The organism is Bacillus sp. ISL-46, from assembly GCF_018613205.1.
Genome location: NZ_JAGGQR010000097.1, coordinates 1 through 57,079, shown reverse-complemented (window position 1 = coordinate 57,079; position 57,079 = coordinate 1). Strand labels below are relative to the sequence as shown.

The following is a 57,079-nucleotide window of genomic DNA, read 5'->3' as shown; positions in this document are numbered from 1 at the left end:
GATTTGTCGACAGTCTGAAAGAGTGTCTAGAGACACTCTTTTTATTAAACTATTTTTCTTTAACATAAGCAGTTTCCGTTTTTCGAGTAAATGACAATAATTCAAACGCAATTCCGTATAGGAAAGTAACAAGGAACATCGAACCAATCATATCAAATATGACATGCTGTTTAACAAATAGGGTTGAAATGATAATCAAAGTCCCGACAACATGGATACAAACATTGTTAATTAGATGTTTGTTTTTAATATGAAGTGAAGCAAGCATTATAACAAATGTGGTAAGTACATGGATACTCGGAAAACAATTAAACGGACGATCATTTGCATAAATCCACAAAACAAGATGATTAAAGATATTATTACCTTCAATAGTTGGTCTTGGGACTGTGGTTTGAAAAAAGAAATAAATAACAAAACAAATTAGTTCTGCTACAACAATTAAAATTAACGTTTTAAGGTATACTTTTGTGTCCTTAAAACAAAAGTAGATTAAATAACAAAAAATATAAGCATACCAAAGGATATATGGAATGATAAAGACCGACAAAAACGGGATCGCTTGGTCAATTGACGTACTAATATCGACAGCTCTATGTGAACGGGAATTTAATAATTCATAAATTTTGGCTAGAAGAGGAATCACAAGCAAAAATAGTAAATTGGGAGCTTTTTTTATTAAATTTTTCAATCTTATTCCTCCCTTAATATATAAAAACATAATTTTCTAGTTTACTATACAGAAATAGTCGAACACACTCCATGGTACCACAAATACAGTAAAAATAAATGAAATTTCCATACTTCTCTCAAATTTTTTTGGAGTCCTTTTTTAGTGTCACTACTTTGGTGTCATTTTTGGTGTCAGGCACCATTCGTGGACACTTCTAATAGTCTGTCCGTCTCCAATGGACGCTTTCCGAATTCCTAAGTACTTACAAAACTGTATCAGGATGAAATTATGCTAAACTAAATTACAACACAAACTTAGTTGTGAAGGTGGTGGAATGGTGGATCGGATTATCTTGTTTGATGGGGTTTGCAATCTGTGTAACAACAGTGTGAAATTTATAATAAAAAGAGACACCTCGGGCTATTTTAAATTTGCCTCACTCCAAGGTGAGACTGGCCAAAGATTATTAAAAAAGCATAGCTTAAACTATGACCTAAATAGTTTCGTCCTAATTGAAATGGAAAAGGTCTATATAAAATCAAGTGCTGCTCTTCGTGTTTGCAGTAAATTAGGCGGGGCTTGGCGCATATTATCGATCTTCCGCTTCCTCCCTCCACTTTTCAGGGATTTCCTTTACGACATAGTTGCAAAGAATCGTTATAAATGGTTTGGAAAAAGAGAAAGTTGTATCCTCCCTTTGCCAAAATGGAAGCAGAGATTTTTGGACTAAGGATGAATTGTTTAATACATCAGTAACTGGTAAATGGTGGCAGAAACTCTAATTCTAACTAATATTTTATTCCCTATAGCATAGATATTATTAATACTATTTTTTACTGCAGGAGGGTATTTATGGAGGTTGTCGTTAGAAAAGGAGATTCATTATGGCATTACAGCCAGATGTTTCATATAAATTTGCAGCTAATAATTGATTCGAACAGAAATGTCGATCATAATAATCTTTCTGAAGGCCAACGTGTACGATTACCAGGCTTTGCTGCCCAGGATTATCAGATTCGCCCTGGCGATACCTTATGGAGTATTGGTCAACGCAGATCTCTTCCCCTAGAGGCTATTACTTTGGTTAATCCTAACCTAGATGAAAAAAATCTAAATGTAGGTCAAACCATTAAGGTTCCAACTAGGATCACTTGGAGATTAGTGGATAGTGGCCAAAGTTATGATTACATCAAATTGATGAATGATATCAAGAGATTATTAGAGGTTTATCCGTTTATGCAGATACCTGTGATTGGTAAGACAGTTCTTGGGAAAAAAATTCCAGAGATCGTCATCGGAACGGGTGAAAAAAGAGTTCATTATAATGGATCATTTCATGCCAATGAATGGATAACCACATCAATCATCATGACCTTTTTAAATGATTATTTATTAGCTCTGACAAATCATAATCTGATCCGTGGGCTACCCATGTTTCCACTTTACCAACAAAGCATTTTATCTATTGTCCCAATGGTAAATCCAGATGGAGTAGACCTCGTTCTACATGGCCCCCCAGAAATCGAAAATTGGAATAAAAGAGTGGTTGATTTCAATAAGGGCAGTACAGATTTTACGGACTGGAAAGCTAATATTCGAGGGGTTGACCTAAATGACCAATTCCCGGCTAGATGGGAATTAGAAAAGGCAAGGAATCAGACTGAGCCTGGACCAAGAGATTTTGTAGGAGAAAAACCTTTATCAGAGCCTGAAGCAATGGCAATGGCGAAACTAATAAAAAAACGAGATTTTGTAAGAGTTCTAGCCTTTCATACACAAGGTGAGGTCATCTACTGGGGGTTTGAAAATCTTGAACCTCCTGAATCAGAGGACATTGTGAAAGAATTTAGCCGAGTAAGTGGTTACGAGCCTATCAAAACGATTGAGAGCTATGCCGGTTGCAAGGATTGGTTTATTCAAGATTGGAAGCGACCAGGATTTACGATTGAACTCGGCCGAGGAATAAATCCACTTCCATTGTCACAATTTGATGAGATCTATCAAAAATCACTGGGAATTTTCTTGGCGGGACTTTATATGTAAAAAAGGAGGCCGAAAAACTCCTGCCTCCTTTCCCTCTAGATAAAATTAGGCTTTTGTATAATTAAGATCCCAAATCACACCAAAGGCATCTTTTACCTTCGCATATTTTGCTCCCCAAAAAGTATCTTGCAGCTCCATATAAACCGTTCCTTTTTGACTAAGAGTATCATATATCCCACGGATTTCATCTTCGCTTTCGAATTCCAATGTTAATGAAATATTACTCCCTACCACGACTGAATTCCCCGGAAACGCGTCTGAGGCCATTAGGAAAAGATCGTCCTTTTTAAATTGAGCATGGATTACACGATCATGCGCCTCTGGCGGTGTCGGATAGTCTGCCTCACCATAGGTTTGAAGATTTGATATTTCACCGCCGAATACTTCACGGTAGTACTCTAATGCCTCTTTTGCATTTCCATCGAACATTAAGTATGGTGTCGCTTGACCCTTCATTTATAACACTCCCTTTTGATTAACATCGATATTATTTAGTACACTTACCTCATCAAGACCTGCTTTTCCTAAAAATTAATTTTTATTTCCCCCGACTTCTGATCCCTGATAAGATGCCTTATGAAACTTTTCAATTAACTTAAACAGTTCCTCACCCTTTTCAGGCAAGTTGGTGTCAGGCACCATATTCAAAAACATAGCTCGGTAAGATTCGGGCACCCATTTGTAATCATGTATGTAATCAGTTAAGGTAAAACCGCACTTTTTCCAAAAACGATTCCTTGAAAGTGTCTCAGGCGTTTCTTCGGATTCAACTTCAATCAACAGACTTTTCATATTTCCTTTGGTCATTGACCATTCTTGAATATACTTCATCATTTTCATGCCTATCCCACGATGCTGCCATTTGTGGTGGACAGCCAAATAATCAATTAGCAGGGCCTGCGTTCCTTCCAACTTCCCGGTCATTGCCATCGCCACTATTTGAACTTCTTCAACCCCTATATGTAGGAAACAAAGCTGTTTCTGAAACATATTCCGAATGATCTTCTCCGGCTTCGCTCCTTTCCCATCGAAAGCTTGATGGTAAATAGGACTCACCTGTTTCCAAAGTTTTTCATCCCATTGATTTATTGTTTGAAATTCCAAGGCAGTTTGCCTCCTACATTTTTCTTTTATTACCAAAATACCCAGTAAGGAAGATTTTTATAAAAAAAAGGACCTTTGAAATAAAATCAAAGGTCCAAATGAGAACTTGGTGGTCTAGGCCAAGTCCTTAATTAGGAGGTCTAAACTCAGAAGAATTTAAACATCTTTATATTACCATTTTCAAAATTTTCTTTCAATCATTATTACTTTAAAGTGTAAAAGTTTCTGCAATTTTAAAAAACAAAAATTTTCCTAGTTGACATACATGTATATACAAGCTAGAATGAAATCGTAATCATAACTTGTATATACAAGCAACAATCGTTTATGAAAACGTACACATTGACTGTATATAGAGTGATAAAAAAATAGAGGATATAAAATGGGGACATGCCCATTCAAACAGGGGGAAAGACAAATGACGAAGTACACAGATCCTTCAAATGATCTATTAAAACACATTGGCGGTAAAGAAAACATTGCAGCCGTTACCCATTGTGTTACAAGAATGCGGTTCGTTTTAAACGATCCAAGCAAAGCGGATATTAAAGAAATCGAGTCCATTAAGCTTGTAAAAGGTACATTTACCCAAGCCGGACAATTCCAAGTCATCATTGGGAATGAAGTATCTAGCTTTTATAATGAATTTGTAAAAATTGCTGATGTGGATGGAACTTCTAAAGAAGAAGCAAAAGAAGCAGCCAAACAGAATATGAACTGGTTGCAACGAATGATGGCCCACCTAGCCGAAATCTTTACCCCATTAATTCCTGCTCTAGTTGTCGGAGGTTTAATCCTCGGCTTTAGAAACATCATCGGTGATATCAAATTACTTGAGAATGGAACAAAGTCCATCATCGAGGTTTCACAGTTCTGGGCAGGTGTTCACTCCTTCCTATGGTTGATTGGTGAAGCAGTATTCCACTTCCTTCCAGTCGGAATTACCTGGTCGGTTACGAAAAAAATGGGTGGTTCACAAATCCTAGGTATCGTCCTTGGTATTACACTAGTATCTCCGCAATTGCTTAATGCCTATGCTGTAGCAGGTGCAAAGGATATTCCTGTCTGGGATTTCGGTTTTGCAAAAATTGAAATGATTGGTTACCAAGCACAAGTAATTCCTGCAATTTTAGCTGGATTAGTGCTTGCTTTCTTAGAAACTAGATTACGTAAAATTGTTCCAAATTCCATTTCCATGATTGTCGTTCCATTCTTAGCGTTAATTCCTACTGTTTTAATCGCTCATACTGTTTTAGGCCCTATCGGCTGGAGCATCGGTTCTGGAATTTCTCATGTAGTGTATTCAAGCTTAACCTCTGCATTTGGCTGGGTATTTGCGGCAATCTTCGGGTTCGCATATGCACCACTTGTTATTACAGGGTTGCACCACATGACGAATGCGATTGACTTACAATTAATGAGTGAACTTGGCGGAACAAACCTATGGCCAATGATTGCACTATCTAATATTGCCCAAGGTTCAGCTGTACTTGCGATGATTTTTATCAATCGTAAAAATGAAGAAGAAAAACAAGTATCGATTCCAGCAGCCATCTCTTGTTACCTTGGAGTAACAGAGCCAGCAATGTTCGGGATTAACTTAAAGTATGGCTTCCCATTCCTTGCTGCGATGATTGGTTCCATGATTGCAGGCGTTGTCTCCGTTGGTAGCCACGTAATGGCTAACTCAATCGGTGTCGGTGGTTTACCAGGCTTCCTTTCCATCCAAGGTCAGCACATGACGATGTTTGCCATTTCAATGGTTGTAGCCATTGTCGTTCCATTCCTACTAACAATTATTTTTGCTAAAACACGCATGAATAAATTTTCTTTTAAAAAATAAAAGCTAAATCACATATTTAGGAGGGAGACATGCTCCCTCCTTTTCTCCATTAAATTACTTAATCTAAAATAGGCAGGTGTTTGAAATGTCAAATGAATGGTGGAAAAAAGCAGTCGTCTATCAAATCTATCCAAAAAGCTTTCATGATACGACTGGAAATGGAACTGGAGATATTCAAGGCATTATTGAAAAATTAGACTATCTAAAAGAACTCGGTGTAGAAGTCCTTTGGCTTACTCCCATCTATAAATCTCCTCAAAGAGATAATGGTTATGATATCAGCGATTACTACGCAATTCATGAAGATTATGGAACGATGGATGACTTTGACAGGTTACTAGCAGAAGCACACAAACGCGGCTTAAAAATCATCATGGATATTGTCATTAATCACACATCAACAGAACATGAATGGTTTAAACAAGCACGGTCCACTAGAGACAATCCATATCGTGACTTCTATATCTGGAAAGATGGCAAGAACGGCAAGGCTCCTACGAACTGGGAATCAAAATTTGGTGGTTCAGCATGGGAATATGATGAGACCACCGAACAGTATTACTTACATTTATTCGATGTGACCCAAGCAGATTTAAACTGGGAAAATGAAAAGCTGCGTGCAGCCCTATACGAAATGATGCACTTTTGGTTAAAAAAAGGTGTCGATGGCTTCCGTCTCGATGTTATCAATTTAATTTCCAAAGACCAGAATTTCCCACAGGATGACAGCGACGGCCGGAAATTTTATACCGATGGACCAAGAATCCATGAATTTTTACATGAAATGAACGAACAAGTTTTTTCAAAATATGATATTATGACGGTCGGTGAAATGTCATCTACATCAATTGATAACTGCATTAAATACACGAACCCAACCCAAGAAGAATTAAACATGACATTTAGCTTCCATCATTTAAAAGTCGACTATCCCCATGGTGATAAATGGACGAAAGCGGACTTTGATTTTCATACTTTAAAACAGATTTTATCTAATTGGCAGGTTGGAATGAATCAAGGCGGCGGCTGGAATGCCCTCTTCTGGTGTAATCATGACCAGCCACGAGTCGTGTCCCGTTTCGGCGATGATCAAAAATATCATAAAGAATCGGCTAAAATGCTGGCCACCACCCTTCATATGATGCAGGGAACCCCTTATATTTATCAGGGCGAAGAATTTGGGATGACCAATCCTAACTTCAACTCCATCGATGAATATCGAGATGTAGAGTCCTTAAATATTTTTAACATCAAGAAAAATGAGGGTATGGACCAACATGAGATTATTGATATCCTAAAACAAAAATCCCGTGACAATTCAAGAACGCCAGTCCAATGGAATGCAAATGAAAATGCAGGCTTCACAAGCGGGACTCCTTGGATTCAAACGGCAAGTAATTTCCAGGAAATCAATGCGGAGCAGGCACTAAAAGATTCAGACTCTATCTTTTTCCACTATCAAAAACTTATACAATTACGAAAAAAGTATGATGTGATTACAGATGGAAAATATCTCCCTATTTCTAATGAAGATGATGCTATATTTGCATATGTAAGGACAATTGGCTCTGAAAAATTACTAGTGATCAACAATTTTTACGATAAAGAGAAAGCATTCGTTCTCCCTACTGATTTACATCTTGATGAGTATGATAGTGAGATGTTACTCTCTAATTATGAGGATTCGACACCAATTGGCCCGGAAATCTCCTTGCGGCCATATGAGTCGGTTGTGTATTACCTGAAAAGATGAACGGAGATGTCCTAATGACGAACAAGTACCTAACGATCTACAACATTATTGTCGAGCAAATAAAAAGTGGAGAAATTCCTCCACAAACGCTTCTTCCCTCTGAGAACGAATTAAAAGATCAATTCGATACATCGAGAGAAACGATTAGAAAGGCGTTAAATTTGCTTTCGCAAAATGGCTATATCCAAAAAGTTAGAGGAAAAGGTTCGATCGTGATCGACATCAGCAAATTTGATTTTCCTGTTTCGGGGCTGGTTAGTTTTAAAGAACTGGCAAATAAAATGGGCAGTAAACCAAAAACGATTGTGAACGAGCTCTCGTTAATCAAGCCCGATGGTTTTGTCAGGCAGCAGCTACAGCTGGGAAGTAAGGACCTGGTATGGAAGGTAGTTCGTACAAGGGAAATGGGCGGAGAGAAAATCATTTTAGATAAAGATTTTTTATCTAAAATGCATGTTCCTTCCCTAACAGAAGAAATTTGTGCGGATTCCATTTACCAATATATTGAAAATCAATTAAACCTGACCATTAGCTTTGCCAAAAAAGAAATTGTCGTAGAAGAACCTTCACTCGAGGATCGCTCCTTATTAGACCTTGAAGGCTTTCACAATGTAGTCGTCATAAAAAACTATGTTTATTTAGATGATGCCACCCTCTTTCAATTTACGGAATCAAGGCATCGGCCTGATAAATTTCGGTTTGTAGATTTTGCTCGCAGATCCCATTGATTCCAGCAAGGAGACCTCCAATCATTTTCAGGGGTCTCCTTTTTTTTTACTTCACGTCATATTTAGAGTTTCGTATAAAAAGGATTTTGTCCATGATCTTTGTTACAATAGACGTAACAAATTCGTGAGGTGAAAATAGTATGTGCGGCCGATTCACGTTAACAGCTACGTTCGAGGAAATCATTGATCGTTTCGATATTATATCTTTTCTTGAAGAAGAAAATTATGCTCCGAGTTATAATATTGCTCCATCTCAAGCCGTACTTGCCGTGATTAACGACGGCAAGTCAAATCGGATGGGATTTTTAAAATGGGGCTTAGTTCCGCCATGGGCAAAGGATGCATCCATTGGCCATAAGATGATTAATGCCCGAGCCGAAACATTATCGGAAAAGCCAAGCTTCCGAGCAGCCTTCAAAAAGAAGCGTTGCCTAGTTATCGCCGATAGTTTTTATGAATGGAAACGACATGAGGATAAAAGCAAAACCCCGATGCGAATTAAACTAAAATCCGATGATCTGTTTGCCATGGCAGGCATTTGGGAGTCTTGGAAATCACCTGAAGGAAAAACGCTCTATACTTGTTCCGTGATAACAACCGAACCCAATGAACTAATGAAAGATATTCATGATCGGATGCCCGTTATTTTGAAGCCAGACGATGAAAAAACATGGCTGGATCCATCCATCTCCAATACTAATGATTTAAGTAAACTACTTATCCCCTTTGATGAAAACTTAATGGAGACTTACGAAGTATCCTCCTTAGTAAACTCACCGAGAAATAACAACGTTGAGCTTATTCAAAAAATTTGTTAGTCCTTTTTAAAAAAATAGGCTTAAATTATTAAAAATATTTTTTCCATATGGACATGTTTACTACATGCACGTCCAAGGTTCTACATATCATGTATTAACCCATAAAAGTTTTCCTTCTTTAGAAAGTGGTAATCGGCCACTTTCTTTTTTTTGTGGAAAAAAATGGGCAAAGTGTAGCTACCCGAGCTATAATGACGGTAAGAAGATTAAAAAATGAGAGGAGTTTTCCTATGGACCAACTGGTAAAAAAATTCTATGACCTTCCTACAACCTGTATATCCGATGCGATGGATGGCTTAAATAACCTCCACCCTTCGATTAAACCTCTAAAAGAAGAATATAAGCTTGCTGGAAGAGCATTAACAGTGAAGATTCCTGTCGGTGATAATCTTGCCGTCCTAAAGGCAATCCGAGCGTCAAAACCAGGGGATATTTTAGTTATTGATGCTAAAGGAGATCCATATCGTGCCATTGCTGGTGATTTTGTTGTTGGCATGGCTCAAACACTTGGAGTCGGTGGAATCGTAGTTGATGGTGTCATTCGTGATATTGTTGGAATCAAGGGCTTGAAATTCCCCGTCTTCTCGAGGGGCACTACCGTTGCAGCAAGTGGTAAAGCAGGAGTTGGAGAGATTAATATCCCGATTTCATGCGGCGGAATGACAGTACATCCAGGCGATATCATTGTTGGGGACGCGGACGGCGTCGTGGTCATTCCACAAATGGTCGAACAAGCTGTATTGGAAAAGTCCCTCAAAAAATTAAAAAACGATCAGATTAGAGAAGAACGTATAGCTGGTAATCGTGAGGTTATTATGAAACATTTAGATGAACTCATTAATCGGTAAAAAAATAGCTAACCCCTTTTCCATGCGGAATTGGGGTTAGCTATTATCTTATTCGCTCCCTTTCGTGTCCCACCATTCCCGAACCTCAAAAATGCCGATGACTTCACTTTTTGCTTTTTCAAAAACCTCTACCGTTTCGTTAGTGGAATAAGAGAAAATATAGTGGGTGGATGTTTCGCCCATTATTCGAAAGGAACTGATTTCCCCATCTTTCATTTCGACCATATACACTTTTCCGCTCAAAACATCATTTGCATCGGCTAAATTTTTCATGAATGATCATCTCCTTACATTACTTTACTCTCAGATTAGCAGATTACATGCTTCATAAAATGAACGAAATTCGAAAAAATAACGAATATTAGTAACACTTGGAGATAACAAACACCTACCTTATTTTTCATATAGAGAAATAATAAAAATAATTCGATTCCCTTTCAAAACCAATTTTTTCATAAAGTCTTTGGGCAGTAATGTTTTCCTTGCCTGTCTCTAGCATAACTCCTTTTGCTCCTGTTTCCTTTACAAACTGAATCGCGATATGTATTAATTTCTCCCCTGCACCTCTGCCACGGAATTGTTCCTTCACATACAAATCATTTAATACCCATGATCGCCCCATGCTAACAGAAGAAAAGGATGGATATAACTGAACAAAACCAACGGGAATTTCCCCATCAACAGCCATAAACACAACGGATTCGTCGTTCATTATTCTTGCTTTTAAAAACTCTCGTGCCCCCTCCAAGTCGGACGTTTGCTCATAAAATACCCGATATAAATCAAACAATACCGTCAATGATTCGAGATCATTAATAGTTGCTTTTTGGATAATCATTTTTTAATTCCTCCTAGTTAAGAACAATTTACTAATCTACGAGATTGAGTGAAATTCACAATATTACAGAAGGATTATCTTAAGTAAATGCAGAATATTAAAACATTATTATTGAACACGATATTTGGTCGTTTGTTCAACTCTGTAGAATAATTTTGCTTGGGGGTAAATAGACATGAACACTTCTTTAGACGTAAGGCACGCTTTGTCTGAAAGAATTATTACTTTCAATGATAGGCTAGCACCACTATTCATTCGAGACAGCTTACATTCTCTCATTCCGGAAGGCACAGAACATATTTACGTAATAGGGATTGGTTCAAATGTCATAAGTGGTGACAGTCTAGGTCCATTTGTTGGTACCTTACTACATAATCTATACCCCAAACACTTAACAGTATTCGGAAACCTTGAATCTCCTTTAGATGCAAAAACACTTATCCCACAGGTTTCTCGGCTAACCCTGCCCCAAAATAGTTTTGTCATTGCCATTGATAGTGTTCTAGGGTCTGAAAGAATCGTTAACACTATTGTTGTTCGTGACGGTTCATTGTTGCCTGGGGCGGGGTTAGGAAAAAAACTTCCTCCGATGGGAGATTGCAGCATTATGGGGGTTGTCCTGGAAAATGATCCGCGATTGGAATGCTCACTCCTTTCCACGAATCTGCATCTTATTTACACTATGGCAACAAATATTGCCAAAGGGATATCACTAGCTGTGAGGCAATATTATAAATATCCTTCGCTCCATCCAGTTTTGCATAATTGCTGGTAATGGATATGGTCGATTTATATACTGATACTTATAGTATCAGATATTTCAATTAATTGAAACAAACCACTTCAAGAGGGAATGAAAAAAAGGCCCGGAGATTCCTCCGGACTATTATCTTCCTTCATTTACTATTCCTTTTGATCCCATAAATAATTGACAACGGCATCATATTGTTCTTTTGATAATGAACCTGGAGCGGACTTAGGCATCTTCTTTTCTACAAAACTATAAAGATCCTCTTTCTTTTGAAAATCGGCATGAATTTTCGTTGAATCCAGTTTTACTTGACCACCAGTAATGTCACCTGAACTATGGCAGGTAATACAGCTTTTTTGAAAGATGTCATCCCCTGCAACCGTGCTAGCAGTTTCACTTGCTGGTTTACTAGACGGTTCTTTTGATGTGTCATCATCATTACAGGCGCTCAATAAACCAATCATTATAAATAATCCCAAACCAAAAATCGTTTTCAAGCTTCCACCCCTTTTTTGGTTTCCTCGGAATGCCTTCATATTGGAAATAGATGCCTACTGGCAATCTCATAGGTAAAAATAAACATGCCCTATGACATCTTATTTCTAAAGTCCTATGATTATTCCTTCATAAATACTATGGTTAAGTTAACACTTGTTCAAACATTAAGACCTTTTAACTGAATGATTTTTTTTGCAAAGAAAAAAGGACAGATAAAGCAGATAACCTGCCTTTATCTATCCTTTTTTCATTTATTCACTTTCGGATTCATCTTTATTAAACCAAAGTGGATCATTATTATCCTCTTCACCATTATAGTTAATAAGGATTTCTTCCCCTGCTTTGATATCCTTGTACGCGTAAAAATCAAACGTGTGATTCGGGAAGTTAATTTCATATGTAGCATTGGGCTCATATGAATGGTTAAACAACATCCCGTATCCTAAAAGAAGTGCGGTGTGGTTAATCCCATATTCAAATGCATAATCAGCAAGCAGTGTTTTCTCTATATGAACATGCTCCTCATTAGGATAAGGAATAACGGGTGCTTCATGGATCAGCTCACCTTTTGCAATATCACGAGTCGCAAATACCCCTCTATTTAATTCCCCATCACTAAGCTTCGAAGTCTTAATCTCAATCATCTTAATCACCTATTTGTACTTTCCATTAAAGTTTTTAATCATAATATAGCTTGCCATTATCTACAGAAGAAAGCAAATGTTTTTTCTTTCCACACATTTTTCGCTGGTGCCTGACACCAAGACAGATAAAACTACAATCATCAAAAAACTGTCAAAAGATATTCTTCACAGCTTTAGGTGAATAGGTCATTTTTTTGAAGAGGAAAACATAAAATAGGAATATACGTTCGCAACAGGAGGCGGGGACATGGGGAACTTGATTACAGGAGAAATGTTGGTAAAGTATTACGAGCTGAATAAACAGAAAAAAGAAATAGAAATGGAAATGAATGAATTAAAGGATGCCTTTCAAAATTACTTTAATAATCTAGTAGGATCTAATCATAAAGGCGAAATTACCATAAGCGGCTATAAGCTTCAACGGCAAATACGAAAAACAGAAAAATATGACGAGGTTGAAACCATTAAAAGATTAGAAGAATTACAGATGAATGAGCTCATCCAAGTGGTGAAAAAACCAGATGATGTAAAAATCAAAGCCGCTCTTAACCTAGGCTTATTAAATCCCGATCATTTAGAGGGCTGCATAATTTCGACTAGCTCCCCTGCTATTTCAGTGAAACCAATCACACCAAGATAAGATATGATTAAGGCCCCCGCATCTACCCTTTTGATGCAGGGGTCTTTGTTCATAAAATCGTTGTGAAATTATGGAGGAATTATAGAATCTATAGAGAAATACATATATGTACACGCTTCCATTTTATTTTGAAAGGGGTATAACGTCATAACAAGTCAAGAAAGTTTACTAGTAAGACAATATTTAATGACTGCAAAAGCAAGCCAAACAGCAGGAACTGATATTGAAACAGCTAGACTCGGATTAGAAGCATTATCCGCCTTAACCCCTCTTGCACCAGATATCAACGTCGAAAAAAAATCATTGAGGAAATTCCTGCTGAATGGGTAACCGCACCTAATGCTGTGGAAGACCGAGTTTCCTTTATCTTCATGGTGGCGCATACATAATGGGAAGCTGCAACACCCATCGTTATCTAGCATCGAAGTTATCGAGAGCAACTGCTGCCCGAGTAAAAGATGAGGATGAAGCCTTGCCTGCCTTAGCGGTGCTCCTGTCTCCATGGACAGATATGGAAGGCACAATTAATGGAAACAAGGGCGGATGCTGATCCTTGGCTATCACCTGATGCCTCCCGTGCTATACCAGCCTTATTTATTCGGGATATGGATCCTCGACATCCACTTGTTTCACCAATTTATGCTGATTTGTCGGGCCTCCCTTCCATGTTAGTTCACGTTGGAAATGATGAAATCCTCTTAAGTGATTCGGCCCGACTTTTAGATCGTGCCCGGGCAGCGGGTGTCGAAGTTACTTTTAAAGTATGGGATGAAATGTGGCATGTTTTTCAAACGTTTGATATTCCAGAAGGTCAACAGGCGATTGACGAAATTGGGGATTTTGTTCAAAAGCATTTGGAGTATTAATTTTCCTTCAATTCATTAACTTTTTAAGAATATAACAAGTTCCATCTTCGGCAAAAAATAAAGATTCCCCTTCGTTGACGTTGAAATTAACATTTTTTTTGTCATAAATCAGTTTTGCTATTTTTTCAAATTTCTCAACGACTTCTGTTGATGGGTTTACTATGATATCTTGTTTTCCATGTGTCGTAACAAATCCCTTGGGGTTATATTTCCTTTCGGGCTTTAATTCTGTACTCCAACTTCCATCTAAAAGAACGGAGCATGCGGTAAACTTTGTTTTTCTGGTTTGAACAGACCAAAGTTTTCGACAATTACATCGATGTATTTTGAATTTCATCACCCAATACCTTCTTTCAACTGAAAAATTCAAAATATGATTTTTGTAAATTGTATTCCCGCGGTTTAAAAATTATTTATAGTAGTCTGATTGAAGATAGGTCCTCCAAAGAATTTGATATTGTTCCAGTTAATGGTACAATTACCATTGAAATTTATTACAAAGGGGTTATCGCAAATGTCTGTTGATGTTTATCTTAATTTTAATGGAAACTGTCGTGAGGCAGCAGAGTTTTACGCGGAGGTTTTTGGTACAGAAAAACCTCAAATTATGACTTTCGGGGAAGCCCCTCCGAACCCAGAATATCAACTTCCAGAAGAAGGAAAAAACTTGGTTATGCACACACGACTGTACATTGATGGAAGCAACGTCATGTTCTCTGATGTTTTTCCTGGAATGCCTTTTGAAGCAGGTAACAACATAAGTCTTGCTATTGTAAATAAGGACTTGGATAAAATTAAATCTTATTTTAACAAACTTCAAGAAGGCGGCACGGTAGTCATGGAGCTTCAAGAGACATTCTGGAGCAAATGCTACGGCTCCCTAAAAGATAAGTTTGGAATTGAATGGCAATTTAATTACGATAATGGCGAAAGCGTAATGTAATTGGGTTTAATTAGGAAGACCGGGCAAATTTGCCCGGTCCACTTTTGTTTATTTTGAATTTTTTATGAGGGCATCATACGCCCCCTAAGGTTACCGTTAAGCCTCGATTTGCTGACTTACTTTTGCTTGCTCTTCGTCTTGTCCCCACCCTTTACAAACATCAATCCATTCTTTAGCAAATGAATACTGATATAATTCATCTTTCGTTAATTCGATTGCAGAGTTCGTGCTGCCACAAGCGGGGAAAACTGTCTCGAAGCGCTGCATTGATACATCCAAATAGACTTCAAGCTCATTATTCAGCCCAAACGGACAAACACCGCCAATGGCATGACCAGTTTGTTCGAGAACTTCATCTGGTGAGAGCATCCTTGCTTTGAATCCGAATTGATGACGAAACTTCTTATTATCAATTTTTGCATCACCTGCAGCAACAATTAAAATAGCTTTTTCCTCGCTCCCCCTAAAGGATAAGGTTTTCGCAATGCGAGCGGGAGCGACTCCTATTGTCTCGGCAGCCTGTTCCACTGTGGCACTCGAGGTATCAAATTCCATTACATCTCCATCTCGCTCCCATTGTTTAAAATGGGCCTTCACACTTTCCAATGACATCTTATACATCCTTTCCCTAACGTATTATTAGAATAATATCATACTTTAAAGGGATAAAGCGAAAAGACGTCTTGTACCAGTAAGTTTGGTAATGTTTATATTTTTATTCCCAAATTTTATATTGATTTTCAATATTGTCAAAATCAATTTTTCCTTTTTTCATCTTTGAAGGACAAATCGAGTTATATTTCAGGATTCTTTCATTAATGGCATCTATCAAGCTCATTATTTCAAATTCAGCGGATTCTAGTTCTTTTAATGTTATGGCTTTAGAAATCTCATGTCTGATTTCCTTTTGTAAAATTACAAATGGTGGGAGATAACCAGCATCGCTAGCTGTGTTGAAGAAATTGGAATAGACATCCCCAGAAAATAGAAGGGATGGAATGGGTTTGCCGAATCGTGGGTGCTTTTTGATTTCCTTATCTAATTGGGAATCACTTACTATTTGATCCATCAAATCTGCATGACCAGCTTTCTTATAGACCATAAATTCTCTTCTCCTCTCAACTTCTTACATATATTTTCTTTATTCGCTACTTCCCTCCCATAATCCTTCGATTAAAATTGATTTTTCCATAAGTTTTTTAAACTAGTTTCCTAAGAAGTGTTATAATCATTGTTATATTTAAAAAATTAAGATATTAGTATTGTTTCATAATGGAGGGATCAAATGAATTCGCAAGTAGCAGTAATGTCCTCCCCAAGGATAAAAGGCATTTTTTTAGTGCTGATTGCGGCGACATTTTGGGGTGTTTCAGGAACTGTCGCTCAATACTTATTTCATCAACAAGGATTTAGTACCAACTGGCTAGTTGTTAACAGGCTGATTTTTTCAGGTTTTGGTTTGTTATTTTTTTCTCATACGGTGGGGAAACAGAATATCTGGACCATTTGGAAAGATAGACAGGATATCTTCCGCCTAGTAATCTTTGGTGTTATTGGCATGTTTGGCGTTCAATATACATATTTCGCTGCCATCGAACAAGGAAATGCAGCAACGGCAACCGTTTTGCAGTACCTGGCACCAGTGATCATTGTCTGTTATTTAAGTTTTCGTGCAAAGGAATTACCCAAAATACATGAAGTAATTGCGATTGGATTAGCCATCTTCGGAACCTTTCTACTTGTGACGAAGGGTAATATCCATTCACTCTCTATTTCATCCTCTGCCTTTACATGGGGAATTCTATCTGCTTTTGCACTCGCTTTTTATACACTCTATCCTGGAAGTTTGTTGAATAAATGGGGGTCGCTTCTTACTGTTGGCTGGGGAATGATGATCGGTGGGATTGGCTTTAGCTTGATTCATCCTCCATGGAAGTTTCAAGGCCATTGGAGTTTAACGTCCTTTCTAGCTGTAGTTTTTGTGATTATTTTCGGAACATTAATCGCCTTTTTTTGTTTTATGGAAAGTCTGAAATACATTCGTGCTTCTGAAGCAAGTCTTCTTGCTTGTGTCGAGCCATTGTCAGCGGCCTTTTTAGCCGTAGCCTGGCTCCAAGTATCTTTCGGGCCCGCCGAATGGATTGGGTCAATTTCAATTATTTCAACTATATTTATTTTATCTGCTGTTAAACGGTAATCATAGCTATAAAAATGGTGCCTGACACCACTAAATAAATAAAAGAAGCAGACCTACAAAGGCCTGCTTTCATATTTACTCACCTAAATCAACGTTATGGTACACTTGTTGAACGTCTTCTAGGTCTTCTAATACATCAATCATTTTCTCGAATTTAGCTTGTGCGTCTTCAGGAAGGGCAATCTCATTTTGCGCAAGCATCGTTATTTCAGCCACAGTAAAATCAGTAATCCCCGCATTTTTGAATGCTTCCTGTACGGCATGGAATTGTTCTGGCTCAGCATAAACAATCACCGACTCATCTTCTTCAATGATGTCTCGTACATCAACATCTGCTTCCATCAACAATTCAAGTACATCGTCCGCCGATTTTCCTTCGACGCCGATAACAGCGGTCGCATCAAACATATATGCAACTGATCCACTTACTCCCATGTTTCCGCCGTTTTTACCAAATGCAGCACGTACATCGGAAGCCGTGCGGTTCACGTTGTTTGTCAGTGCATCAACAATAACCATCGACCCGTTTGGACCGAAGCCTTCATATCGAAGTTCAGAATAGCTTTCCTCAGAACCGCCTTTAGCTTTTTCAATTGCTCGGTCAATAATGTGTTTGGGTACATTGTATGTTTTTGCACGCTCTAAAACAAATTTTAAAGCTTGATTCGATTCAGGATTTGGTTCACCCTGTCTAGCAGCTACATAGATTTCAACCCCAAATTTCGCATAAATACGACTTGTATTTGCATCCTTTGAAGCTTTCTTTTCTTTAATATTGTTCCACTTACGTCCCATTATGAACACTCTCTTTCCGCTTTTGAATCTACACAAAATTATTAATATGAAACTAGATCTACTTCAAGACATGTTCCATATAATAATTAAGTGTTCATTACTTATTTGATTGATTCTATCATTGACAAATAATATTATACATTAATTGCATCATTTGTTAAGAGTCTATTACTTAAATTCAGTTAAGAAATTGCGTTTAGTATAGATTAAATGAAAAAAAGAGGTCGAAACCAATGAGTTTCGACCTCTTATTAGCATTAGATGATTAAACCAGCATTTGAAACAGAGTACTATCTTTATTGACCTCGCGATATAAAAATCCCTTCGCTTTGATTCGTTCAATCAACGGGGAGTAATCTTCTTTATCCTTGAGTTCAATTCCAACCAAGGCTGGACCTGTTTCTCGATTATTCTTTTTCGTATATTCAAAATGGCTAATATCATCGTTTGGTCCAAGGACATCATCCAAAAACTCACGTAACGCACCAGGGCGTTGCGGGAATTGGACAATAAAATAATGTTGCAGTCCTTCATAAATTTTTGAGCGCTCTTTGATTTCCTGCATCCGACCAATATCATTGTTACCGCCACTTACGATACAGACCACCGTTTTGCCCTTAATTTCATCTGCATACATATCCAAGGCTGCTACAGAAAGGGCTCCAGTCGGCTCCACAACGATGGCATTTTCATTGTATAACGATAATAATGTCGTGCAAACCTTTCCTTCCGGAACAACAAGAATATCATCAACGATTTCTTTGCAGATGCTAAAGGTCATTGATCCCACCGTCTTCACAGCTGCACCATCCACAAACGGGTCAATTTCTTTTAAGGTTGTCACTTCCCCTTTTAAAAATGATTCCTTCATGCCTGGTGCACCTTGTGGCTCCACACCAATTAATTGCGTTTCTGGAGAATAGTGCCTTAAATACGTGCCAACCCCAGACAAAAGCCCTCCTCCGCCAATTGCGGCAAACAGATAGTCAATTTTTTCAGGGCAATCATTAAGCAGTTCAACGGCAACCGTCCCTTGTCCAGCAATCACATCGGGATCATCAAAGGGATGAATAAATGTCCGATTTTCCTCTTGACTGCATTCCCTTGCTTTTTCATAAGCATCGTCAAAGGTATCCCCAACCAAAACAATCTCAACATCATCTTTACCCCAAAATTTAACTTGTTTTACCTTTTGCTTTGGTGTTGTACTTGGCATAAAGATTTTCCCATGAATATTTAAGAGATGACAAGAATAAGCAACCCCCTGCGCATGGTTTCCTGCACTTGCACAGATAATTCCATTCTTTAACTCATCTTCATTAAGTTTCTTAATACGATTATATGCCCCGCGGATTTTAAAGGAACGAACGCTTTGTAAATCCTCTCGTTTTAAGTAGACATGGCAGCCGTATCGTTCTGACAACAAGTGATTGTATTGCAGGGGAGTTGGCGAAATAACATCCTTAATGGTATGGCTGGCAATAATAATATCCTCCACATTAAACACTTTCTTATCAACTTGTTGATTCATCTTCCTTTTCCCTCCTAATTTTTTGCATCCATAAAGAAATTTTAATAAGAATAAATACATTTTTTAAACACAAAAAACTCGCCCCCATAGTATAGGGACGAGTTAACTCGCGATACCACCCTACTTCCGCAACAAACAAACACTGCGGCTCTCGATCAACGTACCATTCTAAGTACGTGTTCCATTGTAACGGCGGAATTTCCGGTCTAGCTTACTTAACAGTTTCAGCTACACATCTCCGAGATGATCTTCGAATACGTCCTGACATCGACTTTCAGCAACTGTCGACTCTCTGTAGAACAAGGGCTTAATCTACTCTTCTCATCATTGATTCATCTTCAATTTTTATAAGGGTACCACTGAAAAAATAACCTGTCAATATTTTTTGACTATTTTAATTATTTTGTCAATTATAAAGCGCTTACATTGCTTTTAGCTGCTTTTTACCTATTTCATTACCTTAATTTTCAAATTTTATTTCGCCGGCGATTATTGTCATATCAATCTCAGTTTGGAATAGTTCGTCAGGATTCTCCATTGTAAATAAATTATTAGAATAAACCGTTAGATCCGCTAGCTTACCTTTTGAAATCGTCCCTTTAAGATTTTCTTCATTGGTAGCGAATGCACCCCCAATTGTAAAAAGCTTAACGGCTTCAAGCATTGAGAGTTTCTCTTTGGCATTCCAGCCTTTATGAAGATCGCCAGGAGTTCTACGGGTAACCGCAGCATGAATACCAAGCAGAGGGTCTATAGGTTCCACGGGTGCATCGGAACCGCCGGCACACAAAACGCCCGATTCAAGTAACGTTTTCCATGCATATAAATATGGCTCCCTCTTTTCGCCTACTCTTTCTTTCACCCATGGATAATCACCTACCACGAACCTTGGTTGAATATCAGCAATCCGGCTCATATCTACTAAACGCCGAATTAGATCATTCCGAACCAGGGATGTGTGAATAATCCGATCACGGTAGTCCACTTTTGGAAATTGATCCAGTATATCTAGAACATTTTCTAACGCCTTGTCGCCAATCGTATGGACAGCTAGTGGCATGGCCTGTTCTCGTACCTCTTTAACCACTTGATAAAGGGTTTCTTGGTCATACATGGCATCTCCAAACTGACTCGGGTTATCGTGATAGGGCTCTGATAGGAGCGCCGTTCTTCTCCCAAATGCTCCATCAGCAAAAATTTTTATCGCTCCTATTTGTAGTTTGTCATTTCCATAGCCTGCATACATTCCTCTTTCTTTCAATTGATTAAGATAGGGGTAATCAATGAGCAGATTACAGCGTAAACCTTGGCCTTCCTGGTTAATTAATTCATCATACATTTTATACGTGGAATCCAAACCGCCTAAATAAGCAGGATCATTGGTATGTACACTTGTTAGCCCCTTCTTCACCGCAAATTGCATCGCTTGCTGTAAGCCATTCTTTAACTCTTGATAGGTTCGTTCCGGTATGTATTTTGTTATCAGCTGGGAAGCCGATTCGAGCAGCATCCCTGTCGGCTTTTTGGTAATCGGATCAAGTACAACTGTTCCGCCAGTTGGAATATGAATCTCCGGATAATACTGACTCATTTCAAGTGCCTTGCTATTCACTAAAAATGCATGGTGACAAATCCGTTTTAGATAAACAGGACAGTGCGGTGCAACAACGTCTAACTCATCTATGGTAGGAATAGTTCCTTCTGTAAAGAGATTTTCATCCCAGCCCATTCCGACAAGCCACTTTCCAGGCGCAACGGTATTTGCCTTTTCCCTAATTTTATCAAGCATTTCGCTTTTTGATTTTACACCGGTTAAATCAAGGTCTAAAAAGTTGAACGCCACACCAGAAAGATGCAGGTGGCTATCAGTCAATCCGGGCGTAACCATTTTCCCCTGTAAATCAATAATGTTTGACCCATTTCTTCCCCATTGTAGGATCATTTCGTGGTGAGACCCTATATCTATGATTCTACCATTCTCAACGACAACAGATTCCACTACTGGTTGATTCGCGTCCAAAGTATAGATTGTCCCATTTGTAAAAATTGACTTTGTCATAATATTCTCCCTTTCCTTCATTATATTTCAGTTTTACCATATTGAAAAAAATGTGTAAAACTAATATGTTATGGAATTAAAAAAGGAGGTAAGCCAGATTCAATCTTCTTTAGAGATAGAATCTGGAAATTACGACCAAATCGAACCCTATTAATATAAAGATGCTGCCCCTTTTTGATAAACGGATTTTCCGCCCATAAATGTCTCCACTACCTGTATTTCATCAATCTTCTCAGGGCTCATTTCAAAGATATCTTGGTCAAGTATAATAAAATCGGCATGATATCCTAGTGCCAGCTGTCCAACCTTCGGAATGCGGGTAATTTCTTGAGCGGCCCTAGTATAAAGAATGATAGCTGTCTCTAAATCTACTTTTTGTTCTTGCCCCGTGTCCGTCCCATCATACGCCAGGCGTGTAACAGCAGCTTTAATTCCTACAAACGGACTAACCGGATCGGCCCATGCGGTCGCAGGTGCATCAGATGAAAAGGCAACCTTGATTCCTGCTTCTAGCATTGACTTTACAGGATAGGTCTTCTTTGTTCGATCGGCACCAAGGTTATTATGGTAGCTTTCAATTTCTGCAAACAAGAAGATTGGCTGGGTAACAAACGCAATTCCTGTTTCGGCTGCACGCTTTAAGGCTTGCGGACTGGGCATCGCCGCGTGTTCAATCCTGATCGAAGGGGCATCTTTTAGCCAGCCTTGTTTACCATAAAATGTGTCAACAATTAAATCAATTGCCTGCTCACCCATGGCATGGACAACCAGCTGAACATTATTTTGTTCTGCTGCCTCTGCTGCCGCCAATAATTCTTCAGCGGTGGTCATTTGAATCCCATAATTCTTTCCCTCACCTAAGAAAGGTGGATTCACCCATGCGGTTTGGCCGGATACACTGCCATCTGAGAATAACTTAACCCCGCCAATATGGATTTGGTTTTCATTGCAAGTTTTATAGGTTTCAAAAATTGGTTGTTTCTTTAAATCTTCCCAAATATAGTAGAGTACTGTCCGTTGCTTTAGTCCTTTTTTGACTGCATCATTATACATTTCCAAATAATCAGTTGGTTCCGTTCTGCCCATTGCATCGGTGATCGCTGTAATTCCATGGGAGAGCAGCACATTACTTAACTCGGCAAGTATTTCAGCGTTCTCTTCGAGTGTTTTCACAGGCATAATCCGAGTGACAAGGTCCTTGGCATTTTCGCGTAAAATGCCAGTTGGTTCACCGTCTTCATCTCGGTCAATCTGACCACCTGGCACTTCAGGTGTATCCCTTGTAATTCCTGCTAATTCCAAAGCCTTGCTGTTTACTACGACAATATGTGCACACGTGCGTGTAATAATAATAGGAACGTCTGCTGCAGCTTGATCTAAATCCCAGCGTGTGGGTGAACGTCTTTCCAGCAACTTTCCTTCATCATATCCCCAGCCTTCAACCCATTTATCCTTCCCTTGAGCACCTCGCAAACTTCTAACCTCTTTAATTAAATCTTCAATGGAATGAATAAGCGGAGGCGTACAAGCTATATGCTTGGATGCATTAGCAAGGTACAATGGGTGTAGATGAGCATCGATTAAGCCTGGCAGCACTCTTCGGCCCTGGAGATCGACACATTCACCTTCAATTTTTTCTAAATCAGTTTGGCTGCCCATCCATGCTACCTTACCATCACGAACGATCATCGCGGTTGCATGCGGTTTATCAGGATTAGCTGTAAAAATCTTTCCATTAATATAGGTACACTCAGTCTTTTTATTGATAGTCATCGATTTCTCTTACTCCCTTTCTGAAAATCTAGCAAGTTACATTGATTGTATAATTTATCAGTTACGCACTTAAATCCATTCCTATGTCATTTTTTCGAGCAGCTGCCCTATGAAGCAGTGCTCCTCCAATAAATCCGATGATTGCTGGTAGAAGCCATGCGAACCCCTTGCTGCTTAACGGGATCATTGATATCAAATCATTAGCAAGCTTTATATTTAATCCATAGGCTCCTAACATTTCAAATAAGCTAACTAAAACTGTTAACAAGACCGCCCCCTTGTATGCCCCTGCATTTGGGATATATTTACGGAAGACGCCAAGGAATACTATTACAATCGATACTGGATAGAGTCCCAAGAAAAGTGGAAGCGCGAAGTTAATAATTTTTTCGACCCCAAGCAGGCCTACTGAAACTCCACAAATACAAATGACTAGCACCCAAATACGATAGCTTACTTTATTTTTGGTCAATTGACTGAGGAAATCGGCAATCGACGCCGTAATCCCAATCGCCGTTGTAAGGCAGGCTAAGGCAACAGCAACAGCCAAGAAAATCGTTCCATAATCTCCTAGTAAACGATGAACAAGTCCCGTTAAAAGAGCAGTACTCTCAATATCTTTCGGGAATAGACCTGCACCTGTAGCACCAATATAAAGTAAGCCACCGTAAACAATTATTAGACCCACACCTGCGATGATCGTACCATTAATCGCAACTTTCCTAACGTTGGCAGAGTCCTTATACCCTCTGTTAACAACAGCTCCGATAAATACTGAGGCACAAAGTAGACCAGTAAAAAGGTCACCCGTCTGATAGGCACCAGTAAAAGCATTAGAAAATGAGTTTGGAAGTTTTGTATCAATCGGTGCTGCAACTGGATCGAATGTACCTTTAAAGATGATGAATAATAAAATAACTAATAAGCCAGGTGTCAGCACTTTTCCAACTTTATCGATAAGATTTGATCGGTCATTGGCAAAATAATAATTAAGGGCAAAGAAGATAATCATTGTTCCAACCGCAGGAAAATGCGGAAATAGTGTATGAACGCCTATTTCATGAGTGGTAGCAGCCGTTCGAGGGACGGAAACGACCATGGCAACACCTAACATACACAGAATATTGTAAACTTTATAAAACCATGGACTAATTGGGTTGGTTAAGACTTCAAATTTCCCTTCAGCATTTAAAACAGCAATAAGTCCAAGTAAGGGCAGGATAATTCCAGTAAGAACAAAACCTGCTAGAGCAGTTGGCCAATCTGTCCCGGAAACAAACCCGATCGATGGCGGGAAAATTAAATTCCCAGCCCCGAAAAATACGGCGAAAAAGGCAAAACCAAAAATGAGACTGTCACGGTAAATCTTGTTTGTTTTCATACGATGCACTCCTTTAATTACTGAAATCCTTTACAATGGTTAGAATTTAACCAATCGTGCAATCCCTTGTGAATATTTAGAATTTATAAAAAAATGCACGTTATTTAATATAATGCAATTATTGTGCCAATTTTTTAAAAACCAATCGACAATTTTGTGAAGCTTTCGAATAAACCTTATAAATCCTCTATTAACGACAATAAATTTTTAAAGAAATATTAATAATTATTACACTTTTCTTGAAAGTTTTTCGGTATAAATCAAACTGAGAAACGATAATTGTAAAAATTTTTTTATTTCGTAAAAATATTTTTACCATAAATAAAAGATCAAGGATCTTTCTTTTTAGTGTAAAAATTTTTACTTATTCGTAAAGTATTTTTAGCGACAAGTAACTAGTTTTTCATTTGAATCAAAAAAACAGCCACAGATTTTATACAATCCGTGGCCGTCCCATTTTGTTTTTCATTGATATCACATGACCGTTTATCCTAGTTGGTACTTTTCGATTTTATATTTTAATAGTTGTTTCGATAGACCCAATTGTTTGGCCGTTTCTGTTAATTTTCCATTCTTGCTGCTTAGTTCTTTCATTATTAGCTCCTTTTCAAATTTTTCTACCGCTTCTTTTAAGGATTCGATCTTATTATCCATTTGATCACTTGGAGGAGATTGGTTATATTCCCTCATTCTTTTTGGAATATCTTCTAACGTGATATGATTGGTAGAAACATTATTATATGCCGTTTCAACCGCATTTTTTAATTCTCTTATATTCCCCGGCCAAGGATACCGATTAAAACATTCAATAACCTCAGGCTGACACCCTTCAATATAAATATTCATATTATTGTTATAAAAATCGATATAATATTCGAGCAGCTTTTCTATATCTTCTTTTCGCTCCGCTAAGGTGGGTAAATCAATCTGGACAACTCCCAATCGATAAAAAAGATCCTCTCTTAACCGTTTTTCTGCAACTAAAACATCTGGGTCCTCATTCGTTGCTGAAATCACTCGAATATCGACACTAATATTTTTATCTCCACCTATTCTTCTAATAACCTTTTCTTCAATAGCTTTAAGAAGTTTTACTTGAAGATAAAAATCTAAGGAATTAATCTCATCTAAAAACAATGTGCCGCCTTCAGCTTGTTCGAATAATCCTGGCATAGCGATAGCACCAGTAAAACTCCCTTTTACCGTGCCAAACAAAGTACTTTCGAATAGGTTCGGCGGAACCGCACCACAGTTTAGTGAAATAAATGGTCCTCCATAACGATCGCTCAAATTATGGATCGACTGTGCAATCATTTCTTTTCCTGTGCCTGTTTTACCGTTGATCAATACAGTTGAGTTTGTCATAGCAATTTTTTTAATTTTATTTTTAATTGCTTCCATCTTTGGATTTACACTAATGATATTATCAATGGTGTAGATGGTATTGTTTCTTCGATAAACCTTATGACTTGCAAATTTGTCCAAGGATTGGATGTTTTCTTTTGTATAAAAGTGTTTTGAGAATTCAATTGCCCCGATTATTTTTTCATTATCTTTGATTGGATAGGTAGAATTTATCGTAACAAAAAGATTTCCATTTTTCATGATTAGTTCTTGTTTTACATTGCATACCGCTTTTCCATTTTTTAAAACGTTCATAATGGTACTATTTTCATGCGAAAGGTTCATATAAGAGGAGGTTATATGCTTTCCCATAAATTCTTCAGGTCTAAGGCCGATTTCTTTTAGTACATTTAAATCCGCTAAATCATTAAAGATAATAATCCCATTTTCATCTACAACTAAAACATTGTCATAATCTGTTAATTGCTGAAAATCCTTCAAATTAATATTCAAAATTCAACCTCCTATCCCAAGGCTTAATCATTATATATACAATATTTTACCATTAGGCGGCACTCATGCAAAAACTCTTTCCAAATGAACGGAAAGAGTTTTTTAAAAGTATATCGATTTTCTTAATCAGATCCTGTAATTAACAAATCATCTTGGATGGTTGCTAGGACTGTTTGAGTATTAACTTCTTGGCCCTTCTTAATAGGTAAAGATGTGATATACCCGCTGATCCCGATCGAAATCTCTTCAATTCTACCGTTCTGGGATTTAATTAATAACAGTTTTTCCCACTCATATACATGGTCGTTTTCCTCTGTTAAAACAGTTTCCACGATCCCAGAACACGGACTGAAAATAACTTCTTCCACCACTACTGACAATTTTTGTCACTCCTTTTTTAATTTCGTACAGTCATAGAACAGATAGAGATTTTTCCGTCCATCCTTGTAGGGAGATTTCAATCATTTAAAGATTACTCTACTCCTTTTATACCCATCCTCTGAAACGAGAGGCCTCAGCAACTTTCTTTATTCCAACCATATAAGCTGCTAAACGCATGTCTACTTGATGTGTTTTAGAAGTTTGATAGATATTATCAAACGAGCTAACCATTACCTTCTTAAGCTTTTCTTCTACTTCTTCCTCGGTCCAATAATAACCTTGATTATTTTGCACCCATTCAAAATAAGAAACAGTTACCCCGCCTGCGCTTGCAAGGATGTCAGGAACAAGGATAATACCACGCTCTGTAAGAATCTTTGTTGCCTCAAGTGTTGTTGGCCCATTCGCTGCTTCCACAACAATCGCTGCTTTAATGTTGGCAGCATTTTTGGCTGTGATTTGGTTCGAGATAGCTGCCGGCACAAGAATATCACACTCTAATTCAAGTAGCTCTTGGTTTGTGATCGTATTTTTAAATAGTTGCGAGAATGTGCCGAAGCTATCCCTTCGATCAAGCAAGTAATTAATATCAAGTCCGTTTGGATCGTATATAGCGCCATACACATCGGATACAGCCACAACTTTAGCCCCTGCATCATGCATAAATTTGGCCAAATAACTTCCGGCATTCCCAAAGCCTTGAATGACTACACGGGCTCCTTGCAACTGTTTCCCTATTTTCTTGACTGCTTCTTCAATACAGATTGTTACACCACGGGCAGTCGCTGTTTCACGACCTTGAGAACCTCCAAGGACGATTGGTTTCCCGGTAATAAATCCTGGTGAATCAAATTCACGTAAACGGCTGTACTCATCCATCATCCATGCCATAATTTGTGAATTCGTATAAACATCTGGTGCTGGAATGTCTTTTGAAGGTCCCACGATTTGGCTGACCGCACGAACATAGCCGCGGCTTAAACCTTCAAGCTCTCTAAAGGACATATTTCGCGGATCACAAATGATTCCGCCTTTACCGCCGCCATATGGAAGATTCGTGATTCCACACTTTAAGCTCATCCAAATGGACAACGCTTTTACTTCTTCTTCATCCACTTCAGGATGGAAACGGACGCCGCCTTTAGTTGGGCCGACCGCATCATTATGCTGGGAGCGATAGCCCGTAAAAATTTTGACAGAACCATCATCCATTTTTACAGGAATGCGGACTGTTAACAATCTAATCGGTTCTTTTAATAATTCATACATTTCGCTATTATAGCCCAATTTTGATAATGCTTGTTGAATAATCGTTTGGGTTGAATTGAATAAATTTAATGATTCTTGTTCTTTTTGTTGTTCCTTTTCCATTTCAGTTACTATCGCTTTAACAGACATGACTGACACCCCGTCGTATAATAGATTATTAGCTTGTTAATTTAAAAATTAACTTAAAACTGTTTTGATTTTTTCAAAAGCCCAATCGATTTCTTCTTTAGTAATAGTAAGCGGTGGTGCAAAACGAATAACAGTGTCATGTGTTTCTTTACATAATAAGCCTGTTTCTTTTAACTGCTCACAATAAGGTCTTGCCGCTTCAGTAAGTTCAACTCCGATAAATAATCCTCGGCCTCTTATTGTTTTAATTTTTGGATTATCGATAGATTGTAATTGTTCAAAGAAGTATTTACCTAATTCAAGCGAACGTTCGGCTAGTTTTTCTTCTTCAATTACATCCAAGGCTGCAAGCGATACTGCGCAAGCAAGTGGATTTCCACCAAACGTTGAACCGTGGGAACCTGGATTGAATACGCCTAATACATCAGAATTAGCAACAACACAAGATATTGGGAACACACCGCCGCCTAGTGCTTTACCTAGGATCAACATGTCAGGGTTCACATCTTCCCAATCACATGCAAACATTTTTCCAGTACGTGCCAAGCCTACTTGAATCTCATCAGCAATGAATAATACTTTGTTTTCTTTACATAAATCAAATGCCGCTTTCAAAAATCCTTCTGGTGGTAAAATAATTCCTGCTTCACCTTGAATTGGCTCGATTAAAAATGCTGCTGTGTTTGGTGTGATCGCTGCTTTCAATGCTTCGAGGTCACCGTAAGGAATTAAATTGATTCCAGGCAGCATCGGACCAAAACCACGCTTATATTCCGGATCAGATGATAAGGAAACGGCACCCATTGTACGGCCGTGGAAATTCCCTACGCAGGCAATAATTTCTGCTTGATTTTCAGCAATCCCTTTTACATCATAACCCCAGCGACGTGCTGCTTTTAGTGCCGTTTCAACAGCTTCTGCTCCAGTATTCATTGGGAGTGCCATATTTTTATTGGTTAACTGACAAATTTTCTCGTACCATGGACCAAGTTGATCATTATGAAAAGCACGGGATGTAAGCGTTACTTTATCGGCTTGGTCTTTCAATGCTTGAATAATTTTTGGATGACGATGTCCTTGGTTAACAGCAGAATAAGCGCTTAGCATATCCATGTAACGATTACCTTCTGGACTTTCCACCCAAACTCCTTCTGCCTTTGCAATAACGATTGGCAGTGGATGATAGTTATTTGCACCAAATTTATCTGTTTGTTCAATGATTTGATTTGTTTTAGTTGTCTCAGTTACTGTCATTATAGTTCCTCCTTCAAATTTCCTCGACAGGTTGAATAAAATCCACCTATCGAGGCATCTAAGCTGTAGTTTTTATAGCGTTTCAGATGTTGTTTTAGCCTGCATGTGAAGCAATAAATATTCAGGACCGCCTGCTTTGGAATCTGTACCCGACATATTAAATCCGCCAAACGGTTGATAACCAACAATCGCACCCGTACAAGTTCTGTTAAAATAAAGATTCCCCACGTGGAATTCTTCACGTGCCCGTTCAATATGCTCACGATTATTCGAAATTAGTGCCCCTGTTAAACCATAGTCCGTGTTATTAGCAATGGTCATCAAATGATCAAAATCACGGGCTTTACTAATACCTAAAACTGGACCAAAGATTTCTTCCTGCATGATGCGTGCATTTTCATCTAAATCAGCGAAAATTGTAGGCTGAATGAAATAACCCTTAGAATCATCGCCTTCTCCGCCAGTCATAAGCTTGCCTTCTTGCTTGCCAACTTCAATATAATTCATGATTTTTTTGAAGGATCTGTCATCAATAACAGGTCCCATATAAGAATTTGCATCTTCAGGGTTGCCAAGAGTTAGTGTTTTTGTTAAAGCAACCACCTTCTCAAGTACGACATCATAGACATCCTGATGAATAACTGCACGAGATCCTGCCGAACATTTTTGACCTGAAAATCCGAAAGCAGAATAGACAATACTTGCTGCTGCTAAATCTAAATCCGAATCATTATCTACTACCACGGTATCCTTACCACCCATTTCAGCAATAACACGTTTGATCCATTTTTGTCCTGGATGAACCTTGGCAGCACGTTCATTAATGCGGCAGCCAACTTCGCGAGAACCGGTAAAGGATACGAAGCGAGTTTTTGGATGATCAACAAGGTAATCACCAATTTGAGCGCCACTTCCTGGCACAAAGTTTAAAACGCCTTTTGGAAGTCCAGCTTCCTCCATTAACTCAACGAATTTTGCAGCAACCACTGGTGTAGAGTTAGCTGGCTTTAGAAGAACTGTATTCCCAGATACGATGGCTGCGATTGTTGTTCCTGCCATAATCGCTAATGGGAAGTTAAAAGGTGAAATGATAATCCCCACACCTAGTGGAATATAATTATATTGATTGTATTCTCCGTCACGGCTTTGTACTGGTGAGCCCTCTTTCAATCTCAGCATTTGACGGCCATAATATTCGATGAAGTCAATTGCTTCTGCTGTATCGGCATCTGCTTCTTTCCATGGCTTTCCGGCTTCCTTGACAAGATAAGCAGAAAACTCATGTTTCCGGCGGCGCATAATTGCAGCTGCCTTGAATAAAATATTGGCACGATGTTCAGGCTTCCATGTTTTCCATGTTTCAAATGTGGTTAATGCAGCATGCATAGCTCTTTCTGCTAACTCTTGATCAGCCATGGAAACTCTACCAATGATTTCTTCTGTATTTGCTGGATTAATAGAGATAATTTTTTCTTCTGTTGTAATTGATTCCCCTCCAATTACAACTGGATAATCCTTTCCTAACTGCGATTGAACGTAGGCAAGAGCATCTTGAAAAGCTAGTTTATTTTTTTCATCTTCAAAGTTTGTAAATGGTTCATGTTTATACGGTTTCAATTGTTTGTTCCCCCTTGTTTGTTTGTTACAGTTAATTACTATGCAAGTTCCGTGCCAACATTAATTTTGCATAAATAAAGGATTTTCGGTTCAATTAGTGCAAAAATATTTTGCGCAAAATATATAATTAATTGAAAATAGCAAAAAAAATTTGCGTTTTAAAAAATCAATACTTAAATAGGTGCATACAAATTGTTTTAATCGAATGAGCAAAAAGAGTTCAATTGGAAATGAATAAATACATATTAGACATCTTGTCTTTGATTTCATGATATATTTAGATTAATAGAAAGATAATTCAGTTTTTTATAAGGAGAGATTATTATGTTTATTCCTTACAAAGGTATTTCCCCAGATGTTCATGAATCAGTATTTGTTGCACCTGGCGCTTATTTAATCGGTGATGTAAGAATTGGTAAGGATTCATCTGTCTGGTTTAATGCGGTATTACGTGGAGATGACGGGCCAATTATCATCGGTGAACGCTGCAGTATTCAAGACAATTCAACGATTCATTTATTCGAAGGATTTCCTGTCGAAATTGCTGATGATGTGACAATTGGCCATAATGTTATTTTGCATGGCTGTAAGGTTGGTAAGCGATGTATTATTGGAATGGGTTCAACGCTTTTAGACAATGTAGAAGTTGGCGAGGATTGTATTATAGGAGCCAATACGCTGCTATCTGGAGGTATTAAAATTCCCCCTCGCTCACTCGTGTTGGGTTCTCCAGGAAGGGTGGTCCGCGAAATTACTCAGAAGGACCTGGACTTGTTACAAATGTCCAGCGAGCACTATGTTCAAAGGGGAAAAGAGTTTAGGGAAATACTTAAATAAACCTAAGAATAAAAAAGAGGTGCCTGACACCAAAAATTGCTGGGTGTCAGGCACCATGAAGTGTAAAACTATTTACTCTCACTTAAAGCAGTTGTTTTAGCAGGAATGACAAAGCTGAGTACAATCGTAATTAAGCTCAAACAAAGGGCATAAAGAAATACGTTTTTCATTCCAATAACGATGCTTGCAGCCTGATTGATTATGAGTCCCATGATGGTGACTCCGATTGATGTCCCAATGTTTTTTAGAAACATTTGCAGCGAAGTGGACATGCCTTTGATATGGGATTCAGCAAATTCTTGGGAAGCGATCGTTCCAACCGCAAATAATAAGCCAAATGAAACGCCCTGGATAGTTAAGATTAGAAACAGACCAATATAAGATAAATCAGTGATGAATAGGTATAATGCTAAGCCTGAAGCAGTTGTGATGAAGCTTCCGATGATAAATAAGCTTTTATATCCATAGCGTATAATCCACTTCCCTGCCGGGGTACTGCCAAACATCCAGCCCACCGCAATACTGAGAAGAATTAGTCCACTTTTATAAATACTCATATCATTTCCTTCTTGAAGATACAATGGAATAAAGTTGGATGTTCCAAAAAAGGACAGACAGTAAAATAACATGAAAAGGTTAGTCATTAGGATTCCTTTGTTTTTAAACAATGATACTGGCAAGAACGGATGTGCTTCTTTCCTCTCCACCAATATGAAGACAATCAAACCGATAATTCCAAGGATAATGTACCAAATAGAATTTTTTACATTCGTAGATAACAATAATAGCGTAATCGAAATCCCAAATAAGAAGAAACCTTTGTAGTCGATATGGGTCTTTTTAAATTCGATTTTTTCCTTATAAGGAATCATACAAAGAACCGTTGCAATTCCAATGGGAATATTGATAAAGAAGATCCATCTCCACGTTAGTGCTTCGACAAAGAAGGAACCCAATACAGGTCCAACGATGGATGAAATTGCCCATATGCTGCTAAAGACCGCTTGAATTTTCCCGCGGTTTTCTATCGTAAACAAATCACCTACGATGATCATGGAGAGTGGGATCATCCCGCCTGCCCCTATTCCTTGGACACCTCTAAAAATAATCAGGATACTAATGGAATTGGCCATTCCACAGAGAATCGAACCTAGGGTAAATATTGAAACAGCGATAATTAACAGCTTTTTCCGACCATACATATCAGATAATTTCCCGTAAAGCGGGACCGTAACCGTACTTGCTAACATATAGACAACAAATATCCAAGCAAACAGCTCCATCCCTCCAAGCTGTTTCACTATGGTGGGACTTGCCGTTTGCATAATATTTGCATCAAGTGCTGATATTAGGGTAGATATTACAAGACCCCAAAACACATACCTATTCTTTTTCATACATTCCTCCGACACAGTTAAATTAAAATTCCTTATACTTTTGATGAACATAACAAAATAGTTAAAAAAAGAACTTCTCTAAGCATTTGTTTAGATTGTAACGAACCCACAATTCCTCTCCTAATCTCTTTCATCTAACTCTATTATGATATTTTATCATTTTTTCAAGTAAATAGAATAAGCCATTCGTTATGAATGGCTCACTTCCATCTTCAATAATGGCTGAGTAATTGTTGGTAAAATTATTTCAATGGTGGTTCCTTCGTTAATTTTACTGTAAATGTTTAGTTCCCCATTATGGCCTTCGATAATTTTGTAGCAAGTCATTAGGCCAAGACCTGTTCCCTTTTCCTTCGTGGTATAAAATGGTTCCCCTAGAGTAGAGATCCGTTCCTCCGGAATCCCAACCCCCTGATCAATGATTTGTACCGAAATTTTCCCATCTTCTTTTTTCATAACGTATACATTAATATTTCCGCCTTTAGGCATTGCTTCAATCGCATTCTTAAGTAGGTTTAGAAAAACTTGTTTTAGTTGATTTTCTTCGCAGCTAATCAACGGCAAATCATTGTCAAAATCCACAAAGATTTGAACATTATTTAAAAGAGACTGGTTGTTAATTAAGGTGACAACATCCTTTAATAACATCTTTATATCCCGTGTCATATAAACGGCAGCTGTCGGTTTGGCAAGCACGAGGAACTCCCCGACGATATCATTAATCCGGTCAAGCTCTGTTAACAGAATATCAAAGTATTCCTCTTTCCTAGTGCTGGTCCTTAAGAGTTGGATAAAACCTTTTATAGATGTGAGTGGATTTCGTATTTCATGGGCTATACCTGCGGCCATTTGGCCTAATAATGCCAATTTTTCAGACTTTTGAAGTAGACGTTCTGTTTCTTCCATTTTTTCAGTAATATCCTTGCCAATGGACAACACTGCATCTTTTCCCCCAAAAACGATAAACAAGGAAGATACTTCAAAGAAAAAGGATGTCCCATCCAAACGCTTTGCTTTGTATTCGATGGTGTTTACGGGCTGCTTTTCTTTCTTTATTTGTTTAAAACGTTCAAGCAAACGACTTTTATAGTCTGGAATAATAAATTCAAAAATGGATTTCCCCATTACATCTTCTAGTTTGGTAGCACCAATCATTTTCATGGCAGACTTATTTACATATAAAAACCTATGATTACTCGTAATATAGACGGGTGCAGGCAATGAATCTATTAACTTCTTATAGCTCTCCTCACTAGCACGTGCTTTTTTTTCATAATAGCGTGCTTTATCATATTGCCAACCCACTCCCCATGCAATAAGGGTAAAAAGAAAAAAGTCTATCGAAAAAAAAGGATGATGATCGTAAATCTTTTGGTAACTGCTATATAAAACCGAAATCAGCACCAGGATAATTTGACCCGATTTATTCATTATTCCGCCCTCTTAATTAGGTATATTTAGTTATGCAATTCTACATAATTATATTTAATCCTTCATAAAAATCAATTAATTATTATTATGGAGAGAAAAAGAAAAAAAAGCCATCAAATTTCAATGGCAAATTTGTTAAGTTCCACGGATATTGAATTTTTATTAATTGTAAAATTAAAAATAATGACAAAAAAAAGAGTCTATACTATTCATATAAACTCTTAAAACACAATTATTGTTTTATATTAGCATCTCTTCTTTGACCCTTTCCGGTAACCAGGATAGTTTCTCCGATAGTTTGACAACTTCTCCGATGACAATCATGGCTGGATTCGTAATTCCATTTTCATTTACAACTTCAACAATCGTCTCAAGTGTACCGACAACTGTCCGTTGATTTCCTGTTGTCCCTTGTTCAATTACAGCTATAGGTGTTTGAGAATCCTTTCCACAGGATATAAGTTGGCTGCATATAAAAGGAAGATGTTTGACACCCATATAAATGGCAAGAGTATCGACACCATGGGCTAGATGGTCCCAACGAATGTTTTTAGGTTTGCCACTCAAACAGTGACCTGTAATCATAGCAAACGATTGACTCCATTCACGGTGAGTGACAGGAATTCCCGCATAAGCCGGGGCAGCAATACCAGAAGTAATCCCAGGTACAATTTCAAATTCGAGCCCATTTTGAACAAGCACTTCTGCTTCTTCACCGCCTCGGCCAAAAATAAATGGGTCTCCTCCCTTTAATCGAACAACCGTTTTACCAGCCAAGGCCTTATCTACTAATATTTGATGGATGGAATCTTGGGAAACACAATGGTTTCCCGGCTCTTTTCCGCAATAGATGAACTCAGCGTCGGTCTTACCGTATTTCAGCAACACCGGATTGACTAACCGATCATAAAGAATAACGTCTGCCTGCTCAAGACATTTCGCTGCTTTAACCGTAATTAAATCAGGATCACCAGGACCTGCTCCAACAATATAGACTTTCCCCTTTGTTTGAATCATAAAGACCTCCATTTTACTGAACTAATCGATTAAGAGAAATACTTCTTCCCCTTCTATTCTGGTTTTATAGGTTTTCACACAGCCTGTATCCGGCTCTTGCACCTTCCCATTATCCAAACATATTTTCCAATCATGCATGGGACAGAAAACAAATTCACCGCTTACCATACCTTCGCTCAAAACCCCGCCTTTATGTGGACAGCGATTTTCAACGGCACGCACGCTACCATTTAATAATTTAAATACAGCCACTTCTTTATCCCCGACACAAACAGTCTTTCCTAATCGTTCTGGAAGATCCCGTACAGAACCGATTGATACCATTTCTACGCTTTTCTTTGTCATTGGACGATGTCCTCCTTTAAATGTAAGTTCTTACGACATAACAACATTTTCAAACAATTCTTTTCTTACTTTTTCATCCTCTGTTATCGTCTTCCATGGATCCTTAATAACAGATAATGCATCATCCATCCGTTTATTTAATTCTTGACGTTTTGCCTTATCATCGAGAACCGTACGAACATGGGTCAAACCAACACGTTCAATCCAAGCAGAAGTACGTTCTAAATAGTTGGCTGTTTCACGGTAATATTGAAGGTACGCACCGGTAATTTCCATCGCCTCTTCTGATGTTTTCACTGTGTATAGTAAATCTCCACCGCGTACATGGGTTCCGCCGTTCCCACCGACATAAAGTTCCCAACCGCCGTCAATCCCAATAAACCCAATATCTTTAAACCCTGACTCCGCACAGCTTCTCGGGCAAGCAGAAACGGCCATTTTCACTTTATGAGGTGTTTGTAGTCCTTCAAATTTCTTCTCGAGGTCGATTCCCAGACCCATGGAATCTTGGGTTCCAAAACGGCAGAACTGTTCACCGACACATGTTTTCACTGTACGTAGTGATTTTCCGTAGGCAAATCCTGAAGGCATATCCAAATCAGTCCATACTTTAGGCAAGTCTTCCTTTTTTACCCCGAGTAAGTCAATCCGTTGTCCTCCTGTTAGTTTTACTAATGGTATTTCATATTTATCTACCACGTCAGCAATCCGTCGTAAGTCTTGTGAATTCGTTACTCCACCGTACATTCGCGGAACAACAGAATATGTTCCATCCTTTTGAATATTTGCATGCATCCGCTCATTGACAAACCGGGACTCTCTTTCGTCCGTATATTCAATCGGATTGACCATCCCTAAATAATAATTCAAAGCAGGGCGGCATTTTGAACAACCTTCCTCAGTACTCCACCCAAGAACATTCATCACTTCTTTGATATGGGTCAAACCTTTGGTTTTAATCTCTTCCACTATTTCATCTCTCGAAAAATGAGTGCAGCTGCAAATCGCTTCTTTCTGCAAAGTACCGTCATACTCTGACCCAAGTGTATGTTGTAACACTTCAGCAACAAGCGGCTTACATCCCCCGCAAGACCGAGAAGCACTTGTACAAGCTTTGATTTCATCAACGGATGAACAACCCTGATTCTGTATCGCCTGGATAATCGTTCCTTTGGTTACACCATTACATCCGCAAATAATGTCCTCCTCACTCATGGAAGCTACTAAACTGCTCCCGAAATCATCATTAAGTGGCTGTAAAAGTGATACCTTCGTGGTAAAGGAGACATCTGCTTGCTTTTGAATCATCGAAAAAAGGCGATTTCCATCACTGCTATCACCAAACAGCACGGCGCCAACAATTTTATTGTCTTGTAACACGATCTTTTTATAAATGCTGTCATTTCCATCAAAGACTTTAATTGCTTCCTTTCCTTCACCTTCCATAAAATCTCCGGCAGAGAACACCTCGACCCCAGAAACCTTCAGTTGAGTGGACAAAACGGAACCATGATAGCCATTGGTCTTTACACCGCAGAGGTGATGAGCTAATACTTTTCCTTGTTCAAACAATGGTGCTACAAGACCGTATACCGATCCGTTGTGCTCGGCACATTCCCCTACAGAGTAAATATTAGGAACGTTTGTTTGCAGGTAATCATTCACGACAATTCCCCGATTAACAGCAATACCACTTACTTTGGCTAATTCGATATTTGGCTTAATACCAACTGCCATCACGACTAAGTCTGCATCAAGGACCGTTCCATCGCCAAACCTTAAACCTTCTACGCGGTCATCTCCAACAATTTCTTGCGTTTGTTTTTCTAATAAAAACTTCATACCTTGTTTTTCTAATTCCGACTGTAATAGTTTCCCTGCCTGTGGATCTAATTGTCTTTCCATCAAATAAGGGGCGAGATGTATAACAGAAACATCCATTCCTAGGTTTAAAAGTCCTCTGGCTGCTTCGAGCCCGAGTAATCCGCCGCCAATTACGGCCGCTTTTTTATACTTCCTCGAGGCTTCAAGCATCACTTCAGTATCCCTTATATCCCGAAAAGCAGTCACACCGATCTTTTCAGCTCCGGGAATCGGAAGGATAAATGGGAGTGACCCTGACGCTAAAATCAATTCATCATACGGTTCGATTCTTCCTAAGTCGGTTACAACAACTTTCTTCCTAGCATCTACTTTGATCACTGTTTCACTTGTATACAACTGAATGTTGTTTTCTGTGTACCAATCCCAGTCATTAAGCGTAATGTCTTTAACCTTTGTATCACCTTGTAAAACCTTTGAAAGCAGTATTCTATTATAATTCGGATGTGGTTCGCTTCCGAAAATGGTAATCTCAAATAATTCCTTGGTTAGTTTTAAAATCTCTTCAATCGCTTTAACTCCAGCCATTCCATTCCCTACAAGAACCAACTTTTTCTTATTCACGTTATGTTTCCTCCCCTTAGAATGTTTCTTAAACTATAGCACAGCCATCTCGATAACTAACTTAACGTGTAAGGTCTTCTAACATAGAAATTTTTAATTTAGGAAATCCTTAACTGGACTCACCTTTACAACACTCACTTTGAATCCAGGCATTTTACAGGTAGGATCCAATTCTTTTGAAACGAGGAAATTAATATTTTGTGAGTCGGCCCAGTGGAAGGGAACAAAAATAGTATCATGACGAATCGTTTCCGACCATTTGCTTCTAACCACAACACTTCCTCTTCTCGATTCGATTTTCACTAATGTTTGGTCTTGGATCTGAAATTTTAATGCGGTTGCAGGGTGAATTTCCATAAATGGTTCTACATTCCTTGCCGCTAAGGCTGGACTTTTTCTTGTTTGCACTCCTGTTAAGTAATGTGACATGACTCTTCCTGTTGTTAAATAGAGTGGAAACTCTTCAGATAATTGTTCTTTTGGAACCTCAGGGATGTTCGGAACAACCACCATCGCTGCCTTTCCATCTGAATGGGCAAAGGATGTCTCAAACACTCTTTTCGTCCCACCATGGTCAGTAGCTGCGCAGGGCCATAATATTCCGCCTTCCTTCCTAAGACGTTCATATGTCATTCCAAAATAATCCGCATTACCCCCACGGCTTGCCATTCTTAATTCGGAAAAAATTTCCTCTGCAGATGAAAAGGAAAAATACTTTTCTTTTCCAAGCACACGGGCAATTTCACAAATGATTTGCCAATCATGCTTCACTTCTCCCGGACAAGGATAGCTTGCTTCCCGTAATGTTACCCGTCCTTCTATATTCGTCATCGTTCCTTCATCTTCTAGATAAGAAGAAGCTGGCAATATTAAATCTGCTAATCTCGCTGTTTCTGAAACAAACAGATCCACCGCGACAAAGAATTTTAATTTTTTAATTGCCTCTTTGACGAAGTGGGCATTTGGATTGGAGACAATCGGATTGGAACACATCAGAAACAACCCTTGAATTTCCCCTTCGTGGATTTTCTCGATCATTTCATAGGCCGAAACACCTTTACGTGGTAAATCATCCTTGTCAACACCCCAAACACTGGCCACATATTCTCGATGTTCTTCGTTCTCAATCGAACGATATCCAGGAAGCTGGTCAGCTTTTTGGCCATGCTCTCTCGCTCCTTGGCCATTTCCCTGTCCTGTAATCGCACCATAACCGCAGCCCGGTTTGCCAATTTTCCCAGTTGATACCAGAATATTTAGGAAATTACGGACAGTCATCGAGCCATTTGTGTGCTGTTCTACCCCTCTCGCTGTAAATATCATTCCTGTTTCTTCTTTACCAAACCTTACGGCCGCTTTGCGAATGAGTTCAATCGGAACGCCGGTTATCTCTTCAATTTCTTCTAAATTAAGGGATAATACATACTCTCTAACTTCTTCAAATCCGTTCACACGTTCTTGAATAAAGTCCTTATCAACATAATTTTCTTCAATGATAACTTTCAATAACCCATTAGCTAACACAGCATCTGTTCCCGGTTTAGGTTTTAAATGCAAGTCTGCTATTTTCGTTGTTGCTGTTTCACGAGGGTCGATTGCGATAATATACGCACCATTTTCTTTCGCTCTTTCAAAATAGGGCATAATCGTTGGCTGACATTCAGCAATATTCGTCCCTGCTAATATAATGCAACGAGTCGATGGAATTTCTGCCAAGCTGTTCGTGAATCCTCGGTCCAACCCAAAGGTTTGACTCGCCGCTGAAGCAGCTGCAGACATACAAAGACGTCCATTATAATCAATGTATTTTGTTTTTAATGCAACTCGGGCAAATTTACCCAATAAGTAAGCTTCTTCATTTGTGATCGACGCGCTCCCATAAACTGCTAAGGCATTCAGTCCAGATTCTGCCTGGATTTTAGTAAAGTTTTCTTTAATTTTATTCATGGCCGTCTCCCAGGAAACACGAACAAATTCTCCATTTACTTTTAATAACGGATATTTCAAACGGTCCTTATGAAAAGCATGTTGATGTGCGTTCATGCCTTTAATACATAAACGCCCCTCCGAGGTTGGATTCTCTTTACCAATGGTTATATATTTTTTTCTCGTAACAATCGATTGTTCAATCAATTGCATTTTACATTGCATACTGCAGTATGGACATTGAGACTCGTATTTTTTTTCTGATTTTACTTCGTGTTCCTTTGTACGAAAATACTTTAAAAATGCTTCCGTCAAAATAGCTCACCCTTTACTCACTTTTTTTCGTAATAGTTAACTTTAACGAACGTTCCTTACAGGACTGTTGATGATCTGGAACTTTTTACTAAAAGTTTTTTGCGTAAGAAACGATCTTTCTCTAACCGCAGCAATAATTGCTGGCGATGTTCTAAGTCAAACAGAATTTCGCGCACATGCACTAAACCAACTCTTTCGATCCATTGCCATGTACGTTCAAGGAAATTGGCCGTTTCACGGTAATATTGAATAAAGGCACAAATAATTTCAATCACATCATGATTCAATGATTCAAGGCATAATAACTCTCCTGCTCGTACATTACGTCCACTGCTGCCACCGACATAAATTTCCCAGCCAAGACCTGTTCCAATCACTCCGATATCTTTCGTAGTCGAACCTGCACCATTATGCATACAAGCTGATATGCCCATTTTCACACGGTAGGGTGTGGTGAGAAATTCCAATTTTTTTTCGAGGCTGACAGCCAGTTGAATCGATGATTGCTTGTCACAACGGCAAATATGTTCGCCGATACTTGTTTTAATATTTTGAACCATATTTCCATACGTTGAACTAACTGCCATGTTTAAATCAGCCCACACACTAGCTAGGTCCTCTTTCTTCACCCCCATCAAATGAATTCTTTGTTCACTAGTTACAGCTACATTTGAGATGCTATATTTCTCCGCAACATCGGCAATCGTTCGCAGTTGTTCTGCTGTCGTTTTTCCGCCATACATCTGTGGGACAACGGTGTAAGTACCATCCTGTTGAACAATTGCATTCATTTGTTCGGATACAAAAAGTGATTCTTGTCGGCTCTCATACTCCGGATAGATCATTCCTAAATAATAGGCTAAGGCAGGACGACAGGTAGTGCATCCTTCCTTACTTTCCCAATCAAGCACCTCCATTACTTCTTGTACCGTAGTGCAGCTTTGCAATTGCATCTCATAAACCACTTCATCCTCTGTTAATGATGTACAGGGGCACATCGATTTTTGTTCAATGACCTCATCAAATTCATCGCTTTGAATATAGGTGAGAAGATCAGTTACCAATGGTTTACAGCCCCCGCAAGAGCCCGAAGCTTTAGTACACTTTTTTATTTCGTCCACGGTTGTTAATCCATTTTTTAGAACCGCTTCAATAATCGCCCCTTTTGGCACTCCGTTACAATTGCAGATTATTTCACTATGTGCCATAGAGGCGACAGTATCTCCCCCTCCACTTGACGCTTGAAACAGGGTAACTTTCTCCACGTCCGACACATCTTGTTTTTTCAAGATCATATCTAGCAATCTTGTACGATCACTTGTATCACCAAATAAAACGGCGCCAACCATTTTAGAATCTTCAAAAACAAGCTTCTTATAAACACCATCTAACTCATCATAAATTTCAATCGATTTAAGACTTTCATCATTCATAAACTGACCGACCGAAAACACATCCACACCCGATATTTTTAATTGGGTCGAAAGAACAGTTCCTTCGTACCCTTTACATTCCAAACCGCAGATACGCTGGGCTAAGACTTTCCCTTGGTCATAAAGAGGTTTAACCAACCCATATACGATTCCTCGATGTTCCACACATTCACCGACAGCATAAATGTTCGGTATATTCGTTTCCATGTAATCATTAACGAGGATTGCTCGGTTTGTTTCTATGCCGCTTTCCTTTGCTAACTGTATATTGGGTCGTACCCCTACTGCCATTACAACCAAATCAGCTTCTGCTTCGGTACCGTCCTTAAATGACACTCCTTCCACGCGCTTGCTTCCCAAAATCTCCTTTGTTTCTTTTTCAAAAAGAAAATGAAATCCTTGCTTTTCTAACTCTGTTTCCAACAGTTTCGCTGCGGTTTCATCCAGTTGTCTTTCCATTAAATTTAGGCAATTATGCACCACGGTTACTTCCATATCAAGATTGAGCAGACCTTTGGCAGCTTCTAAACCTAAGACTCCACCGCCAATCACTACCGCTTTTTTATAATGCTTCGCTGTTTCAATCATTTTCTGACAATCTTCCATGGTTCGAAATGTGATGACTCCTTCTTTATCAACACCTGGCAGCGGCAGCTGAAATGGAACAGAACCTGTTGCGATTATTAGTCGGTCATAAGGAACCTCCTGATTTTTATCCGTCTTAACAAGTTGTTTTTCCGTATCAATTTTTATCACCGTTTCTCCAGTAAACAGTTTGATGTTCTGTTGGTTATACCAATCACGATCATTGATTGTAATATCTTTAAACGATGTACCACCCTGCAAGACGGCCGATAATTGGATCCGATTATAGTTAGGGTGTGGTTCGCTTCCGAAAATAGTAATCTCAAAGGAATAAGGTGAATGCTTTAAAATCTCCTCAATGCACCGCACCCCCGCCATTCCATTTCCTATCAGTACGAGTTTTTGCTTATCCATTCTAAAAGCCTCCGTAAGTTCGATATTTGGGTAACTGCAACCATAAATATCCCCTATTATTCCATAAAACTCATCAAAAGAAATTCAGTGTGTAACATTTTCTAACACAATAAGTTTTATGTTAGAGTTCCTTACACGCTATGAGACATCTCCTGTTTGAATACGTTATTGTTTAACAAAGCAAGGGAAACACAAATACCAACAATGTTAAGGAGGGAAAGTGATGAAAAACAATATCGGTTTATTTTCATTCTTGGTTTTACTAGTAAGGGTCATGTTTTCAAAAGATAGCTGTTTTGAATGGTAATAAAAGTAAAAATGTATTTTGGTAGTTAACTATGATACAAATAGAAGGGAGAACAACATTATGAGGTTATCAGATCTAAAAAAAAGCGGGCATACGCCATCATTAGCAGCGTCATTTTTATATTTTGATGTTAGTTTCATGATTTGGGTGATTTTGGGGGCACTAGGGGTTTATATAACAAAGGATTTTGGACTATCTCCCGCTCAAAAGGGTTTCATCGTTGCTGTTCCAATCCTAAGCGGATCGTTTTTCCGGCTCATCCTTGGAGTTATGACGGATCGTATTGGTCCGCGAAAAACAGCAATAAGCGGGATGCTCGTCACCATCATCCCACTAGCATGGGGTTGGTTATTCGGACAGACGCTAACCGAACTTTACTTGATAGGGATTCTTCTTGGTGTTGCAGGTGCAAGTTTTGCGGCAGCCATACCAATGGCAAGCCGGTGGTACCCGCCGCATTTACAAGGACTAGCAATGGGGATTGCAGGTGCTGGGAATAGCGGAACACTTTTTGCTACATTATTCGGCCCGCGTCTTGCAGAAAATATTGGCTGGCATAATGTAATGGGATTAGCTATTATTCCTCTTTTGATTGTTTTTATCTTGTATATTCTTCTTGCGAAAGATGCACCTTCACAACCAGCAGCAAAACCGGTGGTTGAATATTTGAAAGTATTTAAACAAAAAGACACATGGTTTTTTTGTTTGCTTTATAGTGTCACCTTCGGAGGATTTGTCGGTTTGTCCAGTTTCTTAAGCATCTTTTTTGTGGATCAATACGATTTATCCAAAGTACGAGCAGGAGATTTTGTCACACTTTGTGTGGCAGCAGGAAGCTTTTTCCGGCCAGTTGGGGGTTTCATAGCAGATAAAGTCGGCGGCGTACGTCTTCTGACCTTTTTATTTATCGGGGTAGCTCTCAGTATGTTCGGCGTGAGTCAGCTTCCATCTTTGGCTATTGTGACAACCTTATTGTTTTTCGGAATGCTCTGCCTTGGAATGGGAAATGGTGCAGTCTTTCAATTGGTTCCACAGCGCTTCCAAGAAGAAATTGGGATGATTACCGGGATTGTCGGAGCAGCTGGCGGGGTTGGCGGATTTTTTGTACCCAATATACTTGGATCACTTAAGGAAATTACCGGAACGTACGGAACAGGATTTATGGTTTATACAGGAGTTGGAATCGCTGCATTAATTGTGCTGCTTATTGCACAAATGTCATGGCGAAAAACCTGGTCGCCAAAGGAAGCCTCAATTAAAAATTAGAGATAATTTTTTATGGACAGCTACTAAATAGTAAGAAAAAGAAGCAGAACCTGAAGAAGGCTATTCTTGAACCTAACTTGGTCCTAGAATAGCCTTCTTCAATTTAACTGCTTCTTTGTGTATGCATTCTCCAATCTTCTAAACTCTAGGTTGTGGGTTACCGCTTGTAAGATGCGCATCAAACATATCTATTATTTCAAGAAATCTATCAGCCTCACGAAAAACATGGTCTGCTAATAGTGGATGGATGATACTCTTTATTTTACATTGCTCAATTAAATCACGTGCCGTTTTCTTGAAGTCCCGTAGAGATGAGACTGACACACGATTCTGATCCAGGAATTGATCTAAAAGAGGAACGGTTTGAGATTGTGGCTTCATAGATTCTAAGTCTCTTGCTTGATACATCAATTGATCAAAGTCATTGCTGAAATTTTGGGCTATATCAATTAACTTCCTTTCGGATGGATCCAGTAGATGACCAATAAATTTAGCATGGTCTGCCATAATTCTTAGGAAGAAGACATTTTCTTTTATGATGGCATCTGGAAGGGGTTTTAATTTACCTTCGTTTAATTCCACTAATCGTTTTCTAAAATAATTAGCTTCTCTACTTGTATGATCAACTAACAGTGGAAAATTATTTGCCCCCGGCAATTTACATGTAAGTATTAAACCTAGTACTTTTCGTTTAAATGCAAAAATGCTGGTTGCAGCTTGTTGTACTTCCGAATTAAATCTTCTTATTTGTTCAGGGTCTGCTTGATTGGTAGAGGAATGTGCAGTTTGTTCGATTCGTTCAAACAATTGGTAAAATTGATTAGCCTCTTGGATTAGTTGAGTATCCTCTGCTCTAAAACCTAATCGAAGAAATAAAGAATGCTCTTTCATGATCCTAGACCAAAAACGTATTTCATTTAACGATCGCTCAACAAACATTCCAGATGTAACACCTGTATCAGGATGTTGTAAGTTTTCATACCCATTCATTCAGAAACCCCCCAGTAAGTACTTCATTCGTTCTATTCTTATTAATAAATTCATATAAATATACCCAAATAAGAGGTTCAAAAGGTTCCCCTTTCTAAAATAAGAATAATATAATAACAAAAGAAAAGAAGTTAACATACATATTATTATATGTAGAAACGAGAATTTAAGGGGGATTATATGGGTTTCTATTGGGTGGGTTTTGTTTTTTGGTTATTAATTGGAGTTTCAGTGTTGATACTACTATGGGGATTATCAAAAAAATCATGGAAAGCCTTATTAATGAGTGGAATTGCTTTAGTACTGCCATCCCTTTATTTCTTTGGTGCAGAAAATTGGTTTAGACTAGTTGCTTTGCTTCCGATAATATGTTTTTTATTTGCCTATTACACAAGAAAAAGTATTAAGTAATTCGAAGGGCCTAATCATGGTACTGCAGTCAGGCCCTATTTAAGTTATAATCCTAGTCAGTTGGATCTTTTTTTTGTGCTAATTCGTCTCGATCTAATGCCATTGGTGGCTGTTCTAGCCACTCGTTATCGATCAGGATATTTGAACCATCCTCAGAAAACAATTGAACTTCTAAAGATAATCGGTTATACATGACACCTAAATCCATCCGAGGACTTTGAGCAACTCCTGTCCCATAGAAACCAATACTCAAGGCAATCAAACCTGATGTAAAAAACATCATGAGCTGATCAGAAAACGTTTGATCCGTACTGCTTGTTACTTCTGATGCCAATGTCTTGGGGACGGGCAGATAACTTTCCTCCAATTTTGAAGCAAATAATTTGATATGTTTATTTGCAATTTTTATTCCTCTAAGAAAGAATTGTTTCACTTCTTTATCTTTTGCAACCTGACTAAAGCCAGCTAGCGTGGCAGCTCCTAATGCATTTCTTTGAAGGTTAGCGTAAAGATTACTGATTTCAGCTACGATTAACGGTCTTTTTTCCCCAAACACATCTAACATAAATCCTTGCCTTTTTACATATTCAACATGATCCATCTCCTGCATATAAGGGGTCTTTACAAATAGTCCTTTTAACAATAATAAATCCTTTGACAACTTATATAATTGCATTGTCTCTGTCGTGCATTCCATATAATAATCTGTAATGTCATCTCTTATAGATGATGCAACACTGGCAGCATAATTGGTAAGTCCAATTTTTGCCATCTGATTAATAAACTCTAACACAAAACTATCAGAGAATAGTTTAGAAGAGGCTAAATTAACATGCTCATCAACCTTAAAGCCATTCGGAACTACAAAGTTTTCCTCTACAAAAATAGACGTTAATTTTTGTAAATGATTTTTTGAAAGATTTAATGCAAATTCTATAACAGGTCTAATCTCTTCATCCTCAGCTTTTTCTAAAAAATGCGTCAGCACACATTTACTTCCACTATCATTCATGTATTGCGCCCACAATTGAGCCATCTCTCCTGTGGTCAGCTTTAATTGTTTTTCTTTATCCATTAATATTTTACCTCCATACGGAAAATACCTATTACCATCTTTTCCTATTATGAAAAGTTATATGTAATTACATAGTTAATACCAAAGAAAAGAACACCTCGACCAATTGAACAGGCGCTTCTCTTATCTTGATATTATCACGTTGAAAAAACATTCTACATATTCCTTTTTTTCTTCTCATAAAATGGACAAGGAGTGATAGTCCTGAGGAGGTATTTATGTGGAATTGAAAAATACAATTGATATGGTTTATTTCTTTAAACTATGAAAAGAACTTATTTAACCTATTTCTGCATTTTATTTGGGGCTACCCTTCAGGGCATGTCGATGTCCTTGTTTTTATTTCCTCACTCCATCCCTTCCGGCGGGGCAGCAGGACTTGCGATCTTGGTAAATCACTGGTTTCATTTATCACTTGGTTTCTCTTTATGGTTATCTAATATTGTTTTTCTACTTTTCGCTTTAAAGTATTTTGGATACACCTGGACCATTCGAACGATTCTTTCGGTTGCTATTACTTCCACGACCGTAACTTTTCTAACAGCCCTAGTTCCACATCTTCATATCCATATTATGGTGGATATACTATGTGGAAGTGTTTTCTTTGGTATTGGTGTAGGATTATTGATTCGAGCGGGGGCATCCAGCGGTGGAATGGTCATTCCAGCATTAATGATCGCTTCCTATAAGAAATGGAGTCCCGGAAAAGTAATGATGGGAATAAACTTTTTGATTTTTTTATTAACCGCCCTTGTGATTGATTATAAAATTGTTATTTTCGCGGTTATTTGCCAATTCTTTTCGACGAATATCATCGATTTTATTTTTGAATTAAAATTACAAAAAATAAAATTCCTAACGACAAATTGGAGAAAAAGATAAGAAGATCCCTAAAGAATCTTCTCTTCCTTTAAATAGGCTAAAATTTTTTCAACTGATTGATCAAGTGTCATTGTATCAGTTTCAATCATGATTTCTGGATCATTTGGCACCTCATACGGAGAGGATATTCCCGTAAAGTCAGGGATTTCTCCTTTTCTTGCTTTTTTATATAGCCCTTTTGGGTCCCGGTCTTCACAGATATTGATAGGACAATTCAAAAATATTTCAATATATTCGCGGGGATCAAACATATTTCGAACAAGCTGCCGATCATCAAGAAATGGAGAAATAAATGCAGAAGAAACAATCAGGCCGCTGTCAACAAACAGTTTTGCCACTTCCCCGATTCTCCGAATGTTTTCTCTCCTGTCCTCAACCCCAAAACTCAAATCACTATTTAGCCCGTGGCGAATATTATCACCGTCCAAAACATAGCTCCTAATATTTTGTCGATACAAAGCATGATCCACAGCATTAGCCAAGGTAGATTTTCCTGATCCAGATAAACCTGTAAACCACAATACACAGCTTTTATGCCCATTTAATAGGTAGCGATCTGTTTTTTTTACCGTTGACTGATGCCAAATAATATTCTTACTATTTCCCATTTCATCACCCCTTTATTTTCTAAAAATAGTTCGCCTTAAGGGGTCTCCAAACGGCGGGTTTCATCTAGGTAGGCTTCTTTCATTCCTTGGATTAGAATTTCGACCACTTCTGGCCGGCTAAATTCCTTTGGCGGCTGTTCCCCGTTTTTTAACATACCTCTAACCTTTGTGCCTGATAAAATTACGTGTTGCTGTGAATCATGTGGGCATGTTTTTTCAGAGGCCATGTTTTCGCATTTTTTACAATAAAAGCTATGTTCAAAAAAGAGCGGTTTAATGCCAAGTTCTTCGTCAGTGAAGTGACTAAATATTTTTTGGGCATCATATGTTCCATAATAGTTTCCTACTCCGGCATGATCTCTCCCTACTATAAAATGAGTACATCCAAAATTTTTCCGGACGATAGCATGAAAAATTGCTTCCCTAGGTCCAGCATATCTCATCGCGGCAGGAAAAACAGAAAGGAACACCCGATCTTTCGGGTAATAATTTTCGATTAAGACTTGATAGCTTTTCATACGGATTTCACCGGGAATATCATCCGATTTGGTCTCACCTATCAACGGATTTAAGAAAAGCCCATCGACAGTCTCTAATGCTGTTTTTTGAATATATTCATGGGCCCGGTGCACGGGATTTCTAGTTTGGAAACCAACTACCGTATTCCAACCTAATCTCCTAAACTGCTTCCTTGTTTGGATGGGGTCCAAATAATAGCTTTCAAACTTACTTTTCTCAGGTCTTTTTATCAGGGTAATGGGACCTCCGAGATAGATCTCCGGTCGTTCTAACAGCCTTTTAACCCCTGGGTGATGAATATCAGTTGTTCTGTATACCATCTCAGCTTCAAACTTTTTATCAGGGATAAATAATTCCTTCACATCCATTACACCATACACAGTGCCATTGTGGATTAGATTGATCATCTCACCGGTTTTAAGTTCCTTCGCTTTATCTTTGTTGATAGCTAATGTAATCGGTAACGACCACGGAAGTCCATTGATCAGCCTCATATTACTAACTACTGAATTATAGTCAGATATACCCATAAACCCAGTAAGCGGACTATAGGCACCATTTGCAATTAACTCTAAATCACTTAATTCTAAATTACCTAATTCTATATAGTTACGAGTGTAATCAATTGGAGTATTTAGGTTAATTCTATTTACCAATTCACCCCCATGGGGGACACTTTCACTCATATTACTCCCTCCCTAATCTCTTGAATTTGCCTTTGTGGCCTATTTATGTTTCATGGAGTCCGCATTCAGTTTTCGATTGACCAGCCCACCGTCCGGAACGAGAGTCTCTTGAATCTACGACAGGCTTTGTACAGGGAGCACAGCCAATACTTGGGTAACCTTTATCGTGTAAGGGATTGTAGGGTAAATGATTTAGATGGATATAAGTCATAATGTCTTCCCATGACCAGTGAATAAGGGGGCAAATTTTTATTTTCTTAAATTTTTCATCCTTATTTATATATTGGGTGTTACTCCTTGTGAGGGATTGATCTCGCCTTAGACCTGAGATCCATGCTTCAACATCCCGTAATGCTTCCTTAAGAGGAACCACCTTTCTTAAATGACAGCACAGATTGGGGTTACTCTGCCACAATTCGTCTCCATACCATTTGGTTTGTTCATCTAACGATATCCTTGGTTTAATAAGATCGATCTGCAGCGATGGGTAGCTGTTCCTAACTTCCTCAATTAATTGATAAGTTTCTGGAAAGTGGATGCCGGTATCGATGAAAATAATTTTCGCATTTTTATTTACTTTATGAATTAAATCGATTAAGACAATTCCCTCTGCGCCAAAGCTGCACGAATAGACAATTCTCTCTCCATAATTTTGGTATGCCCATTTTAAAATATCTAGAAAATCGCGAGGATGGTCCAAAAGGGTACCTACCTTTTTTTCATCCCAATTTTCATACGTCAACAGATCAGACAATTAAGGTCACCTCGACTTTCTATCCTCGAAGATTGGAATTCAATGCTAGTGTAATACAGGCATTGTTTTCGACAATTATTTTATTCATGTGATTAACATCGCCAAACTGCGAATATGAAATCATTGCCCTAATCCACGATCCATGGCCAAACACTAAAATATTGGACAACTTCTTATATTTCTCGATGAACAAAACAACCCTTTCTTCTAAATTCTTAATACTTTCTCCTAAAACGAGCTCTTTTGGATTATTAATCCAAAGCTCACGATATTTCTCGAAAAGTTCTTCCTTTGGACGCCCTTCAAATGGACCAAAATCTAATTCATCTAATAAACCTTCTGTTTGGCATGCGTGGCCATATAGCTGAGCTGTTTGATGAGTTCGTTTCAGGGTGCTGGCCAAAACAAGTTCAAATGGTGCTAATTTTTTTAGCCGCTGCGTATTCTCTGCTATTCCTAAATATAATTCATCTGTTAATGGGGATAGTTCTATATCTCTCCTGCCTTGCAGCCAGGTTTTTTTATTCCATTCTGTGGGAAGATGTCTGATTAGCGTTATTTGCATTCATTTCCCTCCAAAAAAAATGTTTCACTTCTTAGACCACAGCGTTGCGCTTCTAATATTAGAACATCTCGTATTTTCACATTTCCTAAATTGACATTCGGTCCAATTTCTTTAATAAAATACATTTGATGTTTTGCCGATGGTGCTTCAAAGATGATTTTTTTACTGTCAACATCTCTGACCAACTCTTGAATTAAATCGGACTTAAGATCACCACATTTTTCATAAATACCTGATGTCCCAGATTCCCTCCCTTCTGTAATCACATATTCACATCCGGCTTCTAAGAAGAGCGATATTTCTTCCTTCCATCCAGAAATAGACATTTCCTGATTAGGATCCTTGGAACCAACTTCAGAAATGATATGAAAGTCATTTTTTAATTGTGAAATTAAACGGAGGCGTTCATTTACCGGGATATCTAGTGTCCCATTAGATATTTCAAGCCATTCAATCCCTAAATCCTGTAAAAAGGATAAATATTCAGGAATTTTTTTTTGGTAAAAGCTTTTTTCAAATAATGTACCGCCACAATAAGTCCTAATATGATATTCCTTGTAAAGCTGAACCTTTTCCTTTATGTTTGGCGTTACATAAGCTGAACCAATTCCGATCTTAGCTATATCAATAAAGCTGCCATAATCAGCTAAGATATTCTTTAATTCTCCCATCGGGGTCCCCGTATCGATCACAGAAGTTAGACCGTATGACCTGATTCCTGATGTCCTTTCAGGAATGGTTAAAAAACTCATAGGGAATGCGCCTCCTCTATTTTTCTAGGATAGATTATTCGAAAAATGGGTGAATGTGTATATAATGGGCTTTTTTCCCTATTAAATAGGCAATTGCCATTGTATAAACTCTTGGCTCATTCCAAACAATAATAGGGCTTAATTTCACAGTTACAGTTAGGGGTGTACATTCATTGCCAAAGCAAAAGCATAAAGGCTTGACGATTACTGCAATCGGTTCAATCCCACTTATTTTGGTGTTAGGAAACTCAATGTTAATCCCAATTCTTCCAAAAATGAAATCAGAACTAAATATTACTCAATTTCAGACTAGCTTAATTATCTCTGTATTTTCGATTGCAGCGGCAATATCTATACCTGTATTAGGGTATTTATCTGACCGATTTTCACGTAAAGCGATTATTATCCCAGCACTAATTTTATATGGCAGCGGAGGCCTTTTAGCTGGCGCTGCAGCTGCCTGGTTCTCCAATTCCTATACATGGATTATAGCAGGGAGGATTTTGCAAGGAATGGGTGCTGCTGGTACGGCTCCCATTGCCATGGCATTGGCAGGCGATTTATTTAAGGGTGGAGAACAAAGTAAAGTTTTAGGGTTAGTGGAAGCGTCGAATGGATTCGGAAAGGTAATAAGTCCAATTATCGGTTCGCTCCTAGCCCTTCTGTTTTGGTATGCGGCATTTTTTGCCTTCCCAATTTTTTGTGCGATGTCAGTTCTCTTCACCATCTTTTTTATCAAGGAAAAAAAAGCAGAAAAAGAACCTCCTCCTTTGGGAAAATATGTGAAGGGTCTTGTATCAGTATTTAAAACAGAAGGACGCTGGTTATTTGCAGCATATTTCACAGGTGCCTCCTGTCTTTTTACACTATTTGGGATTTTGTTTTATATATCCGATATTCTCGAGAAAGATCATCAGATTGATGGTTTACTAAAAGGTGCCATTTTAGCGATCCCCCTTTTATTTATGACAACAACCTCCTATTTTACAGGCAGTAATATTGGAAAAAAAATGAAGGTAATGAAAAGATTAATCGTCATCGGCTGTTTATTAATGACTGCTTCCTTTGCATCATTGGTCTTCTTTACAAATTTACTTCCATTTTTTGCTGTCTTAGTCATAAGCAGTATTGGAACTGGTCTCGTTCTTCCTTGTATCAATAGCTTTATTACTGGTTCCGTACCGGCAGACCGGCGTGGATTCGTTACCTCCCTATATGGATCCGTTAGATTTTTAGGTGTTGCCATTGGTCCACCTATTTTTGGGGCATTAATGGAATGGTCCCGTTCAGGGATGTTCTTAACTACAGCAGGTTTAACATTGTTATGTGGATTGCTTTCCATGATGCTCATCCATGTTGCTAAAAAGGAACCTTCAGAAGAAAGTGATTCATTGTTTGAAAAATTATCTTTCACATAAAATTGAAAAAGGTCCGTTTAGGAGAGTTTACTTGACAATGGAGCTAGATAAAAAGGAGTAGATGTCATTGCAAATTTATTTTTCTCCTGAGGTAATCACACCGCAGTTTCAGGTATTAAATGTGGTGGATGGAAATAACAAAGCAGTAGGAAACGTGGCTCTTCTATTTGATGAAAAAAAGCTTTATGTTTATGGAATTTTAGAAGAGATAGAAGTCGGAGCGGATTTTAAGGATTTAGTCACACCTTATATAAAAGGATTAGCTAAGGCTCGACCCGGATTAGATATTTTCTCTTGTTTATATGTCGGATGTAAAAAAATAAATTTGAATGAAGAAGAAAAAGATAAATAATGATTTAGGTGGACTCCAAGCTGGGTCCACTTTTTTTTGGGCATACCATCCATGTCACAGGTGTCTAACTCTTTCATATTTTAATGTTATAAATCAACATTAGATTAGATTAGATATTCGGGGTGTGCGTGTAATGAGCATGGGGATTATTGTAATGGGTCTTTTAATCGGCTTTATGGTCGGATTAACAGGTGTTGGAGGGGCCGCTTTGTTGACACCAATTTTAATTTTATTAGGTATCAGCCCTTCGATTGCGGTAGGTACTGATCTTGTTTATAACTCCATAACTAAACTTTTTGGTTCAATTCAACATTGGAGGCAGAAGACGATAAATTTCAAGTTAGTAAAGTATCTAGCGATTGGGAGTATTCCAAGTGCGATCTGTGCAGTAGGAGTTCTCCATTTATTTGATTCTTTTTTTCATAACCAAGAAGTGGTGATTAAGCACGCATTGGGTTACGTTTTAATATTGGTAGCATTGACTACCTTGTTTAAAACATTTATGAAAAATAAATTAGAATGGAATCATTTTCAAAAGAAGCCGATCCATGAAAAACGGGGCTTAACCATTCTGATTGGTGCTATATTAGGTTTTATTGTAGGCTTGACATCGATAGGATCTGGTTCATTGTTTGCATTAGCTATGATTTACTTGTACAGATTGAGAACTCCAGAATTGGTCGGAACCGATATCGCTCATGCCTTTTTATTAGTCTCCGCTGCAGGGATTATGCACGCAGGAATCGGCAATGTTGATTATCTATTAGTGTTTAACCTTTTAATGGGGTCGATCCCTGGTGTCATATTAGGAAGCACCTTATCCTCTAAATTACCCGCAAAACCTCTAAGAACTATTATGGCAGTGATGATTTTGATAAGTGGGTTTAAACTAATTTAATATAAGCAATTAACTTCTGTAACAGCTAAAAAGTCTATCAAATTTGATAGACTTTATTTTTATTGCCTTGTTCTATCTTGTGGCCTTAGGATTGCAGCCCTTGTATTATTAAGCGGAATTGGCGTCCGAGAGAGCATAATCCGAAAATCTCGTGGATTAAATGGAATAAACGGATACAAAAATGGTGTATTCATGCTCTTAGTTACAACAAGGAGCATAATCCATAACGTGATCCCTATGATCAACCCGGGAACTTTAAATAAAGCAACCATAATTAAAAAGAAAACCCGAAAAATTCGATTGGCAAGACTTAACTCATAACTTGGTGTGGCAAACGTTCCAATGGCAGCAACTGCCACATATAGGACGACCTCATGAGTAAAAATCCCTACCTCTACAGCTACATCTCCAATGATTATTGCAGAAACGATACCTAACGCAGTTGCGAGGGCATTGGGTGTATGAATAGCTGCCATTCGCAAAATTTCAATTCCGACTTCAGCAATGAGAAATTGCCAGATTAAACCAATCTCCCCTTGATCTTCTACACCGATAAACTTCCATCGATCTGAGAGTAATTGTTCATTGGTCGCATAAGTGTACCAAAGTGGTAAGAGAAATAAGGAGGATAACACAGCGATAAATCGTGCCCATCGTAAAAAAATCCCAATTACCGGCTTTTGACGATATTCCTCAGCATGCTGCAGGTGATGCCAGTAGGTGGATGGACAAATCATAACACTTGGTGACCCATCCACCACTATTAATACATGGCCTTCCATTAAATGAACGGCACTTGTATCAGATCTTTCTGTGTATCGAACTAATGGATATGGATTATAATTTCGGCCAAATACAAATTCTTCAATCGTTTTTTCCGCCATAGGAATCCCATCTATGGATATTTTTTCAAGTTCATTCCTTAACATTTTTACATTATCCGGGTCAACAATGCTATCTATGTATACTAATGCAATATCTGTTTTAGATCGCTTTCCTACTTGGACGTATTCCATTACAAGGGATCGATCCCGTACACGCCTGCGAATTAAAGCTAAGTTAAATACAATCGTTTCAACAAAGCCATCACGGGGTCCACGTACAACCCGTTCAATATCCGGTTCCTGAGGAGAACGGATTGGATATTCACGTGAATCAATCAGGATTACTTGTTTACCGCCTTCAACGACTACTGCAGTTTGTCCTGCAAGAATTTGGGCTATAACTTCCTCTAAATCATCTGATGTATTCACCTCTACATGAGGAATAAAGGTTTTAAAAAGCTTATCAATGGGATTATTTCCAAAGTCCTCTGGTTTCCGTTTCTCCATCTCCTTCATTATTAAAAGTAAGAGATTAGCTGAAGCAAACCCATCTATCAAAAACATCCCGAACCGGAGTCCTCCGTATTCCAACGGCCGGTGAATCACATCAAAGCTTTTTCCAATCCGTAATTCTTTTATTAGGTATTCAATATTATCTTCAAACTTTTCCTTAACCGGAATTTGTGTCCCCTTTTTTCCCAAACGTGCCAACTCCTAAATTTTCATTATTGGTATTTTGCAACATGTTTGAGGTTAATATACTCTTTTCAATATTATTAAATAACTCTGTCTTACTAGAGAGTTCGGGTACTTATATGATTTTTAAAGACTTTCTTTTGTTACCGCCCATGGCTTTTTTCCTTATCTTCGGGCACTTAAAGCCCTCTTAAGTTACCGTTGGTGGTTTTTTTCCTCCTCCTCGGGCACTAAAGACCTTCTTTAGTTACTGCTCAAGCTCTTTTTCCTCTTCCCTGGGCACTATAAATACAAATAAGTGAACCACCCTCCAATTATCTGGAACACAAAAAAAGACAACCTTTTCAGGTTGTCCTTGATTTGCCTGGCAACGTCCTACTCTCACAGGGACGCGTGTCCCAACTACCATCGGCGCTGAGAAGCTTAACTTCCGTGTTCGGTATGGGAACGGGTGTGACCTTCTCGCCATTGCTGCCAGACTTGTTTTTTGAGGATTCATTCCCTCAAAACTAGATAATGCAGAAGAAGTTTGTAAAAATGAGTATGCCTTATAAAATTGGTTAAGTCCTCGAACGATTAGTATCAGTCAGCTCCACATGTTACCACGCTTCCACCTCTGACCTATCAACCTGATCATCTTTCAGGGTTCTTACTAGCTTGCGCTATGGGAAATCTCATCTTGATGTAGGCTCATTTGT

At 38.4% G+C, this 57,079-nt stretch carries 55 protein-coding genes, 2 rRNA genes, 1 pseudogene and 1 other annotated feature; of the genes and pseudogenes, 21 read left to right on the top strand and 37 right to left on the bottom strand.

Features of this window, described 5'->3' with window-relative positions:
• Nucleotides 1–49: 49 nt before the first annotated feature.
• Nucleotides 50–691: a phosphatase PAP2 family protein gene (locus J7E67_RS29755; RefSeq protein ID WP_214717175.1), complete on the bottom strand. Its 642-nt coding sequence runs from the start codon at nt 689–691 to the stop codon at nt 50–52.
• 316 nt (nt 692–1,007) lie between these two features.
• Here J7E67_RS29755 and J7E67_RS29750 point away from each other — a divergent pair, with 316 nt between their 5' ends.
• On the top strand, nt 1,008–1,403 hold the full coding sequence (locus tag J7E67_RS29750; protein WP_251027087.1) for a thiol-disulfide oxidoreductase DCC family protein: 396 nt from the start codon (nt 1,008–1,010) through the stop codon (nt 1,401–1,403).
• A gap of 122 nt (nt 1,404–1,525) precedes the next feature.
• Nucleotides 1,526–2,716: a M14 family metallopeptidase gene (locus J7E67_RS29745; protein ID WP_214717174.1), complete on the top strand. Its 1,191-nt coding sequence runs from the start codon at nt 1,526–1,528 to the stop codon at nt 2,714–2,716.
• 45 nt (nt 2,717–2,761) lie between these two features.
• On the opposite strand, the gene J7E67_RS29740 is transcribed toward J7E67_RS29745, so the two are convergent.
• Entirely contained in the window at nt 2,762–3,172 is a 411-nt protein-coding gene (locus J7E67_RS29740; protein ID WP_214717173.1) for a VOC family protein, read from the bottom strand.
• Nucleotides 3,173–3,247: 75 nt separating this feature from the next.
• Nucleotides 3,248–3,820, bottom strand: a complete 573-nt coding sequence (locus J7E67_RS29735; RefSeq protein ID WP_214717172.1) for a GNAT family N-acetyltransferase — start codon at nt 3,818–3,820, stop codon at nt 3,248–3,250.
• 418 nt (nt 3,821–4,238) lie between these two features.
• Here J7E67_RS29735 and treP point away from each other — a divergent pair, with 418 nt between their 5' ends.
• The 5 genes from treP (at nt 4,239) to J7E67_RS29710 (ending at nt 9,810) form a co-directional block, all read left to right on the top strand.
• Entirely contained in the window at nt 4,239–5,663 is a 1,425-nt protein-coding gene (gene treP / locus J7E67_RS29730; RefSeq protein WP_214717171.1) for a PTS system trehalose-specific EIIBC component, read from the top strand.
• Nucleotides 5,664–5,748: 85 nt separating this feature from the next.
• On the top strand, nt 5,749–7,416 hold the full coding sequence (treC, locus tag J7E67_RS29725) for an alpha,alpha-phosphotrehalase (RefSeq protein WP_214717170.1): 1,668 nt from the start codon (nt 5,749–5,751) through the stop codon (nt 7,414–7,416).
• Nucleotides 7,417–7,430: 14 nt separating this feature from the next.
• A complete protein-coding gene (gene treR / locus J7E67_RS29720) occupies nt 7,431–8,144 on the top strand; it encodes a trehalose operon repressor (protein ID WP_214733394.1) in 714 nt (237 codons plus the stop codon).
• 140 nt (nt 8,145–8,284) lie between these two features.
• Nucleotides 8,285–8,962: an SOS response-associated peptidase gene (locus J7E67_RS29715; RefSeq protein ID WP_214717168.1), complete on the top strand. Its 678-nt coding sequence runs from the start codon at nt 8,285–8,287 to the stop codon at nt 8,960–8,962.
• A 230-nt stretch (nt 8,963–9,192) separates the two neighbouring features.
• Nucleotides 9,193–9,810, top strand: coding sequence for an RraA family protein (locus J7E67_RS29710; protein ID WP_214717167.1), 618 nt, complete (start codon nt 9,193–9,195; stop codon nt 9,808–9,810).
• A 48-nt stretch (nt 9,811–9,858) separates the two neighbouring features.
• On the opposite strand, the gene J7E67_RS29705 is transcribed toward J7E67_RS29710, so the two are convergent.
• Nucleotides 9,859–10,083, bottom strand: a complete 225-nt coding sequence (locus J7E67_RS29705) for a BRCT domain-containing protein (RefSeq protein WP_214717166.1) — start codon at nt 10,081–10,083, stop codon at nt 9,859–9,861.
• A 127-nt stretch (nt 10,084–10,210) separates the two neighbouring features.
• Nucleotides 10,211–10,648 (bottom strand): GNAT family N-acetyltransferase, encoded by a 438-nt coding sequence (locus J7E67_RS29700; protein ID WP_214717165.1) that lies wholly within the window; start codon nt 10,646–10,648, stop codon nt 10,211–10,213.
• Nucleotides 10,649–10,823: 175 nt separating this feature from the next.
• On the opposite strand from J7E67_RS29700, the gene yyaC reads away from it, so the two are divergent.
• Nucleotides 10,824–11,423, top strand: coding sequence for a spore protease YyaC (gene yyaC, locus J7E67_RS29695; RefSeq protein ID WP_214717164.1), 600 nt, complete (start codon nt 10,824–10,826; stop codon nt 11,421–11,423).
• Between the two features lie 128 nt (nt 11,424–11,551).
• On the opposite strand, the gene J7E67_RS29690 is transcribed toward yyaC, so the two are convergent.
• Nucleotides 11,552–11,896 (bottom strand): c-type cytochrome, encoded by a 345-nt coding sequence (locus J7E67_RS29690; protein ID WP_214717163.1) that lies wholly within the window; start codon nt 11,894–11,896, stop codon nt 11,552–11,554.
• Nucleotides 11,897–12,148: 252 nt separating this feature from the next.
• The gene (locus J7E67_RS29685; RefSeq protein ID WP_142292176.1) at nt 12,149–12,541 is read right to left on the bottom strand and encodes an SET domain-containing protein; all 393 of its coding nucleotides are present in this window, start codon (nt 12,539–12,541) and stop codon (nt 12,149–12,151) included.
• A 247-nt stretch (nt 12,542–12,788) separates the two neighbouring features.
• Here J7E67_RS29685 and J7E67_RS29680 point away from each other — a divergent pair, with 247 nt between their 5' ends.
• The 4 genes from J7E67_RS29680 (at nt 12,789) to J7E67_RS29665 (ending at nt 14,047) form a co-directional block, all read left to right on the top strand.
• On the top strand, nt 12,789–13,181 hold the full coding sequence (locus J7E67_RS29680) for a hypothetical protein (protein ID WP_179195849.1): 393 nt from the start codon (nt 12,789–12,791) through the stop codon (nt 13,179–13,181).
• 186 nt (nt 13,182–13,367) lie between these two features.
• The gene (locus J7E67_RS29675) at nt 13,368–13,511 is read left to right on the top strand and encodes a hypothetical protein (RefSeq protein WP_214717162.1); all 144 of its coding nucleotides are present in this window, start codon (nt 13,368–13,370) and stop codon (nt 13,509–13,511) included.
• Between the two features lie 58 nt (nt 13,512–13,569).
• Nucleotides 13,570–13,731, top strand: coding sequence for an alpha/beta hydrolase (locus J7E67_RS29670; protein WP_214733393.1), 162 nt, complete (start codon nt 13,570–13,572; stop codon nt 13,729–13,731).
• Nucleotides 13,709–14,047, top strand: a complete 339-nt coding sequence (locus J7E67_RS29665) for an alpha/beta hydrolase (protein WP_214733392.1) — start codon at nt 13,709–13,711, stop codon at nt 14,045–14,047. The genes J7E67_RS29670 and J7E67_RS29665 overlap by 23 nt, the downstream gene beginning before the upstream one ends.
• A 7-nt stretch (nt 14,048–14,054) precedes the next feature.
• Here J7E67_RS29665 and J7E67_RS29660 read toward each other — a convergent pair whose 3' ends face one another.
• Nucleotides 14,055–14,384 (bottom strand): hypothetical protein, encoded by a 330-nt coding sequence (locus tag J7E67_RS29660; RefSeq protein WP_214717183.1) that lies wholly within the window; start codon nt 14,382–14,384, stop codon nt 14,055–14,057.
• Between the two features lie 177 nt (nt 14,385–14,561).
• Between J7E67_RS29660 and J7E67_RS29655 the strand changes: the two genes are divergently transcribed.
• Complete coding sequence (locus J7E67_RS29655) at nt 14,562–14,990, top strand: VOC family protein (protein ID WP_214733391.1); 429 nt, start codon at nt 14,562–14,564, stop codon at nt 14,988–14,990.
• Nucleotides 14,991–15,086: 96 nt separating this feature from the next.
• Here J7E67_RS29655 and J7E67_RS29650 read toward each other — a convergent pair whose 3' ends face one another.
• Both J7E67_RS29650 and J7E67_RS29645 read right to left on the bottom strand, forming a co-directional pair.
• Nucleotides 15,087–15,602 (bottom strand): YbaK/EbsC family protein, encoded by a 516-nt coding sequence (locus tag J7E67_RS29650; RefSeq protein ID WP_214717159.1) that lies wholly within the window; start codon nt 15,600–15,602, stop codon nt 15,087–15,089.
• Between the two features lie 103 nt (nt 15,603–15,705).
• A complete protein-coding gene (locus J7E67_RS29645) occupies nt 15,706–16,092 on the bottom strand; it encodes a DUF1992 domain-containing protein (protein ID WP_214717158.1) in 387 nt (128 codons plus the stop codon).
• A gap of 183 nt (nt 16,093–16,275) precedes the next feature.
• Here J7E67_RS29645 and J7E67_RS29640 point away from each other — a divergent pair, with 183 nt between their 5' ends.
• Nucleotides 16,276–17,187: a DMT family transporter gene (locus J7E67_RS29640; protein ID WP_214717157.1), complete on the top strand. Its 912-nt coding sequence runs from the start codon at nt 16,276–16,278 to the stop codon at nt 17,185–17,187.
• A 75-nt stretch (nt 17,188–17,262) separates the two neighbouring features.
• Here J7E67_RS29640 and J7E67_RS29635 read toward each other — a convergent pair whose 3' ends face one another.
• The 10 genes from J7E67_RS29635 to pruA all read right to left on the bottom strand — a co-directional run bounded on the left by J7E67_RS29635 (nt 17,263) and on the right by pruA (nt 31,233).
• A complete protein-coding gene (locus J7E67_RS29635) occupies nt 17,263–17,982 on the bottom strand; it encodes a YebC/PmpR family DNA-binding transcriptional regulator (RefSeq protein ID WP_214717156.1) in 720 nt (239 codons plus the stop codon).
• A 265-nt stretch (nt 17,983–18,247) separates the two neighbouring features.
• Complete coding sequence (gene ilvA / locus J7E67_RS29630) at nt 18,248–19,513, bottom strand: threonine ammonia-lyase IlvA (protein WP_214717155.1); 1,266 nt, start codon at nt 19,511–19,513, stop codon at nt 18,248–18,250.
• 90 nt (nt 19,514–19,603) lie between these two features.
• Nucleotides 19,604–19,850: a binding site (T-box leader), on the bottom strand.
• 123 nt (nt 19,851–19,973) lie between these two features.
• Entirely contained in the window at nt 19,974–21,572 is a 1,599-nt protein-coding gene (locus J7E67_RS29625; RefSeq protein ID WP_214717154.1) for an amidohydrolase, read from the bottom strand.
• A 150-nt stretch (nt 21,573–21,722) separates the two neighbouring features.
• A complete protein-coding gene (locus J7E67_RS29620; RefSeq protein ID WP_214717153.1) occupies nt 21,723–23,345 on the bottom strand; it encodes an amidohydrolase in 1,623 nt (540 codons plus the stop codon).
• 61 nt (nt 23,346–23,406) lie between these two features.
• A complete protein-coding gene (gene brnQ / locus J7E67_RS29615; RefSeq protein WP_214733390.1) occupies nt 23,407–24,726 on the bottom strand; it encodes a branched-chain amino acid transport system II carrier protein in 1,320 nt (439 codons plus the stop codon).
• A 486-nt stretch (nt 24,727–25,212) separates the two neighbouring features.
• Nucleotides 25,213–26,583 carry a sigma-54 interaction domain-containing protein gene (locus J7E67_RS29610; protein ID WP_214733389.1) on the bottom strand — a complete coding sequence of 457 codons (1,371 nt, stop codon included), beginning with the start codon at nt 26,581–26,583 and terminating at the stop codon, nt 25,213–25,215.
• 122 nt (nt 26,584–26,705) lie between these two features.
• Entirely contained in the window at nt 26,706–26,963 is a 258-nt protein-coding gene (locus tag J7E67_RS29605) for a biotin/lipoyl attachment domain-containing protein (RefSeq protein WP_214717151.1), read from the bottom strand.
• Nucleotides 26,964–27,069: 106 nt separating this feature from the next.
• Nucleotides 27,070–28,335, bottom strand: coding sequence for a Glu/Leu/Phe/Val family dehydrogenase (locus J7E67_RS29600; protein WP_214717181.1), 1,266 nt, complete (start codon nt 28,333–28,335; stop codon nt 27,070–27,072).
• A 75-nt stretch (nt 28,336–28,410) separates the two neighbouring features.
• Nucleotides 28,411–29,616, bottom strand: a complete 1,206-nt coding sequence (locus J7E67_RS29595) for an ornithine--oxo-acid transaminase (protein ID WP_214717150.1) — start codon at nt 29,614–29,616, stop codon at nt 28,411–28,413.
• Between the two features lie 72 nt (nt 29,617–29,688).
• A complete protein-coding gene (gene pruA / locus J7E67_RS29590) occupies nt 29,689–31,233 on the bottom strand; it encodes an L-glutamate gamma-semialdehyde dehydrogenase (RefSeq protein ID WP_214733388.1) in 1,545 nt (514 codons plus the stop codon).
• Between the two features lie 324 nt (nt 31,234–31,557).
• Between pruA and J7E67_RS29585 the strand changes: the two genes are divergently transcribed.
• Nucleotides 31,558–32,070, top strand: a complete 513-nt coding sequence (locus J7E67_RS29585; protein ID WP_214717148.1) for a gamma carbonic anhydrase family protein — start codon at nt 31,558–31,560, stop codon at nt 32,068–32,070.
• 68 nt (nt 32,071–32,138) lie between these two features.
• Here J7E67_RS29585 and J7E67_RS29580 read toward each other — a convergent pair.
• The 7 genes and pseudogenes from J7E67_RS29580 to nirB (J7E67_RS29550) all read right to left on the bottom strand — a co-directional run.
• Nucleotides 32,139–33,524: pseudogene (locus J7E67_RS29580) on the bottom strand (MDR family MFS transporter); the annotation flags it as partial.
• Between the two features lie 132 nt (nt 33,525–33,656).
• Nucleotides 33,657–34,898 carry an ATP-binding protein gene (locus J7E67_RS29575; RefSeq protein WP_214717146.1) on the bottom strand — a complete coding sequence of 414 codons (1,242 nt, stop codon included), beginning with the start codon at nt 34,896–34,898 and terminating at the stop codon, nt 33,657–33,659.
• Between the two features lie 240 nt (nt 34,899–35,138).
• Nucleotides 35,139–35,915 (bottom strand): uroporphyrinogen-III C-methyltransferase, encoded by a 777-nt coding sequence (cobA, locus tag J7E67_RS29570; protein WP_214717145.1) that lies wholly within the window; start codon nt 35,913–35,915, stop codon nt 35,139–35,141.
• Nucleotides 35,916–35,936: 21 nt separating this feature from the next.
• Entirely contained in the window at nt 35,937–36,260 is a 324-nt protein-coding gene (nirD, locus tag J7E67_RS29565; RefSeq protein WP_214717144.1) for a nitrite reductase small subunit NirD, read from the bottom strand.
• Between the two features lie 30 nt (nt 36,261–36,290).
• Nucleotides 36,291–38,705 (bottom strand): nitrite reductase large subunit NirB, encoded by a 2,415-nt coding sequence (gene nirB, locus J7E67_RS29560; protein WP_214733387.1) that lies wholly within the window; start codon nt 38,703–38,705, stop codon nt 36,291–36,293.
• A gap of 93 nt (nt 38,706–38,798) precedes the next feature.
• Nucleotides 38,799–40,946, bottom strand: coding sequence for an assimilatory nitrate reductase catalytic subunit NasC (gene nasC, locus J7E67_RS29555; RefSeq protein ID WP_214717142.1), 2,148 nt, complete (start codon nt 40,944–40,946; stop codon nt 38,799–38,801).
• 56 nt (nt 40,947–41,002) lie between these two features.
• Complete coding sequence (nirB, locus tag J7E67_RS29550) at nt 41,003–43,378, bottom strand: nitrite reductase large subunit NirB (protein ID WP_214717141.1); 2,376 nt, start codon at nt 43,376–43,378, stop codon at nt 41,003–41,005.
• Nucleotides 43,379–43,745: 367 nt separating this feature from the next.
• Here nirB (J7E67_RS29550) and J7E67_RS29545 point away from each other — a divergent pair, with 367 nt between their 5' ends.
• On the top strand, nt 43,746–44,951 hold the full coding sequence (locus tag J7E67_RS29545; protein WP_214717140.1) for an MFS transporter: 1,206 nt from the start codon (nt 43,746–43,748) through the stop codon (nt 44,949–44,951).
• A gap of 138 nt (nt 44,952–45,089) precedes the next feature.
• On the opposite strand, the gene J7E67_RS29540 is transcribed toward J7E67_RS29545, so the two are convergent.
• Entirely contained in the window at nt 45,090–45,941 is an 852-nt protein-coding gene (locus J7E67_RS29540; protein WP_214717139.1) for a DUF2935 domain-containing protein, read from the bottom strand.
• A gap of 180 nt (nt 45,942–46,121) precedes the next feature.
• Here J7E67_RS29540 and J7E67_RS29535 point away from each other — a divergent pair, with 180 nt between their 5' ends.
• Nucleotides 46,122–46,352 (top strand): hypothetical protein, encoded by a 231-nt coding sequence (locus J7E67_RS29535; protein ID WP_214717138.1) that lies wholly within the window; start codon nt 46,122–46,124, stop codon nt 46,350–46,352.
• Between the two features lie 52 nt (nt 46,353–46,404).
• Here J7E67_RS29535 and J7E67_RS29530 read toward each other — a convergent pair whose 3' ends face one another.
• Complete coding sequence (locus tag J7E67_RS29530; protein WP_214717137.1) at nt 46,405–47,427, bottom strand: DUF3231 family protein; 1,023 nt, start codon at nt 47,425–47,427, stop codon at nt 46,405–46,407.
• 264 nt (nt 47,428–47,691) lie between these two features.
• Here J7E67_RS29530 and J7E67_RS29525 point away from each other — a divergent pair, with 264 nt between their 5' ends.
• Nucleotides 47,692–48,309 (top strand): YitT family protein, encoded by a 618-nt coding sequence (locus J7E67_RS29525; protein WP_214717136.1) that lies wholly within the window; start codon nt 47,692–47,694, stop codon nt 48,307–48,309.
• An 8-nt stretch (nt 48,310–48,317) separates the two neighbouring features.
• Here the strand turns inward: J7E67_RS29525 and cysC are convergent, their stop codons facing one another.
• From cysC to J7E67_RS29500, 5 genes are read right to left on the bottom strand one after another with little or no spacing between them, the layout of a single operon-like run.
• Complete coding sequence (gene cysC, locus J7E67_RS29520) at nt 48,318–48,917, bottom strand: adenylyl-sulfate kinase (protein WP_214717135.1); 600 nt, start codon at nt 48,915–48,917, stop codon at nt 48,318–48,320.
• A gap of 35 nt (nt 48,918–48,952) precedes the next feature.
• A complete protein-coding gene (gene sat / locus J7E67_RS29515) occupies nt 48,953–50,122 on the bottom strand; it encodes a sulfate adenylyltransferase (RefSeq protein WP_214717134.1) in 1,170 nt (389 codons plus the stop codon).
• A gap of 43 nt (nt 50,123–50,165) precedes the next feature.
• The gene (locus J7E67_RS29510) at nt 50,166–50,867 is read right to left on the bottom strand and encodes a phosphoadenylyl-sulfate reductase (protein WP_285290683.1); all 702 of its coding nucleotides are present in this window, start codon (nt 50,865–50,867) and stop codon (nt 50,166–50,168) included.
• Between the two features lie 28 nt (nt 50,868–50,895).
• Nucleotides 50,896–51,441, bottom strand: a complete 546-nt coding sequence (locus J7E67_RS29505; protein WP_214717132.1) for a histidine phosphatase family protein — start codon at nt 51,439–51,441, stop codon at nt 50,896–50,898.
• Complete coding sequence (locus J7E67_RS29500) at nt 51,432–52,193, bottom strand: phosphosulfolactate synthase (RefSeq protein WP_214717131.1); 762 nt, start codon at nt 52,191–52,193, stop codon at nt 51,432–51,434. Before J7E67_RS29500 ends, J7E67_RS29505 begins: the two co-directional genes overlap by 10 nt.
• A gap of 173 nt (nt 52,194–52,366) precedes the next feature.
• Here J7E67_RS29500 and J7E67_RS29495 point away from each other — a divergent pair, with 173 nt between their 5' ends.
• The 3 genes from J7E67_RS29495 to J7E67_RS29485 all read left to right on the top strand — a co-directional run bounded on the left by J7E67_RS29495 (nt 52,367) and on the right by J7E67_RS29485 (nt 54,861).
• Complete coding sequence (locus tag J7E67_RS29495; RefSeq protein WP_214717130.1) at nt 52,367–53,611, top strand: MFS transporter; 1,245 nt, start codon at nt 52,367–52,369, stop codon at nt 53,609–53,611.
• Between the two features lie 61 nt (nt 53,612–53,672).
• Nucleotides 53,673–53,963 carry a hypothetical protein gene (locus tag J7E67_RS29490; protein ID WP_374103002.1) on the top strand — a complete coding sequence of 97 codons (291 nt, stop codon included), beginning with the start codon at nt 53,673–53,675 and terminating at the stop codon, nt 53,961–53,963.
• A 133-nt stretch (nt 53,964–54,096) separates the two neighbouring features.
• Nucleotides 54,097–54,861 carry a sulfite exporter TauE/SafE family protein gene (locus tag J7E67_RS29485; protein ID WP_214717128.1) on the top strand — a complete coding sequence of 255 codons (765 nt, stop codon included), beginning with the start codon at nt 54,097–54,099 and terminating at the stop codon, nt 54,859–54,861.
• Nucleotides 54,862–54,920: 59 nt separating this feature from the next.
• On the opposite strand, the gene J7E67_RS29480 is transcribed toward J7E67_RS29485, so the two are convergent.
• The 3 genes from J7E67_RS29480 to J7E67_RS29470 all read right to left on the bottom strand — a co-directional run.
• The gene (locus J7E67_RS29480; RefSeq protein WP_214717127.1) at nt 54,921–56,387 is read right to left on the bottom strand and encodes a spore germination protein; all 1,467 of its coding nucleotides are present in this window, start codon (nt 56,385–56,387) and stop codon (nt 54,921–54,923) included.
• A 356-nt stretch (nt 56,388–56,743) separates the two neighbouring features.
• A 5S ribosomal RNA gene (rrf, locus tag J7E67_RS29475) occupies nt 56,744–56,860 on the bottom strand.
• Between the two features lie 77 nt (nt 56,861–56,937).
• Nucleotides 56,938–57,079: ribosomal RNA gene (locus J7E67_RS29470) — 23S ribosomal RNA — on the bottom strand; the annotation flags it as partial.

Coding starts and splice junctions, on each gene's coding strand:
- treR (WP_214733394.1), top strand. CDS start 7,431: ATGACGAACAAGTACCTAACGATCTACAACATTATTGTCGAGCAAATA.
- J7E67_RS29625 (WP_214717154.1), bottom strand. CDS start 21,572: ATGACAAAGTCAATTTTTACAAATGGGACAATCTATACTTTGGACGCG.
- J7E67_RS29710 (WP_214717167.1), top strand. CDS start 9,193: ATGGACCAACTGGTAAAAAAATTCTATGACCTTCCTACAACCTGTATA.
- yyaC (WP_214717164.1), top strand. CDS start 10,824: ATGAACACTTCTTTAGACGTAAGGCACGCTTTGTCTGAAAGAATTATT.
- J7E67_RS29635 (WP_214717156.1), bottom strand. CDS start 17,982: ATGGGACGTAAGTGGAACAATATTAAAGAAAAGAAAGCTTCAAAGGAT.
- J7E67_RS29750 (WP_251027087.1), top strand. CDS start 1,008: ATGGTGGATCGGATTATCTTGTTTGATGGGGTTTGCAATCTGTGTAAC.
- J7E67_RS29680 (WP_179195849.1), top strand. CDS start 12,789: ATGGGGAACTTGATTACAGGAGAAATGTTGGTAAAGTATTACGAGCTG.
- J7E67_RS29600 (WP_214717181.1), bottom strand. CDS start 28,335: ATGGAAAAGGAACAACAAAAAGAACAAGAATCATTAAATTTATTCAAT.
- J7E67_RS29705 (WP_214717166.1), bottom strand. CDS start 10,083: ATGAAAAATTTAGCCGATGCAAATGATGTTTTGAGCGGAAAAGTGTAT.
- J7E67_RS29670 (WP_214733393.1), top strand. CDS start 13,570: ATGGGAAGCTGCAACACCCATCGTTATCTAGCATCGAAGTTATCGAGA.
- treC (WP_214717170.1), top strand. CDS start 5,749: ATGTCAAATGAATGGTGGAAAAAAGCAGTCGTCTATCAAATCTATCCA.
- J7E67_RS29525 (WP_214717136.1), top strand. CDS start 47,692: ATGAAAAGAACTTATTTAACCTATTTCTGCATTTTATTTGGGGCTACC.
- J7E67_RS29620 (WP_214717153.1), bottom strand. CDS start 23,345: ATGACTATCAATAAAAAGACTGAGTGTACCTATATTAATGGAAAGATT.
- J7E67_RS29500 (WP_214717131.1), bottom strand. CDS start 52,193: ATGAGTTTTTTAACCATTCCTGAAAGGACATCAGGAATCAGGTCATAC.
- J7E67_RS29575 (WP_214717146.1), bottom strand. CDS start 34,898: ATGAATAAATCGGGTCAAATTATCCTGGTGCTGATTTCGGTTTTATAT.
- J7E67_RS29540 (WP_214717139.1), bottom strand. CDS start 45,941: ATGAATGGGTATGAAAACTTACAACATCCTGATACAGGTGTTACATCT.
- J7E67_RS29675 (WP_214717162.1), top strand. CDS start 13,368: ATGACTGCAAAAGCAAGCCAAACAGCAGGAACTGATATTGAAACAGCT.
- cobA (WP_214717145.1), bottom strand. CDS start 35,915: ATGATTCAAACAAAGGGGAAAGTCTATATTGTTGGAGCAGGTCCTGGT.
- J7E67_RS29505 (WP_214717132.1), bottom strand. CDS start 51,441: ATGCAAATAACGCTAATCAGACATCTTCCCACAGAATGGAATAAAAAA.
- nirD (WP_214717144.1), bottom strand. CDS start 36,260: ATGACAAAGAAAAGCGTAGAAATGGTATCAATCGGTTCTGTACGGGAT.
- J7E67_RS29545 (WP_214717140.1), top strand. CDS start 43,746: ATGAGGTTATCAGATCTAAAAAAAAGCGGGCATACGCCATCATTAGCA.
- J7E67_RS29490 (WP_374103002.1), top strand. CDS start 53,673: ATGTCATTGCAAATTTATTTTTCTCCTGAGGTAATCACACCGCAGTTT.
- J7E67_RS29535 (WP_214717138.1), top strand. CDS start 46,122: ATGGGTTTCTATTGGGTGGGTTTTGTTTTTTGGTTATTAATTGGAGTT.
- nirB (WP_214717141.1), bottom strand. CDS start 43,378: ATGGATAAGCAAAAACTCGTACTGATAGGAAATGGAATGGCGGGGGTG.
- J7E67_RS29745 (WP_214717174.1), top strand. CDS start 1,526: ATGGAGGTTGTCGTTAGAAAAGGAGATTCATTATGGCATTACAGCCAG.
- J7E67_RS29655 (WP_214733391.1), top strand. CDS start 14,562: ATGTCTGTTGATGTTTATCTTAATTTTAATGGAAACTGTCGTGAGGCA.
- treP (WP_214717171.1), top strand. CDS start 4,239: ATGACGAAGTACACAGATCCTTCAAATGATCTATTAAAACACATTGGC.
- J7E67_RS29715 (WP_214717168.1), top strand. CDS start 8,285: ATGTGCGGCCGATTCACGTTAACAGCTACGTTCGAGGAAATCATTGAT.
- sat (WP_214717134.1), bottom strand. CDS start 50,122: ATGAGTGAAAGTGTCCCCCATGGGGGTGAATTGGTAAATAGAATTAAC.
- J7E67_RS29485 (WP_214717128.1), top strand. CDS start 54,097: ATGAGCATGGGGATTATTGTAATGGGTCTTTTAATCGGCTTTATGGTC.
- J7E67_RS29585 (WP_214717148.1), top strand. CDS start 31,558: ATGTTTATTCCTTACAAAGGTATTTCCCCAGATGTTCATGAATCAGTA.
- J7E67_RS29740 (WP_214717173.1), bottom strand. CDS start 3,172: ATGAAGGGTCAAGCGACACCATACTTAATGTTCGATGGAAATGCAAAA.
- J7E67_RS29650 (WP_214717159.1), bottom strand. CDS start 15,602: ATGTCATTGGAAAGTGTGAAGGCCCATTTTAAACAATGGGAGCGAGAT.
- J7E67_RS29595 (WP_214717150.1), bottom strand. CDS start 29,616: ATGACAGTAACTGAGACAACTAAAACAAATCAAATCATTGAACAAACA.
- J7E67_RS29530 (WP_214717137.1), bottom strand. CDS start 47,427: ATGGATAAAGAAAAACAATTAAAGCTGACCACAGGAGAGATGGCTCAA.
- ilvA (WP_214717155.1), bottom strand. CDS start 19,513: ATGAATCAACAAGTTGATAAGAAAGTGTTTAATGTGGAGGATATTATT.
- J7E67_RS29700 (WP_214717165.1), bottom strand. CDS start 10,648: ATGATTATCCAAAAAGCAACTATTAATGATCTCGAATCATTGACGGTA.
- J7E67_RS29645 (WP_214717158.1), bottom strand. CDS start 16,092: ATGGTCTATAAGAAAGCTGGTCATGCAGATTTGATGGATCAAATAGTA.
- cysC (WP_214717135.1), bottom strand. CDS start 48,917: ATGGGAAATAGTAAGAATATTATTTGGCATCAGTCAACGGTAAAAAAA.
- brnQ (WP_214733390.1), bottom strand. CDS start 24,726: ATGAAAACAAACAAGATTTACCGTGACAGTCTCATTTTTGGTTTTGCC.
- J7E67_RS29640 (WP_214717157.1), top strand. CDS start 16,276: ATGAATTCGCAAGTAGCAGTAATGTCCTCCCCAAGGATAAAAGGCATT.
- J7E67_RS29665 (WP_214733392.1), top strand. CDS start 13,709: ATGGAAACAAGGGCGGATGCTGATCCTTGGCTATCACCTGATGCCTCC.
- J7E67_RS29660 (WP_214717183.1), bottom strand. CDS start 14,384: ATGAAATTCAAAATACATCGATGTAATTGTCGAAAACTTTGGTCTGTT.
- J7E67_RS29685 (WP_142292176.1), bottom strand. CDS start 12,541: ATGATTGAGATTAAGACTTCGAAGCTTAGTGATGGGGAATTAAATAGA.